Genomic DNA, 54,929 nt, shown 5'->3' with positions numbered 1-54,929 from the left:
CGCCGAGCTTGGGGAAGCTCCGGTAGAGGTGCGAGCCGACGGTCCGGGGTGACAGGAACAGCCGCTCGCCGATCTCGCGGTTGCTCAGGCCCTGCGCGGCCAGCCGGATGATGTGCTGCTGCTGCGGGGTGAGGGTGGCCAGCGCGTTCGGCGCGGCGGGTCGGGTGTCGACGCCGGCGGCGCGCAGCTCGGCCAGTGCGCGGTCGACCCACGGGCGGGCGCCGAGGCGGCGGAAGGCCTCCTCGGCGGACCGCAGCTTCGGGCGGGCCTCGGTGATCCGCCTGCGGCGGCGCAGCCATTCCCCGAAGTCCAGCAGGACCTGCGCGCGTTCGAACGGCCACTGGTCACCGGCGTGGTCGGCCAGTGCCCGTTCGAAGTGCGGCTCGGCGTCGGACGGGTCGAGCAGCGCGCGGGCCCGGTGGGTCAGGGCGCGCACGCGGGGTGAGGGGTGGTCGGCGGCGCGGGCCACGATCGCCGCCGCCTCGGCGTGGTGGCCGGTGCGCACGGCGGCCGCCGCCAGCTCGGCCAGCCCGGCGTACGAGCACGCGTAGTGCACCGGGTCGCCGTCGGCGGTGAACATCGGGCGGAACCGGTCGTAGGCGCCCGTGTGGTCGCCGTCGGCCACGGCGGCCATGCCCAGCGCCCACCGGGTGCGCACCCCGACCGCGCGGCTGCGGTCCGGGTCCACCAGGGACAGCGCGGCGGACGCGACGCGGCGGGCCTCGGCGGTGTCACCGGTGAGCGCGAGCGTGGCCGCGTCGAGCGAGCGCAGCGCGGCGTCCAGGTGCGGCAGCCCGGAGTCGGCGAAGCTGGCGTTCGTGGCCGCCAGCCGCGCCTGCGCCCACCGGCCGTGGTCCAGGTACGCCCAGCCAGCCGAGCAGCCCAGCCCGGTGGGCAGCGCGCCGCTCATCCGCCAGCGGTGCAGTGCGTCGTCGAAGATGCGCACCGCCTGCGCCGTCTCGTCCAGCAGCCAGGCCATCGCCCCCAGCGCGGTGAGCACGCCCGGATCGGCCCCGGCGCGCTCGACCAGGCCCGGCAGCGCGGCCACCAGCTCGGCCCGGCCCCGGACCGGGTCGGTCACCGCCAGCGTCCACGGGTCGTCGCCCGCGCGGGCCCTGGCCGCGCGCCGGTGCCGCTCGTCACCGGAGTAGAACCCGGCGACCGAGGCCGACGCGACGGCCAGCCGCGCCAGGCCAGGATCGTCCGCCGCCCGCAGGAGCAGCGACAACGCCGTGTCGTGGTCGGCGGTCAGGGTGAGCACCTGGCCGACCCGCAGCGACGCCTCGGCGGCCAGTGCCGGGTCGTCGGTGACCGCCAGCGCCTTGCCGGCGAGCCGTTCCACCCAGCGCGGCTGCCCGGTGCAGACGGCCACGCCGGCCGCCCTGACCAGCCGCCGCGCACGGTCGTGGCGCCGGGGGCTCAGCTCGGCGGCGCGCTCCAGGGCGGCCACCGCCGCCGCGTACCCGCCGCGCACCCGGGCCGTGACCGCCGTGGCCTCCAGCGCCGCGGCCACCGGCTCCTCCGGCCCCTCGGCTGCGGCCGCCAGGTGCCACGCGCGCCGGTCCGGTTCGCCTTCGAGCAGGTCCGCCAGCTCCCGGTGCGCGCGGCGCCGGGCGGCCAGCGGCGCGGACTGGTAGATCGCCGACCTGACCAGCGGATGCCGGAACCGCACCCGCCCGCCGGTCACCCTGACCAGCCCGGCGGACTCGGCGGGCGCCAGCGCCTCGGCCTGCCCGGCCGCCGCCAGCTCGTCGGCGGCGACCAGCAGCAGCGCGTGCCGGGTGGCCTCGGGCAGCGCGTGCAGGTCGGCGGCGAAGACCCGCATCAGCCGGTCGGTCAGCGGCAGCTGGTCGTCCTCGCCGCACTCCGCTCTGGCCAGCTCGACCAGCGCGAGCGGGTTCCCGGCGGCCTGGTCGAGGATGCGGACCCGGCGCTCGCCGGCCGGCGGACCCGGCTGCCGGTCCAGCAGCAGGCCGCTGGCGCGCGCGTCCAGCGGCGGCAGCGGCAGCGTCGGAAACCCGGAGAACCCCGCCGCGTCCCTGGTCGCGCCGAGCAGCGCGAGCGGTTCGTCGTCGATGCGCCTGGCGGCGAACCCGAGCGCCGCCCGCGACTCGGCGTCCACCCACTGCAGGTCGTCGGCGACCACGAGCAGCGGCGAGCGCCCGGCCAGGTCGGAGAGCAGGGCGAGCAGCGCGACCCCGACCAGCAGCCGGTCCGGCGGGCCGTCGCCGACCTCGCCGTCTCCCAGGCCGACGGCGCCGAGCAGCGCCGAACGCTGCCGCGCGGGCAGCTCGCCGGCCGCGCCGAGGACCGGCCGCAGCAACTGGTGCAGCCCGGCGAACGGCAGGTTGGCCTCGCTCTCGCTGCCGGCCATCCGTAGCACCCGGCCGCCGTGTGCATCGACATGGGCATCGACATGGGCATCGGCCGCCAGCCCCAGCAGCGTGCTCTTGCCCGCGCCCGGCTCACCGGTCAGGATCAGGACACCGCTGGTAAGGCCGAGCACGGCGGCGCTCTCGACCTCCCGCCCGAGCACCGTCACGCCCGCGACTGTATCCCCGACTGCAGTCGGCCGACCGATACCGCCGAGGCCCACCCGTCGCGAACCATGGAACGCATGGACACCATCTCCCTGGGCGACGTCGAGATCACCCGCGTGACGGAGGTGCGCGGGATGAGCCTGCCGCGCGACGCCGTCTTCCCCGATGTGGACGCCGGGCACTGGCGCGAGCACCAGCACTGGCTGGCTCCCGAGTACTTCGACCCGGCCGCCGACGAGGTCCGCGCCTCGGTCCAGACCTGGGTGCTGCGCAGCGAGGGCCGGACGATCCTGGTCGACACCGGCATCGGCAACGGTCGGGAGCGGCCGTACATGCCGGTCTTCGCCCACCTCGACACCGACTTCCTGGGCGAGCTGGCCACCGCCGGCGTGCGGCCGGAGGACGTCGACGTGGTCGTCTGCACCCACCTGCACGGCGACCACGTCGGCTGGAACACCCACCTGGTCGATCGCGAGTGGCAGCCGACCTTCCCGAACGCCGAGTACGTCGTCGCCCGCGCGGACTTCGAGTACTGGAACCCGGAGAACCAGATCCGGACCCGCTCCGGGCGCCGGATGCAGAACGTGTTCGAGGACAGCGTCGCGCCGGTCCACCGCGCCGGGCAGACCGTGCTGTGGGAGGGCGACCACCATGACGTCGACGCCCACCTGCGCATCGAGCCGGCGCCCGGGCACACGCCGGGCTCGTCGGTGCTGCACCTGCGCTCGGGCACCGAGCGGGCGGTCTTCGTCGGCGACCTGCTGCACAGCCCGCTGCAGATCGCCGAGCCGGACTGCTCCCCGTGCTTCGACGAGGACGAGGCACGGGCGAGCACCGAGCGGCGCCGGATACTGGGGTGGACGGCCGACCACAACGCGCTGCTGTTCCCGGCCCACTTCCCCGGGCCCGGGGCGGCGCAGGTGCGGCGCGACGGCGGCAGGTTCGCGGTGAAGGAGTGGGCGACGTGGCGGTGAGCGTCTTCCGGAACATCCGCTACGCCGAGGCGCCCGTCGGCGCCGCGCGGTTCGCCGCCCCGGTACCGGTGGACGGCGGGCCGGGCGCGGACGGTCAGGGGCCCACGGCGCCGGCGCCGCCCAGGCGGTTCTCGGTCGACCTGAGCCAGGTGGTGGGGCCGGGCTGGGTTCGCGGCGAGGACTACCTGACGCTCAACGTCTGGACGCCGTCGACCGGGGGCAGCGCGCCGGTGATGGTGTTCGTGCACGGCGGCGGGTTCGTCTCCGGCACCGGCCAGGCGCCGCTCTACGACGGGACCTCCTTCGCCCGCGACGGCGTGGCGCTGGTGACGCTGAACTACCGGCTCGGCGCGCCCGGATGGCTGGACCTGCCCGACGCGCCGCGCAACCGAGGGCTGCTGGACGTGCTGGCCGCGCTCGGCTGGGTGCGGCGCAACATCGCGGCCTTCGGCGGGGACCCGGAGCAGGTCACGCTGTTCGGGCAGTCGGCGGGCGCGATGATCGTCGGCGCGCTGCTGGTCACGCCGGAGGCGTCCGGGCTGTTCCGGCGCGCGATCAGCCAGAGCGGCGGGCTCAGCACGCTCTCCGGAACGCGGGCGGCGCGGACGACGCGGGAGCTGGCCGAGCGGCTGGGCGTGCCGGCCACCGCGCGCGGGCTCGCCGAGGTGTCCGACGAGCGGCTGGTCGCCGAGCTCGTGCCCGGCGGTTCGGGGCTGGCCCCGCTCGGGGTGGTGCTCGACGAGCCCGGCCCGGCGCTCCCGGTGGACGTGCTGGCCGGCACGAACTCGCAGGAGTCGCTGCTCTACGGGCTCCCCGAGCGGGCCGAGGCGATCGACGCGCTGTTCCGCGACGGCCGCGAGCGCCTGGTCGCCCGGTACGACAAGGCGTTCACCTACACGTTCGACTGGCGCGGCGGCCCGCACGGCGCCTGCCACACCGCGGAGCTGCCGTTCGTGTTCGACAACACCGAGCTGCCGGCGCTGCGCACCGCCGACGGCCTGCTCGGCCCGGACATCCCGCCCGGGCTCGCCGCCGAGATGCACGGCGCGTGGGTGCGCTTCGCCAGGACCGGCGATCCGGGCTGGGCGGGGGAACGGCGGTTCTCATGAGGCCGCTGCTCGAGCCGGACGGGGGCGTCCTGGTCACCGACGGTGGCCTGGCGTCCGAACTGGAGCGGCGCGGGCACGACCTGTCCGACGCCCTGTGGTCGGCGCGGCTGCTGCTGGACGCGCCGGAGGAGATCACGGCGGTGCACCGGGCGTTCTTCCGGTCCGGGGCGGTGATCGCCACGACGGCGAGCTACCAGGCCTCGTTCGACGGGTTCGCGGTGCGCGGGATCGGGCGGCGCGACACGGTCCGGTTGCTGCGCCTCGCCGTCGAGCTGGCGAACGCGGCGCGGGCCGAGGTGGCCGACGATGGCCGGCGGCGGTTCGTGGCCGCCTCGGTGGGTCCGTACGGCGCCGCGCTGGCCGACGGCTCGGAGTACCGCGGCCGCTACGGGCTCACGCGCGCGCAACTGGCCACCTGGCACCGGCCCCGGCTGGAGGTGCTGGCCGAGGCGGGGGCGGACGTGCTGGCGCTGGAGACGGTGCCCGACATCGACGAGGCCGAGGCGCTGATGACGCTGGTGCGCGGGCTCGGGGTGCCGGCCTGGCTGAGCTACAGCATCGAGGGCGCCCGCACCCGCGCCGGCCAGCCGCTGGCCGAGGCGTTCGCGGTCGCGGCGGGCGTGCCGGAGATCGTGGCGGTCGGCGTCAACTGCTGCGACCCGGCCGACGTGGCAACGGCGCTCCCCCTGGCCCGCGAGGTCACCGGCAAGCCCGCGATCGCCTACCCGAACGGCGGCGAGCGCTGGGACGCCTCCCACCGCCGCTGGACCGGCCCGTCGCGCTACTCCCCCGCCCAGGCGCCCCGGTGGGCGGCCCTGGGCGCCCGGATCGTCGGCGGCTGCTGCCGTGTCCGCCCCTCCGACATCGCCTCGGTGGCACGGGCGGTGGCGTCACCGTGCCCGGGATGACTAGCTCGGCTGTCCGAGACGGCTCGGGTACCCGGAGTCTGTGACCTCCCGCCAAGAGCCGAAGAGCCGGAACCCCGACTCGGCTTCGGTCAGCCGATCCTCGAACTCGCTCCGATCACACGCCAGGGGCACTCCTTCGACCTCGCACCAACGGATGGCCGTCTCGAACGACATGCGCGGCGTCGGCCAATGAACCTTGATATCCGGTGGCCGGTGCAGATGAGGATCCGTGAAGGAGCTGCACCCCGTCGGGTGCCAGTGCATCCGCCACTTCGCCCGGCGTGTGCCAGGTTCGAGGAAGTGGTAGTGGTAGCTCCGCGTCGATACCCGCAGCGTGCCTTCCTCCGGATCATGGCGGTCGGGGTCCGCGTCCACGATCTCAAAGTTCATGTTGGCGACGAACGTTCCGACACCTGGCCACGTCATGCCCTGGCCGCCGTTCAGCTCCCACGAATAGATGCGACCCTTGGCGTACTGGCCGCGCCGCACGACGGCGATCTGCCCGTGACCCGCCAGGGTCGACACCGCTCGGTGGAGCGGCGCGATGAAGGAGTTAACGGCCTCCTGGGCCGTGTGACCAGGCACGTCGCGGGTACACGGTCAGCGGGCGAAGCTCAACGCCGCGACGACCTCCGCAAGCCCCTCGACATCGTCGACATCCGTGCCGCTGTACCGGCCGGCATCCCAACGACGCAGGAACTCCCGTCCCTCGATGCCTAGCTCGCGCCGGCACACCGTGTCGAACACCTCGAACGCCTCGGCGGGGTCGTCGATCTCGACGACATCCGCCTGCCTCGTCGCGTGCCTGCTCATCATGGCCCCGTCCCGTCTCCTAGACCCACTGTGACACGTTCCCGGACACGGTGGCACAGCACGGTGACAAAAAGGGCTCACCCTGACCCGCGCGAGCGGCGCATCAACCGCTCGTCGGGCTCGGTGGGCGACGGGCCGGCGTCCACGAACCCGTGCCGCCGGTACAGCGCGATCGCCGGCTCGTTGCCGACCTTCACCGACAGCATGACGTCCCGGGGGTCCGCCCAGACCAGGACGGTCCGCACCGCCGCGTCGCCGACCCCGAGGCCGCGGGCGAACGGGGCGACCCACAGCGAGACCATCTCCGCCACGCCGTCGTCCCTGATGTAACCCCCGACGATCCCGGCCGGCGCACCGTCCGCCCGGAGCACCAACTTCAGCGAAAGGCCGGCCAGCCGCGACCGCCAGCGCGCCTCGGTGTCCCCGGGACCGGTCCAGTCCGCGAGCTTCGACCCGAACGCCGCCGGCGACTCCGCGAGCGCCTCCAAACGCAACTTCCGCCACACCCGCCACTCGTCGGGTCCGAGTGCCCGCACTTCGATCACGCCGCCCCCCTCGGTCGGAAGGGTACGGCCCGGTCAGCCGAGGGCGCGAGCGGTCATGGTCACGATGTTGCCGCCGGCGCGGTGCGCGAACGGGGCGTACCGCACGTCGAACCCCAGCCGGCGGCCCACCCGCGCGAGCAGCGGGCCGTTGACCCAGTTCACCACCGACCCGTCGTACTTCCCCGGCCCCCGGAACCTGTCCCGGTACCCCTCGGTGTCGGTGACGAACAGGTCGTGGCAGACCAGCGTGCCGGACGGGTGCAGCAGCCGGAGGCTGTCGGTGAAGCTGGCCAGCGCGCCGTTGTTCACGTGCATCCGCACGTCCGCGCCGGACTCCCACAGTGACCGCACGCACTGCCCGTCCACCGAGGGCGCCGGCCGGTACTCGTCCGGCCGACCCAACGGCACGTACCGCTCGGCCAGCCGCACCGCGCGCCACGCCCGCCGCCAGAACGACACCGCCGCCTCCACGCCGGCGAACCGCTCCGGCGCGGCCTCGGCCAACAGCGCCGGCCCCAGCCGCGCCAGCTTGCCCACCAGCGCCGGCAGCTCCGCCACGCCCGCGCCCACCGACCCGGCCAGCTCCCGCGCCTGCCCGGCCGGCAGGTACGCCCTGGTCTGCACCAGGTACGGGCGGCCGTCACGCTGCGCGAGCTCGTCGGTGGGCAGGTTGTCGTAGACGTTGGAGACGTAGACCAGGAACACCTTCGAGCGCAGGAAGCCCAACGACAGGCACGGCCGGGTCGCGTCCACGCTCAGCGAGCTGACGTGCTCGGCGTGCTCGGCGACCGCCTCCCGAGCCAGGCCCAGCACGTGCTCGGAGTTGTCACACATCAGGTACTGCAACCGCCGGTAGTAGCCGCGCCCCAGCTCCGCGTCCATCGCGCGCAGCTCGTCGAGGAACACCCGCGCCTGCCCGCCGTTGCCCACCCCCAGCTCGACCACGTACAGCTGCTCGGGCAGCGCGCCGCCCAGCCGGTCCCACACCGCGAACAACCCACCGACCAGCTCACGCGCCGCGCCCCGGTTGCGCGCATCGCTGCGCCCGCTGGGAAGCGCCTGCTCGTACCCCCGGCCGGTGGACTTCTCCCACAGGTCCAGGTCCCGCCAGTACAACGCGTTGAAGCCCCAGATGCACCCCTCGCTGCCGGGCCCCCACCCCTCCAGGAACACCCGGTCCTCGCCGGCCGTCCGGGCCTGAACCAGCTCGCGCCACCGGGCCTCGCCCGCGCGCCGCGCGTCCACCGCGATCTCCACCGAGCGGTCTCCGTTGGACGACAGCACCGGCCGCAGCTCGACGGCCTCGCGGAAGTTCTCCCGGTACTGCACCCAGTCACGAACCACCCGAACCCGGCCCCAGCGGGCGTCAACGTCCATCGCCCACCCCGATGCCCAGGGGCGGACGCGTCGCGGCGGGCTCGGACCACAGGTGCGCGTCGCGGCCCCGCCAGTAGTTGACCCACGAGCTGCGGCCCCGCTGGCGGTGGTCGACGGGCCGGTGCAGCCGGTCCAGGTCGGCGCGGCGGCCCGCCGCCTCCGCCCGCTCGAAGGCGACCACCCAGACGCACCGCAGCTCCGGCTCGACCTCGCACATCCCGGCCGGCGACACCCCGCCGCACGGACCGTTGCGCAGCCGCTTGGGGCAGGTCATCGGGCAGGTGTAGCCGGTCACCGGCAGCGCGCACTGCCCGCACATCCGGCAGCCGAACAGGGCCTCCTTGGCGACCCGCTCCCCCTCGGCGAACCAGCTGTACGCCCTCGGCCGGCGCTCGACCCACCGCGCGAATCCCCGGAACACCGCGTTCGAGGCCAACAACCGGTGCAGCCGATACCCGGCCGAAGCCGCCAACCGAGGCCGAACCCGCGCACCCATAGCGGCACTGTCGCATCAGGACGAACACCGCGTCTTCGGCTCTTCACCCAACCTTCGACGCGCCCGCGCTGTCATCCCCCACAAATCTCACAACCGGCCGTCGCCACTCCGGAAGGCGGCCTCCAGCGCCTCCAGGCTGCGCTGCTTGGTCTCCGGCACCACCCGCCAGACCACCGGGAAGATCACCACGCCGACCACCGCGTAGACCACCAGCATGGTCCCGGTTCCGGCCAGCTCGGTGAGCCGGGGGAAGGTCAGCGACACCACGAACGCGGCCAGCCAGTTGAACAGCGTGGCGATCGCCATGGCCCGGCCCCGGACCGCGAGCGGGAAGATCTCGGCCAGCATCACCCACAGCACCGGCCCCCACGTCGCCGAGAACGTGTTGGTGAACACCACGAACGCGGCGACCGCGACGACGAACAGCGCCGTCGAGCTGGCCGGCAGCACGATCGCGGCCACCCCGACCGCGAGCAGGCTGGCCGACATGCCCACCAGCCCGGCCAGCAGCATCGGCTTGCGCCCGCGCCGGTCCACGATCTTGCGCCGCACCACGACGGCGATCGTCCCGATGTTCACCATGCCGTTGACGAAGACGAACAACAGCGCGGCGGTGCTGGAGACGCCGAAGTCGGTGAGCACCTTCGGCGCGTAGTAGACGATCGCGTTGATGCCGGTGACCTGCTGGAACACCGCGAGCATCACGCCCAGCAGCAACAGCTTGCGCACCCAGCCCTCGGACAGCCGCGCCCCGGAGCTGCGCTCCCGCTCGTCCCGTTCCAGCTCGGTGATCTCCGCCAGCTCGCGCTCCACCGAGGCGCCGTCGCCGCGCAGCCCGACCAGCAGCTCGCGCGCCCGCTCGACCTGACCCCGCCGCACCAGTGACCGGGGCGTGTCCGGCATCCCGATCATCCCGACCACCAGCAGGACCGCGGGGAAGACGCCGACCAGCAGCATCCACCGCCACGACCCCACGAACGACAACCCGAAGCCGACCCCGGCCGCCAACCCGGTACCGATAATGATCATGTACTGGTTCAGCGAGGTCGTCACGCCCCGGTCGGCCGCCGGCGCCATCTCGGCCAGGTAGACGGGTACCAGCACCGAGGCGATCCCGATGGCCAGCCCCAGCACGAACCGGAACGCCACCAGCGTCCCGACGCCGGTGGCCAGCCCCGAGCCCAGTGCCCCGAGGGTGAACACCACGCCGGCCGCCAGCAGCACCCGCTGCCGCCCCGCCCGGTCGGCCACCGGCCCGCTGCCCAGCGCCCCGACCATCGCCCCGAACACCGTCGAGCTGACCAGCACACCCGTCGCCCACGGGCTCAGCGGCAGGTCGTTCGGGACGAACAGCAACGCGGCACCGATGATGCCGTTGTCGTAGCCGAAGAGGATCGCGGCCAGCGAACCCAGCGCGTACACCCGACGGGTCGTCACCCGCGACGGTGCGGACAGGCCAACCATCAACTACCTCCGAGCTGGGTAATCGATTTCTCAAAAACTATGACCCAGCCGACGGGGTGTCAAGGGGCGATACTGGCCGCACGACAGGCACGCACGAAGGGACGGACTGCCGATGACCTCGCTCCCGGTCGCCGCGGAGATCTCCACCGAACTGCGGGACGACCTGCACGAGCTGTACCGGGGGCTGCACGCCGCGCCCGAGCTGTCCATGCAGGAGCACCGCACCGCCGCCCTGATCGAGCAGCGGATGTCCGCGCTCGGCTGGGAGACCACCATCGTCGGCGGCACCGGCGTGGCGGCCGTGCTGCGCAACGGCGAGGGTCCGGTGGTCGGCTTCCGGGCGGACACCGACGCGCTGCCGCTGCGCGAGGACACCGGCCTGGCGTACGCGAGCACCGCCACGGGCACGCTCCCGGACGGCACCGCCGTGCCGGTGATGCACGCCTGCGGCCACGACTTCCACGTCACCAGCGCGATCGGCGCGGCCACCCTGCTGACCGCCGACCGCGGCTCCTGGGCGGGCACCGTGGTGCTCGTCTTCCAGCCCGGTGAGGAGACCAGCGAGGGCGCCGCGGCGATGGTCGCCGACGGGCTGTGGGACCGGGTGCCGAGGCCCGAGGTGGTGTTCGGCCAGCACGTCTGGCCCGGCCGCACCGGCACCGTGGACGTGCGCCCCGGCCCCGCCATGGCCATGGCCGACAGCTGGAAGGTCACCGTGCGCGGGCGGGGCGGGCACGGCTCGCAGCCGGAGAACACCATCGACCCGGTGGTGCTGGCCGCGCACATGGTGGTGCGGATCCAGAGCATCGTGTCCCGGGAGGTGAACCCGCAGCGCGCCGCCGTGGTGACCATCGCGAGCTTCCACGCCGGCCTGAAGGAGAACATCATCCCGGCCAGCGCCGAGTTCACCGTCAACGTGCGCAACCTCGACGCCGGCGTCCGGGAGAAGGTCCTCGCCGCGCTGCGCCGCGTGATCACCGCCGAGGCCCAGGCGTCCGGCGCCCCCGACCCCACCATCGAGGAGCTCTACACCTTCCCCCTCCTCTACAACGACCCCGACGCCACCGAGCGCCTCACCGCCGCCCTGTCCGACGCGCTGGGCCCCGACAAGGTCATCGAGGCCGCGCCCCGGATGGGCAGCGAGGACTTCGGCCACCTGCCCGAGGCGATCGGGGTCCCCGGCGTCTACTGGTTCTTCGGCGGCATGCCCGACGAGGTCATCGACGGCACCGAGCCCGTCCCCACCAACCACTCCCCCCACTTCGCCCCGGTCATCGAGCCCACCCTCACCACCGGCATCACCGCCGCCCACGCCGCCATCATGTCCCGCGTCCGCCGCTAACCCCGGCGTCGCCGCACACCTTGTTGGGCTGTCGCGCACGGTGCGCCGTGCGCGACGGCCCAATTGGCTATGCGGCAGCGGGAATTTGCTTACGGAATCAACCGGGCATCGGTGTGATAACACGTTTGTCACGATGTACGTGTCGGTGAATTCTCAGCGTCGGATGAGAGCGTCACCCTGCCGGAGGATGGCCGTTCGCCGACGTCACGGGACTAGGATTGGGATGATCACAGCGAATCACCGAAGGGGGTTCGCGCAGCATGTGAGGGCCGGACACATGCCGTACAGAACGAAACCCGAGTCCCGGCGATGGCGGCCGTTTCGCCGGCCAGCCGGCCCCGGTAAGACGCGTGATGCCGGGAAGTCCGTACGTGGCGGGAACCGCGCCGTGAATGCCGTGCTGACGTGGCTGTTGCGGTTGTCGAGACGGTGGTGGGCGTCCGCGCGCGAGGCCCTTGCGGTGCACGTCGCCCGGTTCTGCCTAGCCTTGCTGGGCGCCGGCCGGTTGCGGCCGGACGGGCGGCGGGCGGCCGGGGCGGTGCGGGAGTCGGCCGGGTCCCCCGACTCGCCGCGCGGCCCGCCCCGATGGTGCCCGGCCTGACCCAGCCGTCCCCCTGGTTGGGTCGATAGGCCAACGGGTACTCGATCACGGCGTACCGGAACGAAACGACCCGAGTCGCTCCCCCTCGGCCGACATTGTCACCGCCACGGCGGCCAGCGCACCGCACGACCTGGGGAGCAAGGGGTGATCAGGAACTACGCATCATCGGCCCTCGGCGGGTGGATGACGTGCATCGCGTAAGGCCGCCCGGCGCGTACCGGCCGAGGGGCTCGGGCTCCCGGCTGGCGATCGTCGGCGTCTCCAGGCGCACCCGGGCGGGCCAGCGCCGGCCGGCGGCGCCGGGACCGGCCGGGATCTGCCTGACGCAGCTGACCAGGATGGCGCGGCTGACCCCACAGCAGGCCCTGGTCATCGCGGCCGAGGTGGTCAGCGAGCTGGACCAGCGGCGGGAGGCGGGAACCGCGGTCGGCGGGGTGGACGAGCACAACGTGTGGGTCGGGTTCGACGGGCAGGCCAGGCTGGTCGACACGGTCTCCCCCGCCGCGCCCGAACCCGGGGCCGTCGAGCCCGCCGGCGCGTCGGCGCGCAGCGTGCTGGCCCACCTCGGGCGAGTGCTCGCGGACGGTGACCGGACCGGCGAACCGGCCACGGCGCTGACCAGCGCGATCGGCCTCGACGGCGGAATCGCGGCCAGCGCCACGGCGCTGCGCTCGGCCGCCGCGCCGAGCACCGGGCGGGCGCGCAGCGAGCTGGCCGCGCTGGTCACGGCGCTCACCGGCGGGCCGAACGCCCCGTCGACGCGATCGCCGACACCCCCGACGACTCCGCGGGCCCAACCGCCGGCCGCGCCCGAACCGGCCCGGCGTGCGCCCCTCGCCGCCCTGGCCCGGGGCGGCAGGTGGTTCCTGGCCGCGCTGGTGCTGATCGGGCTGATCGCGCTCGAACTGGCGCTGTTCGGCAATCGGATCGAGGCCGACCTGGCCACCCTGCACGCCGCCGGGCGCCCGGCGGCCACCCCCGGCGCCGTGCCCACGCCGGTGCCCGCACCCGCGCCCCCGCCGCTGCCCGTTCCGACCGCGAACGGGCCGGTGACCAAGGTCGACCTGCGCCCGCTGGCCAGCTGCGAGCCCGGCCAGGCCTGCCAGACCCGGCTGCAGGTGTGGCTGCGCCCCGGCACCGGCGCGCAACAGGTCGGCTGGACGTTCCAGGTCACCGACAGGTGCACCGGCGCGACCTGGCAGCGCCCCGGCGGGTCGATGAAGGTCGGCGAGAACGGCGACCAGCTGTCCGCGGTCACCGAGGTGGATCTGCCGGCGGGCCAGGCGCTGGCGCTGACCGCGGTGCTCGCCGCGCCGGCCCCGGTGGCCAGCCCGACCCTGCTCCTGCCCGCCGACGCGACCTGCGCGGCCCCCAGATGAACCGGGCGACGCCGACCGTGCCACCGGACCGGGCCCCGCTGCCCGGCCGGGGGTTCGACCTGCTGGCGGTGCTCGCCGCGCTGCTGGTGACCGCCGTGGGGCTGGCCAACCTCTGGGCGGTGGACGGCCCGGGCCTGGCCGTCCGGCAGGGCATGTACGCGCTGGTCGGGCTGGCGCTGGGCTGGGCGCTGGGGCACTGGCGGGTGCGCCGGCTCGGGGCGCTGAGCTGGGGCTGCTACGGGCTCTCCGTCGTGCTGCTGCTCGCGGTGATGATCGCGGGCTCCTCGGCGAACGGCGCCACCCGCTGGCTGGACATCGGGCCGGTCACCTTCCAGCCCTCCGAGCTGGCCAAGCTCGGGCTGCTGCTGGCGCTGGCGGCGGTGCTCGGCTCGCCGGGCCCGGCCTGGCGGCGGTTCGGGCTGGCAGCGGTGATCGCGGTGGTCCCGATCGGGCTCACCGTGGCCCAGCCCGACCTGTCCACCTGCGCGCTGCTGACCGCGCTGACCGGGTGCATGCTGCTGCTCGCCCGGGTGCCGGCGCGGCTGCTGCTGCCGCTGTTCGCGGCGGGCGCGCTGGCGGCCCCGCTGGTCGTCGGCATGCTGCAGCCGTACCAGGTGCAGCGGCTGGGCAGCTTCCTCGTCGGGTCGCACGAGGCGGCCGCCGGGGCCGGCTGGGCGGTCACCCAGGCGCGGATCGCGGTCGGCTCCAGCGCACTGGTCGGGCCGGGCCACCCGCTGACCGGGCTGCTCGCCCAGTACCTGCCCGAGCGGCACACCGACCTGGCGGTGGCCAGCGTGGTGGAGCAGTTCGGCATCCTCGTCGGGGTCGCGGTGGTGCTGGCAGCGCTGGTGCTGGTGTGGCGGCTCGCGCTGGCCGCCGCCGCGCCGCGCAGCCCTCCCGGGGCGTTGCTCGCGAGCGGGCTGGCCGTGCTGTTCGGCGTGGAGACGGTGGTGTCCCTCGGCGGCAACCTGGGCCTGCTGCCGCTGGCCGGCGTGCCGTTCCCGCTGCTCAGCTACGGGGGCAGCGCGCTGGTGGTGCACCTGGCCACGCTCGGTGCCGCGCTCGGGGTGCGCCGCGACGGGGAGCGCCGCCGGCTCTGGCGGGCGCCGTGGTGGCGGGCGCGCCGGCCCCGCTGGGTTCGGGTGGCCGCGGTGGGCATCACCGCGCTGCTGGTGTTGTTCGCCGGCTACGGCGGGCGGTTGCGCGCGGTGGACGGGCCCGAGCTGGCCGCCCAGGGCATCGACCAGATGACCCGCTGCATGCGCATCCCCGCCCCGCGCGGCGAGATCACCGACCGGCACGGCGCCCCGCTGGCCACCACCGGCGCCGCCGCGCAGTCCGAGATCCACGCGGTGCCCGCGCTGCTGAAAGCCGACCCGGCCGCCCTGAACCGGCTGGCCACGCTGGTCGGCCAGCCCGCCGAGGCCATCCGGACCACGCTGAGCGCGGCCACCGCCACCACCCTGGCCGTGCGGGTGGCCAAGGTCGACGCGCCGGTCGCGGCCGGCGTCGCCAAGGCCGGCATCCCCGGCGTCGTGGTGGTGCCCGGCCAGCGCCGCTCCTACCCCACCGGCGCGGTGCTCGGCTCGCTGCTGGGCTACACCGGGATCGCCACCCCGTCCGAGCACCGCCGCTGGCCGGACCTGCCGCTGGGCGTGGTGGTCGGGCGCACCGGGCTCGAACAGCAGTATGACGCCGTGCTGCGCGGGGTGGACGGGCGCCAGTGCGTCTACGTCAACCCGCTGGGCGAACCGGTGGCGATGGGCGAGCGCACCGACCCGGTCCCGGGGGCCAACCTGCGGCTGTCGCTCGACCTCGGGCTGCAGCGCGTGCTCACCGACGGCCTGGCCCGCGCGATGGCCGGACAGCCGGACCGGGTCGGCGCCGCCGTGGCCATGGACCCGAAGACCGGGCAGCTGCTCGCGCTGGCCAGCGTGCCCAGCTACGACAACAACGTCTACGGCCCGCCGGCCGACCCCGCCGGGCTCGAGGCGCTGGCCAAGGTCAAGGGCAGCCCGATGCGCGAGCACGCCGCGCAGTCCGCGGTGCCGCCCGGCTCGACGTTCAAGCTCGTGGTGGCCACCGCGAACCAGCTCACCCCCCGGATACCGCCGGAGAAGGTGATACCCACCGGCGGCAGCTACACCCTGGGCGACCACACCTTCGGCAACTGGAAGCCGATGGGTCCGATGAACCTGACCCAGGCGCTGGCCTGGTCCAACGACGTGTACTTCTACAAGCTGGCCGTCGCGCTCGGGCCGCAACCGATGATCGACGCCGCGCGGGCACTGGGCGTCGGTCAGGCCACCGGGATCGACCTGCCCGCCGAGTCCCCCGGCTACCTCGGCACCCCGGAGTCGGTGCGCGAGGACAACGGCACCTGGTACCCGGGCTCCACCGTGATCATGGGCATCGGCCAGGGCTACCTGTCCGTCACCCCGCTGCAGAACGCGCGCTGGACCGCCGCCGTGGCCACCGGCCGGATGGTCACCCCCCGGCTGGGCCTGGCGACCGGGGGCGGCAACACCTGGGCGGCGCTGCCCGCGCCGGCGCCGGTCGCGCTGCCGTTCGCCGGGTCGCTGCGCCCCGTCCAGGACGGCATGCGCGCCGTGGTCACCGGCGGCACCGCGTCCTCGCTGGCCAGCCTGCCGGCCCCGGTCGGCGCCAAGACCGGCACCGCCGAGGACGGCTCGATGCCCAACGGCACCTACGACAACTGGCTCACCGCCGTGGCGCCCGCCCACGACCCCGGCATCGTCGTCACCACCCTCACCCAGGGCTCCGGCCAGGGCGCCAACAGCGCGTCCACCGTCGGCCGAGACGCGCTGGCCCACTACCTCGGCCACCAGGTCGAGATCGAACAAACCGCGCCCATCCAACGTCCCTGAGAGGAAGCGAGACCATGCAAGAGTTCGGAATCGACCTGGGCACCGCCAACACGGTGGTCTGCGACAGCAGCGAGGGCATCGTGCTCGACGAGCCCTCGGTCATGCTCGCCAAGGCCGGCTCGCCGTGGCGGGGCGTCGTCGCGGTGGGCCGGGAGGCCTGCGAGCTGATCGGCCGCTCCCCCACCGGCATCAACGTCGTCCGCCCGCTCCAGGACGGCGTCATCACCGACCTGGAGGGCGCCCGGACCTTCCTGCGCAGCGTCCTGCACCGCCTCGCGCCAAGGCCGTGGGGACGGGTACGGGTGCGCGCGGCCATCGGCGTCCCGGTCGGCGCCACCCCGCTGGAGCGCCGCGCGCTGCTGGAGGCCGCCGACGAGGCCGGCATCAACCGCGCCTGCGTACTGCCCGAACCCATCGCCGGTGCCGTCGGCTGCGGCATCGACCCGCTGGAGCGCCGCGCCCACTTAGCCGTGGACGTCGGCGGCGGCACCGCCGAGGTCACCGCATTCTGCTTCGGCGGCATCCTCGCGCACCGCTCCTGCCGGGTCGCCGGCGACGAGATGACCCTCGCGGTCACCCACCACCTGCGCGAGCACCACCAGATCCTGGTCGGCGAGCTGACCGCCGAGCAGGTCAAGATCCAGGCCTCCACCGCGGACGAACCCACCCTGGTCGTCCAGGGCCGCGACGCCGGCAGCGGCCGCCCCCGGCTCGCGACAGTGGGCCTGGACGAGCTCGCCGAAGTGGTCCGCCCCGTCATCGACACCATCATCCAGACCCTGGCCGCCTGCCTGGACGAACTGCCCCCGCAGGCGACCGGCGACATCCTCGCCGACGGTGTGGTCCTGTTCGGCGGCGGCTCGCTGGCCCGAGGCTTCGCCGACAGCCTCGAACACGCCTTCCGATTCCCGGTCAAGTTGGCCGACCACCCCCTCACCTGCGTAGCCGAAGGAGCCACCATCAGCCTGCGCAACCCCGACCTGCTAGCGGCCTATGGCCGAACCTGAGCCGCCGCGCACCTACCGGGGGTTCCGCACACGCCGCACCATGCGCGGCACCCCAACAACCTGTGCGGCACCTCCCGGTCAGCGGCGCAGGAGGGGGATGACGCGGGAGCCGAGGAGGTGGACGCCGTGGGTGGGGCGCAGGCCGTGCGGGGTGCCGAACTCCACGCGGGAGACGCCGGCGTCGATGAGGCGCTGGGCCTGGCGGGCGACGTCCTCCGGGGTGCCGGAGAAGGCGAAGCGGTCCAGCACGTCGTCGGGGATACGGGCGCCGGCTTTGGCGTGCTCTCCGGCGCGCACGAGCTCGCCGACCTCGGCGACCATCTCGGGCGGCAGCGCCACCGTCGGGTCCAGGGCGGCCACCACGTCCAGGTACATGGCCACCTCGGAGCGGGCGGTGGCGCGGGCCAGCTCGGCGTCCTCGTCGACCACGGTGACCGCGCCGGCCACGATGCCCACGTCCGTCGGCGCCCGCCCCACCTCGGCGGTGCCGACCGCGACCCGCTCGCGCATCACCGCCACCATGGCCGGGTTGACCGTGCCGCCGATCTTCAGCTCGTCCGCGACGCGGCCGGCCACCGCGGCCGTCTTCGGACCCCAGGTGCCGATCAGCACCGGCACCTTGGAGCGCTGCACGGGGTAGCGCAGCCGGGTGCCCGGCTCGATCCGGAACACCTCGCCGTCGAACCCGCCGTCCTCCCCGGCGAGCAGCGCGTTGATCACCTCGACGGCCTCGGCGAGCGCGCGCACCGACCGCCGGCCCCGGATGCCCACCGAGTCCAGCCAGGCGCCCTGGGCCAGGCCGAGGTAGGCCCGCCCGTCCGAGGCCAGGTCCAGGGCCGCGACCTGGCCGGCGATCTCGTACGGGTGCAGCGAGTACGGGTTCCAGCAGGCGGCGCCGAGCCGGACCCGCCCGGTCGCGTTGGCGATCTCCAGCAGCGGCACCACCGGCGGCTGGAACATCAGGTCGCCGTACACGCTGATCACGTCGAACCCGTGCGACTCGGCGATCAGCGCCAGCTCGGCGTACTCCCCCGGCCGCTTGTCGCCCTGCAGCCCCAGCCCGATCTCCACCCGTCCAGCGCGACCCGCACCGACGCCGAACGGACCCGGCGAAGAGCGCTCATCCAGCCCCGCCGGCGCGTGAGGCGAGAACGCGGTCACGTCAGCTCGCTCGTGTCCAGCCGGCGCAGCCCCAGCCGTTCCACCTTCATCACCAGCCGTTCCTCCGGATCCGGGCAGCACACCAGGGAGTCGCGCTCCAGCCAGTCGCCCGCCGCGAGCCGGCGCTGCTTGGCCGGCAGCAGCGGCAGCACCGCGCTCAGGGCGTAGACGCAGAAGTGCCGCCCGGCCGGGATCTCCAGGTGCGCGCTGTCGCGCAGCTCGAAGTAGTCGCCGACCCGCATCCCGCACACCGAGCGGCCCTCGATGCGCTCGACGGTCACCCGCAGGTCGTACAGCTCGGTGACCGGTTCCGGTTCGGTCATCCCACCACCTCTCGTTGTGCGGGCAGCCCCACCTCAACGGCCTCCGGCGCCGGGCGGGGCGTCACCAGGCTGACCACCACGGTGACCACCGCGCCGATCGCCATCGCGATCAGGCCCGGCTCCCAGTCCGGCAGCGCGGCCGACCAGTAGTCCTTGGCGAGCGGGGCCAGCAGCGCGACGAACCCGGCGACGATGCCGGCCAGCACCCCGATCGCGGTGGTCCGGCGCCACAGGAAGGCCAGGAACACCCCGGGCGCGAGCATGCCGATCGCGGAGTAGGCGTACAGCAGGATCGTCACCAGCGACTCGCCGTTGCCGACCGTCAGCCACACCGCGACCGCCGCGAACCCGACCATCGACAGCCGGGACGCCAGCAGCGAGGCCCGGTCGGAGAGCTCGCGGCGCAGCGGCCGCAGCACGTTACGCGCGAAGATCGAGCCCGAGGTCAGCAGCAGCACCGATCCGGGCGCCAGCGCGAGCAGGAAGCCGGTCCCGGCCAGCAGGCCGACCACCCACGCCGGGTAGGTCCGGGAGACGAGCTCCAGGAGCACGGCGTTGGAGTTGTCCCCCGGCGGCCGGCTGCCGCCGACCAGCGCGGCGAACCCGAGCAGGATGATGAAGAAGTAGGCCAGCGAGTACAGCGGCTGCCAGATGGCGTTGCGCCGGATCGTGGTGCCCGAGCGGGCGGTGAAGCAGACCTGGAACAGGTGCGGGAACACCCAGTTGCCCAGCGCCACGTTCAGCGCCGAGGTCATCAGCCACACCGACGTCATCTCGCCGGTGTCGGGGAACTTACCGATCCCCGGGTGCTGCTCCTCGACCAGCCGGAACACGTCCAGCATGGACGACGCGCCGACCCTGCTCGCCACCGTCGCGGCCAGCAGCACCACCAGCGCCACCACCAGCACGTCCTTCACGGCGGCCGCGAACACCGCCGAGCGCATGCCGACCAGGAACACGAACGCGAGCATGAGCACGGCGGCCAGCGCGACCGCCCCGGCCTCGGACAGCACGTCGCCGAGCGCGAGCTGGACGATCAACCGCAGGCTGACCAGCTGGATCTGGACGTAGACCACCAGCGCCGCGATGCCGACGACGCCGGTCACCACGCCCAGCCACGGCGCGCCGTAGCGGGCGGCGAAGAAGTCCGGCTCGGTGATCAGCCCGTGCCGCCGGCCGGCCCGCCAGATCTTCGGCATCAGCCAGTAGCCGACGGCGTAGCTCAACGACACCGAGGTGAACGCCAGGTAGGCGGGGGCGCCGGCCGCCCAGGCGTAGCCGGAGATGCCGAGCAGGGCGAAGATCGTGTAGATCTCCCCCGCGTTCATGAACCAGAACAGCACCGGGCCGAACCGGCGACCGGCGATCGCCCAGCTGGTCAGCGTGGGCGCCTCCCCAGCCCTGGCGCCGCGCCCGTACGCAATCGAGCCGACGGCGGTGCCGAGCACGATCATCAGTGCCAGCGTGAGCGCCATCAGCGCTCCCGCCCGGGCTCGTCACCGGCGAGGAACTCCGCCTCCTCGCGCTCCACCCCGGCCGCGCGGTCCAGCCGGAACACGACGCCGATCACCACCGAGGCCAGCACGATGCCGAGCATCTGCCAGAACATCGGGAACGGGATGTGCAGCACGGTGACCTCGACGTCGTTCACCACCGGCACCATCAGCACCTGCCAGCCGAACGGCACCGCCAACAGCCACCTGTGCGCGACCGAACGTCGAGCGGGTGAGGACTCGGCCATGGCGGCTCCAGGAGGCTCCGGCGTGCAGCCTTGATGCACACTAGCCTGGCACCGTACACGTTCGTGCACCCACACTGTACAGGGAGAACATGATCGGCGACCAGCTCCGCGAGCTGCGCACCAGGCGCGGGCTGAGCCTGCGCGCGCTCGCCGCCGAGGCCGGGGTGTCCGCGACCCTACTCAGCCAGGTGGAGCGCGGGGTCACCGAGCCGAGCCTGTCCACCCTGCGCCGGCTGGCCGGGGTGTTCGGCGAGTCGGTGGCGTCGCTGTTCGAGGACCGCACCGCCCCGCCGGTGTGGATCAGCCGCCCGGGCGAGCGCTCCACGCTGCGCGGGCCGAGGGGCCAGATCGGCTACGAGCGGCTCACCCCGGGCAACGGCCGGATGGAGGTCCTGCGCGGCGTGCTCGAACCGGGCCAGGCGATCAGCGCCGAGCCGTGGAGCCACGCGTCGCTGGAGTGCGCGTTCGTCCTCGCCGGCACCCTCACCGTGGACCTCGACGGATCCCCCCGCACGGTCCGGACGGGCGAGGCCATCACGTTCGACTCCCAACTCCCCCACCGCTACCTGAACCGCACCGACGCCCGCACCGAGTTCCTCCTCTCGGTCGCCCCGCCGATGCCCTGACCGACCCGCGAACAGCGGTGCGCGGTTGGCCAACGGCCAACCGCGCGGCGACAGCGTTCCGCTAAGCGCTGAAGCAGTTCCTCGAACAGATGCACGAGAATCTGCATGCGGGTGCTTCCCAGCAGCACCATTCGCTGTACTGGCCCCCGGGCCCGCACGCTCTGGTCGTGTCGCACCAGCAGCCCGAACAAGGCGCGGCGTGCGCGGTGGTTCTCGGTACGAGCACACCGAGCAGCCGGTCACCGATCTTTCCGAGCATCTTCGTCCAACCTCCTCGGAGAAGTTTCGAAACATCACATGGATAGCCGCTGCCTGCACATTTCGCGCATATCGGCCGATGGACGTCATCGCCGGCTCAGGTGAAGAACGCGGTCGTGCGGGCGTCGGTGCCGTAGAGGTCGAAGCGCTTGCCGGGGCGCAGGCGCAGGGCGTGCAGCGGCTCGCGGAGGGTGGGGCGCACGACCTCCAGCCACTCGGTGCCGTGGTGGTCGCGGAAGCAGTACAGCGCGCTCTTGACGTACCGGAGCTGGAAGCCGACGAAGTGCGGGGTGACACGGTCCTCGATTGTCTTGCCGTGCAGGTGTACGGCGTAGAGGTCGACGTCGCGCGCCTCCAGGTGGGCCAGCGCGGCGTGCGCGGCCCGGCGCAGCGGGCTGTGCGCGTTCCACCGCCTGTCGATCTCGAAGCTGATCCACGGGTCCTCGACATCGGCGTCCGCGAGCCGCACCCGGTCGACGGTCAGGACGCCGGCGTCGGCCAGCTCGTCCAGCTCCTCGCGCAGGAAACGGGGAAGGCACGCGTCCAGCTCGGTGCCCTCGCGTCTCATGCCGGTCTCCCGTGACGTGGGTCACCATTGTCGAAGACCGCCGGCCGCCCGGCAACTTCGGTGCCGATGCGCCGGGTGGCGGCCTTGAGGGCGGCTTTCGCGGACGCCGGCGCGCCCAGGGTGTCCAGGCCGAACAGCGCGGCGCCGACGACCGGGTTCACGTCGGCCACCCGCACCACGGCGCGCGGCGCCACCTTGAGGCAGCGCCGCTCGATCTCGGTGATCACCGCCGGCCCGACGCCGGTGAGGACGCCGCCGCCCAGGATCACCTCGGGTGCGGACGTGGTGAGCCCCAGCCGCCGCAACAGCACCGAGGCCAGCACGCTCACCTCCTCCACGAACCGGGCGACGACCTGCCGCGCCACCTCGTCCCCTGCCGAGGCCACCTCGAACAGCAGCGGGCACAGGCCGTGGATCGACGCCGTGTCGATCTCCTTGAAGTGCAGCCCCTCGATGACCTCGGACAGGGTCCGCGCGCCGTAGTAGCCGGCCACCGCGGCCCGCAGGGCGGTGCCGGGGCCGCGCCCGTCCTCGGCGCGCACCGCCCACCACAGCGCCTCCTCGCCGAGCCGGTAGCCGCCGCCCCAGTCGCCGGAGAGCCTGCCCAGCGCCGGGAACCCGTGCGTCCGCCCGTCCGGGGCGACCCCGACGCCGTTGATCCCGGCGCCGCAGACCACCGCGACCCCGGTGCCGTCCGAGCTGCCCGCGCGCAGCAGCGCCAGGGTGTCGTTGCCGAGCGCGAGCGTGTCGCTCCAGCCCCTGGCGAGCAGGCCGGCGCGCAGTGCGTCCGCCTCGCGGGGGTAGTCCAGGCCGGCCAGGTACGCGGACGTGTGCCTACCGAACGGCCTGGCCCCGGAGCCGCCGCCGAGGGCGCGCAGCACCAGCTCTTCCAGCGCCGCCACGCAGCCGGCCACGCCGACCCGCTGCGGCGAGACCCCCGGTCCGCGCGCGTGCCCGAGCACCTCGCCGGCGCGGGTCACGACAAGCACCTCGGTCTTGCTGTTCCCCCCGTCGATCGCGACGACGTCCGGCGTCATCCGCCCGCCCAGGGCAGGAACCGCGCGTTGATCCGCACCAGCTCGTCGGCGAGCCGGTCCGCCTTGTCGTACTGCCCGACCAGCGGGTGCGCGAGCAGGGCGTCGGCGACGCGGTCCCGGCCGCCGTGCCGCGCGGCCTCCAGCGCCAGGTGCTCGTACGCCGTGACCGCCGCGATCAGCCCGGCGAACCGCTGCTCCACCGGCCGCTGCGGAATGGGCTTCGGCCCGTGCACGTCCACTGTGCACGGAACCTCGATGACCGCGTCATCCGGAACGAACGGGAACGTACCGTCATTGTGAACGTTCACCGTGTGCTCGCGAGCTGGACCACCGGAAGTGAGCGCGTCCACCAACCGCACCGCCGCCTCGGAGTAGTACGCGCCGCCCCGGTCGGCCAGCTTCGCGGGCTTGGTCACCTGCTCGGGGTCGAGGTAGAGCTTGAGCAGCTCCTCCTCCACGTCGCTGACCACCTCCGCGCGCGGCCGCTCGACCCGCTGCGCGCGCACCACCTCGTCGTGCGCGTAGTAGTACTTCAGGTAGTACGAGGGCACCGCGCCCGCCCGCCGCATCCACTCCACCGGCGCCCCGACGTGCTCGGACACCGACTCCGCGTGCGAGTCCAGCAGCTCCGGCAGCCGGTCGACGCCGTCCACCAGTACGCCGCGCTCCCAGCTCAGGTGGTTCAACCCGGTGTGCACCAGCCGGACGTCGTCGGCGTCGGCCGCCCCGAGCAGGCCGGCGAACCTGCGCTGCAGGTTGATCGCCACGTTGCACAACCCCACCGCGCGGTGGCCCTCCCCCAACAGCGCCCTGGTCACGATCCCGACCGGGTTGGTGAAGTTGACGATCCACGCCTCGTCGCCGGCGACCTTGCGCACCCGCTCGGCGATGTCGAGCACCACCGGCACCGTCCGCAGCGCCTTCGCCAGCCCGCCCGCGCCCGTCGTCTCCTGCCCGACGCACCCGCAGGCGTGCGGGAACGTCTCGTCCGAGCGCCGCGCCCGCTGCCCGCCCACCCGCAGCTGCACCAGCACCGCCGTCGCGCCGTCCACCCCGCGCTCCAGGCTGTCCGTCGTGCTCACGCGCGCCGGGTGACCGGCGTGGTCGAGCAGCCGCCGGCTGAACTCGCCGACCACGTCCAGCCGGTAGGCGTCCGGGTCCACCAGCGCTATCTCGTCGACGCCCAGCGTGGACCGCCGCGCCGCGATCCCGTCCACCAGCTCCGGCGTGTACGTGGACCCGCCGCCGACGACCGCCAGCTTCATCCCTTGACCCCCGTGAACGTGATCCCCTTGACGAACGAGCGCTGGGCGAACGCGAACAGCACGATCGCCGGCGCCATGATCAGCGCGGTGGCCGCCATGGTCAGGTTCCACTCCACGTGGTGCATGCCCCGGAACGACGCGATGGCCAGCGACAGCGGCCAGTGGTCCCGGTTCTCCCCGGTGTAGAGCAGCGGGCCGAAGTAGTCGTTCCAGGTGAACAGGAAGCAGAACAGCGCGGTGGCCGCGATGCCCGGCTTCGCCATCGGCAGCAGCACCCGGGTCACCACCTGCAGCTCGCTGCAGCCGTCGATCTTCGCCGCCTCCAGGTAGTCCCTCGGGATGGTCAGGAAGAACTGCCGCAGCAGGAAGATCGAGAACGCGTCGAACAGGAAGTACGGCACGATCAGCGGCACCAGCGAGCCGGTCAGGCCCAGCCGCACCCACAGGTCGTAGAGCGGCACGATGGTCACCTGCGGCGGCAGCATCATGGCGGCCACGGTGAGCATGAAGAACAGGTTCTGGCCGCGCCAGCGCAGCCGGGACAGCGCGTACGCGGCCGGGATCGCGGAGAGCAGCGCACCCGCGGTGGCCAGCGTCGAGTAGAGCAGGCTGTTGGCGAAGTACTCGAACAGCGGCGCCCTGCGGAACACGTCGACGAAGTTCTCCAGGTGCCACTCGGTGGGCCACAGGCTCGCGGTCATCGCCTGGTCGTTCCTCATCACGGCGGTGAGGAGTACGAACAGGACGGGCAGCACGAAGATCACGCCGAGCGCCAGCCCGACGGAGTGGACCGCGAGCCAGTTCAGGTTCCGCTCCCAGTCGCGGCGGAACCGCGCGCGGGGCGACAGCCGAGGGGTCAGCCGAGGGGACAGCGCCGTCATGCGGCCTCCTCCTGGTACTGGGACGCACGGATCTGGCGCACCAGGATCCAGGTGAAGCCGGCCGAGACCACGAACAGGAGGACGGCCATGGCCGCCGCGTAGCCCATGTTGAAGTAGCGGAAGCCCTGGACGTACAGCCAGATCGGGTAGGTCAGCGTGGAGTTCTGCGGCGCGCCGATCAGCTTGGAGTTGCCGGCCACGTCGGCGGTGCCGGCGGACGCGGACGCCGCCACGATCGCCTGGGTGAAGAACTGCAGCGCGTAGATGATCGAGTTGATCACCCCGAACAGGAGCACGGGCGAGATGGACGGGACCGTGACGTGCCAGAACCGCCGCAGCGGCCCGGCGCCGTCGAGCTGCGCGGCCTCGTACTGCTCCACCGGCACGTCCAGCAGCGCCGCCAACAGGATGATCATCAGCTCGCCGGAGCCCCACAGCGCCAGCAGGGTCAGCGCGGGCTTGGACATCTCCGGGGAGTTGAACCACAGGCCCCCGTCGATGCCGAGCAGGCCCAGGAACCTGTTCACCGGCCCGAACTCGGAGTTGAACAGGAACACGAACGCCAGCGTCGCGGCGGCCGGCGGGGCCAGCGACGGCAGGTAGCACAGCGTGCGGACCAGCCCGACGCCCGCCTTGAGCCGGGCGATCACCGAGGCCACCCCGAGCGCGAACACCACCCGGCACACGGTGAGCACCACCACCAGCCACAGCGTGTTGTACGCCGCCGTGCCGACCAGCTGCTCGCTGGTGAACATCCGCGCGTAGTTCTCGAACCCGATGAACCGGGGCGGGTTGACCAGGTCGTAGCGGGTGAACGAGAAGTACACGGTGGCGATCAGCGGGTACCCGAAGAAGATCAGGAACCCGATGGCCGCCGGCGCGATGAACAGCAGCACGGTGCGCCGCTGGGAGCCGGCCCGCCGCGCGCCGGCCGGCCCGGACCGCGAGCGCGAGCCGGCCGAGCGGGCGGAAAGGGTCGCCGTCATCTCGAGCGCGCCTCAGCCGCCGGGCTTCTGGGCCAGCTCGTCGTTGATCCGCGCGTCCACCTGCTTGAGGCCCGCGTCCAGGTCCGGCACTGCGCCGGCCTGCCACTTCTCCGCGAAGTCGTTGACGGCCTTGAGGTGCGCGTCCCCGATCGGCGTGGGCGGGCTCGGCACCAGCCTGCCGCCGCCGTAGAGGTCAAGGAACGTCTTGAACCGCGGGTCGACCTCCAGCTTCGGGTCACGCAGCGAGGCCAGCGTGCTCGGCACGTTCTTCAGCCCGTTGGACAGCTCGACCAGCGTGTCCGTGTCCAGGGTCATCTGCTTGACCAGCTCCCAGGCCGCACCGGGGTTCTTGGCGCCGCGCGGGATGGCGATGATCGTGCCGGTGACCAGCGCGCCGCCGTAGCGGTCCGGCCGCGCGTCCAGCACGGGCGGCGGCGCGGTGGCGTAGTGCAGGCCGGGCGCCTGGTCCTTGATGAACGCCGTGCGGTACTCCCCGTCGTAGCTCATCGCCAGCTTGCCGCGCTGGAAGCCCTGGTCGGCGGAGTACTCGTCGCCGAGCCCGGACTTGAACTGCTCCACCTTGGCCTGACCGCCGTAGAAGTCGATCAGCTTGCGCTGGAACTCGAACATCGCCTTCCAGCCCGGGCTGCCGGCCAGCCCCGACTTGCCGTCCGGCCCGAAGTAGGCGGCGCCGAAGTTGGGCGCCCAGTACTGGGCCTGGTTGGCGTAGAACGGCATGGACGGCAGGAAGCCGGCGACCTTGATCGACCCGTCCGGGTTGAACTGGGTCAGCTTCTTGGCGTACTCGAACAGCTCCGTGGTGTTCTTCGGCGGGGCGGACAGGCCGGCCGCCGCGAACAGGTCGGTGTTGTAGTAGAGCCCGTAGACGTCGGCGAGCATCGGCATCGCGCAGCGCTTGCCGGCGAACTCGGTGTAGCCGCGCACCGCCTCCGGGATCTGGTTCAGGTCGACCTTGTCCCGCTCGATGTACGGCTTCAGGTCCTGGAAGCTGCCGTTCGAGCACCAGGCGCCGAGGTTGTCGGTGTAGAACGAGATCGCCACGTCCGGCGGGTTGCCGCCCCGGATGGACTGGGTGATCTTGTCGTCGTCCTGGCTGCCCTCGTGCTTGACCTCGACGTTCGGGTACCGCTGCTTGATCTTGTTGAGCGCCTTGGTGACGACGCCGTACTCCCGGTCGTTGAACTTGCTGAACACCGTCACGGTGAGCTTGTCGTCCCTACCGGGTGGAGCCGCCGGCCCCGCCGCACCCTCACCGGCGGGGGCGGCGGCCCCGGAACAGGCGCTCGCCGAGAGCATGAGCGCGGCAACCACGCCGAGGGCACGGGTCAGGGTGGTCATGACCTTTCCTCCTGGTTCGGGGCGAGCAAACTCGGGGGGTCGACGCCGAAGACCTCGGCGCGGGCGGTGGCGAGCGCGGACTGCAGGGCGCCGGCGCGCACGGCGTTGCCCCGCACCGACGCGAGGTCCACCGGCGTGCGCGGCAGCGTCAGCTCGTGCAGCCGCTCGGTGACGCGCTCGGCGAGCTCCGCGCCACCGGCCAGCGCGGTGTCCCCGCAGAGCAGGATGAGCCGGGGGTCGGCCACCGCCACCAGGCTGGCCAGGCCGGCGGCGACCCGGCGGGCGAGATCGTCGAGGAACGCCTCGGCGCCCGCGCCCCTGGCCAGCGCGACGGCGTCCCAGCCGGTGGCCGCGGCGATGCCGTGCGCGGCGGCCAGCCGCACGATGCCCACCGAGCCCACGAGGTCCCCGAACCGGGCGCCGGCCCTCGGCCAGTTGTCACCGGAGTCGACGAGGGCCGGGTCCGGCACCCGCATCCAGTCGATCTCACCGCCGCCGCCGGTGGTGCCGCGCAGCAGCCGGCCGCCGGCGACCACCGCGCCGCCGACGCCCTCGCTGAGCCACACCACCACCAGGTCGTCGATCCCGACTGCCCTGCCGTCCGTCATCTCCTGGACGGCCACCAGGTTGGCGTCGTTCTCGATCGCGACCCGGATGCCGAGCGTCTCGCTGAGCCGGCCGGGGACGTCGAACCCCAGCCAGCCCGGGATGTGCGGCGCCGAGGACAGCAGGCCGGTGCTCGGGTCGAAGGCGCCCTGCGCGCCGATCACCACGTTGTCCAGGTCGGACAGCCCGAGCCCGGCCTCCGCCGCGACGCGCGCCAGCGCCCGCCCGAAGCTCCCGACCACGTCCGCGCCCCGGTCCACCGGCAGCGTGACCTGGTGCTCGGCGAGTACCTCGCCGGCCACGTCGGCGACCACGAAGTCGCCAAGGTGCGGGGTCAGGTCGACGGCCGCCACGTGCGCCAGGCCGCCGTTCACGGCCCACCGCTGCGCGCGCGGCCCCCGGGAACCGCTGCGCAGCCCCGCCTTGACGACCACCCGCTGCTGTTCGAGCCGGGCCAGCAGCTGCGCGGTGGCGGGCTTGGACAGCCCGATCGCCAGCTCCAGCTCCGAGCGGGTCAGCGGGCCTTCCCGCAGGAGGACCTGGAGGGCCGCGCGGTCGTTCATCTCCCGCAGTAGCCGGGGGCTGCCAGCCTGCACGCCGCTGCTCCGAATTGGTTAGGGAACTTTACAGACGATTTGGAGGACTGTAGGTGAGCACCCTCACATCCGTCAATCTCCCGCCGGCCGGCGCTCGAACCGTCGCCTAGTGCTCGTACTCGGTCGATCTCGGCCGGGAGCGCCGGTCCAGCACGGCGAACGTGGCGGCGGTCAGGGCCAGCGCCGCCCCGGCCGCGAGCACCTGGCGCGGGCCGAAGCGCAGCACGTGACCGGTGAGCGCGATCCCGGCGGCGCCGGCCCCCATCTTGATCCCGGCCATGGTGGCGAACACCTGCGCCCGCGCCGGCGGCGGGGCGTAGCTGGACCTGACCGCGAAGCTCGCGCTGACCAGCACCGCCTGCGCCGCGCCGGCCAGGGCGAACGCCGCGACGGTGGCCGGCAGGCCGGGCGCGAACGCGCACAGGCCCACCGCCACCCCGACGAGGACCACGCAGCGCAGGGTCAGCCGCTCGGGCTCGCCGCGCATCGGCAGCGCGGTCACCGACAGCGAGCCGACCAGGTTGCCCGCCCCGTAGACGGCGGCCAGGGCCGCGCCGATGCTGGTGGCCCCGCCCGGCAGCGTTCCGATCACCACCGCGACCACCGGGATGCCGGCGGTGCCGAACTCGGTGAGCAGCGTCGCCAGCAACACCCGGCGCAGCGGCCCGGCGCCGAGCAGCACCCGCCCGATCCGCCGGGTCGGCCAGCCCCGTGCGCCGCCGCCCGCCGCGTGCGCCAGCGGCAGCGTCGCGACCAGGCCCGCCGCGGCCACCGGGATGCAGCCGAGCGCGAGCAGCGCGTGCAGCGCGCCGACCTGCCCGAGCAGCGCGGCCACCACGCCCGGCCCGACCGTCGCGGCCAGTCCGTAGGTGGTGGTGTCCCAGCCCTCGGCGCGGCGCAGCGTGCGCTCGCGGGTGCCGACCAGCAGCGCCAGCCGGCTGCTCAGCCCGCCGGTCACCACCGGGACGCAGCCGCCGGCCACGGTGATCGGGACGGCGGCCAGCGCCACCGACGCGTGGGCGAGCAACCATGCCCCGCCCGCGAGCCCGCCGCCGAACAGCACGAACGCGACGGCCAGCGGCACCCGGGCGTCCCGGGCCCGGTCCAGCGGCCGGGCCACCACCGGGCCGAGCACGGCGGGGGCGATCAACAGCGCGGCCAGCAGCGAGCCGACCACGGCGCCGTCCCCGGCATCCCGCCGCACGTCCACGGCCAGCGCGACCAGGCCGACCGCCGCTCCCCCCTCCGCGGTGCGGACCAGCGCGGCCGCCACCACGTACCGCGCCAAGACGGTCGAACGGGCCACCGCGCCCCCTCGCTCTCCTGGTGGACCGTAAAAGTGTGCGAGATGCTCCGTCACCTGTCAAACTAGTGACGTGCGATCGGTCTTCCTCAGCGGCGACCTCGCCCTGGACTTCATCGGCACCGTCTCGGAGTGGACCTCCAGCCGGGTCGAGCTGCTGGCGCGCCCTCGGGACCTGGCGGACTGGCTGGTCCGGGCCGGGCTGCTGGACTCGGCCCGGGCCGACGCGGCGGAGCTGGAGTCCGCCCGCGAGCTGCGCGACGCGCTCTACCGCCACGTCCGCGCGCTCACCGAGGGCCGGCGGACCGACGCCGAGGCGGTCGCGGTGATCAACCGGGCGGCCGGGGCAGCGCCGCCGGCCCTGGCGCTCACCGCGAGGGGCGCGGTGTCCCGGACCGGTGACGTGGCGGCCGCCCTCGGCGAGGTCGCCAGGGCGGGGATCACCTTGGCCGAGCCGTCGCGGCGGGCGCTGATCGGCTGGTGCGACGACGGCACCTGCACCCGCGCGTTCCTGGACCTGTCCAGGGGGCGGCGGCGCCGCTGGTGCGGCATGGCCGGCTGCGGCGACAAGGCCAAGGCCGCCGCCTACCGCCGCCGCCACCCCACCCGCTAACGCTGCCTGGCTAGCGCTGCCTGGCAGCGAGCATCTCCAGGTAGTGCGGGTTGCGCATCACGCCGAGCACGTTGCCGAACGGGTCGACCACCGACGCGGTGATGAAGCCGGAGCCGTCCGCGTGCTCGGTGATCGGCTGGTACTCGGTGGCGCCCATCGCGAGCAGCTTGTCCACCGTGGCGTTCAGGTCGTCGACGTGCCAGTGCATCACCGCGCCGCCGGGGGTGCCGGCCGCGCCGGCCGGGGCGTACTTCCGGTCGATGAACCCCAGCTCGTCCTCGTCGTCGCCGATCCGGAACTCGACGTAGGCCGGCGGCGCCGGCGGGTTGGGGTAGGCGAAGTACGGCTTCACGCCGAACAGCTCCGAGTACCACTCGGCCGCGGCGGCCAGGTCGTCGGCGTAGAAGTTGATGGTGGCGAATCCTCGGAACATCGGTACTCCCTGGGCTCGAATCGGTCAACGGAGAACATCATGCGCCGCTGAAGTGCTCATCCAGTGAGCACTTTTCTTGAGAAGATTTCGGCATGCGCGCCGATCGGTTGGTGGCCACCCTGTTGCTGATGCAGGCCCGGGGCCGGGTGACGGCCGCCGAGCTGGCGTCCGAGCTGGAGGTGTCCGTCGCCACCGCCCGCCGCGACCTGGAGGCGCTGTCCTCGGCGGGTGTGCCGGTCTACCCCCAGCCCGGCCGGGGCGGCGGGTGGTCGCTGGTGGGCGGCGCGCGCACCGACCTCACCGGCCTGACCTCGACCGAGGCGCGGGCGTTGTTCCTGCTCGCGGGCCCCGCCGCGGCGCTCGCCCCGCCGGTGCGCTCCGCGCTGCGCAAGCTGGTCAGGGCGCTGCCCGACACGTTCCGGGCGGACGCCGAGGCCGCCGCCGACGCGGTCGTGGTCGACCCGACCCGGTGGGGCGAGCGCGACCGCGCGCGTCCCGAGCTGGTCGACACGCTGCAGGACGCGGTGGTCCGCCGCCGCAAGGTCTCGCTGGACTACCGGGGCCGCGCCGGTCGGGCGACCCGGCGGACGGTCGACCCGTGGGGCCTGGTCGACAAGGACGACGTCTGGTACCTGGTCGCCGGCACCGAACGCGGCCAGCGGACGTTCCGCGTGGACCGGATGGCCGAGGTGACGGTGACCGACCACGCCGCCCACCGGCCCGCCGACTTCGACCTGACCCGAGAGTGGGAGCGGGTCGTCCAGGAGGTCGAGGCGCGCCGCTCGCCGCTGTCCGCGACCGTGCTCATCCCCGCGCGGCTGCTGCCGGTGCTGCGCGGCCACTTCGGCCGGCACTGCGAACCGTTGGGCACCCGCGACGACGGCCGGGTCCGGGTGCGGGTGGCGGCGCCGATGGCGGTGTCGATCGCGGAGCAGCTCGCCGGCTGGGGCGCCACCGTCGAGGTGCTCGAACCCGACTCCGTCAAGGCCGAGCTCGCCCGCATCGGCACCGAACTGGTACGACTTTACGTGAGCGACTGAAATACCTTCGTCAACCACCGGCGATACCTCAGAGGTTCGCCCCGAATCGCATGTCGGGCCTAGCGTTCTCCCGTGCGCAGACTCGCCCCGGCCGTCGGACTTTTCCTGCTCGCGCCGTTCGTCGGCGAGTACCTGCTGGGAAATCTCACGGTCGACGAGCTGGGCGTGGGGATAGTGCTGGCGCCGATGTACGGCTTCGGCGCGCTCCTGGTCCGTGAGCTGGGACGACGCCGGGGCGGCTGGCCGACGATCGTAGTGTTGGCGGCCGCGTACGCGCTGCTCGAAGAGGGACCCGTCGACCAGCTGCTGTGGAACACCGCGTATTCCGGCGGCCACAACTACCTGGCCGGCTCGTCGTATCTGCCGGCATTGGGAACGAGCGTGGAGCTCATCCAGACAATCCTCGCCCTGCACCTGGTGTGGAGCGTCTGCGTACCCATCGCGATAGTCGAGACGTTCGTATCCGACCGCCGGTCCACCCCGTGGCTGGGCAGGTTCGGACTGACCCTGACCGCCGTCCTGTTCGCCCTCGGCGCCGCCCTGGTGTTCTGGGGCCACTACGCCGAGAGCGGATTCGTCGCCGCGCCCGCCCACCAGGCCTGGGCGGTGGCCGCCATCGTCGCCCTGGTGCTGCTCGCGCTGGTCCCCCGCCGCCGCACGCCGCCCACCCTGCCGGGGCGCGCGCCGTCGCCGTGGCTGGTCGGCGCGCTCGGCCTGGTCGGGACCAGCGCCTACTGGGCACCGTCGGTGCTGGTCACCGCCGACTGGTACGAATGGGTCGGGGTCGCGGTGTGGTTCGTGGTCGCGGCCGCCGGGGTGACCCTGGTGGCACGGTGGTCACGACGGCGCGACTGGGGCCAGCCCCACCACTTCGCGCTGGCCGCCGGCGCCACCCTGACCTACGTCTGGACGGCGTTCCCGAACCGCCCCGAGGCCGGCGGCCCGCTCACCGTCGACCTGATCAGCAATGCGGTCTTCGGCACGCTGGCGCTCGCGCTCCTGACCGCCGCCGCGCGCCGCTGCCGATCCGAACACCCGGCGCGCTCGCCCGCATAGGCTCCTGCCCATGCCCCGACAGCTCGACGACGCGACCGACACGCTGCTCGCCTCCATGCTGGTCGCCGACGGCCGCGCCACGTTGAAGACCTTGGCCGAGGCGACCGGCCTGTCCGTCTCGGCGGTGCAGGCGCGGGTGCGGCGGCTGGAGACCGACGGGGTGATCCGAGGCTACGTCGCCCAGATCGACCCCGAGGCGCTCGGCCTGCCGCTGGCCGCGTTCATCTCGCTGACCCCGCTCGACCCCCGGCAGGACTACGAGATCCCGGACCTGCTCGCGGACTTCAGCGAGATCGAGTCGTGCCACTCGGTGGCCGGCGACGCCAGCATCGTGCTGTTCGTCCGGGTGGCATCCCCGGCCGCGCTGGAGACGCTGATCCGCGAGGTCCGCAAGCGGGCCAACGTCGCCACCCGTACCACCGTGGTGCTCCAGACCTGCTTCGAGCGACAGGCACGACCACCCTCGTGACAAGATATTGACCGGCTTCAGCCGAATCTTGACGTAGTTTTTGCGGTACCGTCGCGTTATGACGCAAACATATCCCGCTCCGACGACATCGATCGCCGCCGCCGATGTGCACGCGTCCCTCCGGCGGCACATGCTGGTCGACGGCTTCCCCTTCGTGCTCGACCTGGACCGTTCCCGGGGCTCGACGGTGGTGGACGCCCGCGACGGCACCGAGTACCTGGACCTGTTCACCTTCTTCGCCTCCTCCGCGCTGGGGATGAACCACCCCGCGCTGGCCGAGGACGACGCCTTCCTGGGCGAGCTCGCGCATGTGGCCGTCAACAAGCCGAGCAACTCCGACCTCTACACGGTGCCGATGGCGCGGTTCGTGGACACCTTCGCCAGGGTGCTGGGCGACCCGGCGCTGCCGCACCTGTTCTTCATCGACGGCGGCGCGCTGGCCGTGGAGAACGCGCTGAAGATCGCGTTCGACTGGAAGAGCCGGTGGAACCAGGCGCACGGCATCGACGCCGGCCTCGGCACCAGGGTGCTGCACCTGGAGAAGGCCTTCCACGGCCGCAGCGGCTACACCATGTCGCTGACCAACACCGACCCGAACAAGGTCGCCCGGTTCCCGAAGTTCGACTGGCCGCGCATCCCGTCGCCGTCGATCAACGCCAACCCGGACGTCGAGGCCGCCGAGCGGCAGGCGATCGCCGCCGCCCGCGCCGCGTTCGCCGAGCACCCCAACGACATCGCCTGCTTCATCGTCGAGCCGATCCAGGGCGAGGGCGGCGACAACCACTTCCGGCCCGAGTTCCTGCGCGCCATGCAGGAGCTGTGCCACGAGTTCGACGCCCTGTTCGTGGTGGACGAGGTGCAGACCGGCGTCGGCATCACCGGCACCGCGTGGGCGTACCAGCAGCTCGGCATCTCCCCCGACATCGTGGCGTTCGGCAAGAAGACCCAGGTCTGCGGCGTGATGGCAGGCCGGCGGGTGGACCAGGTCGGCGACAACGTCTTCTCCGTGGCCTCACGGATCAACTCCACCTGGGGCGGCAACCTCACCGACATGGTCCGCTCCCGGCGCATCCTGGAGGTCATCGAACGCGACGAGCTGATCGCGCGCGCCGGCCGGCTCGGCGCCTACCTGCTCGGCGAGCTGCGCGCGCTGCAGGCCCGGCACCCGGCGGTCACCGAGGTGCGGGGGCGCGGGCTGATGTGCGCGCTCACCCTGCCCACCCCCGAGGAACGCGACCGGGTCATCGCCCGGCTGCGCGAGGACGAGCACGTGCTCATGCTCGGCTGCGGCACCTCCAGCCTGCGGCTGCGCCCGGCACTCACCGTCACCGCCGCCGAGCTGGACCGGGCGGTGACCGCGCTGGACCGGGTGCTCACCGGCTGACGTTCGCCAGAAGTTCACCCGGAGGTCACCGCACGCCGGCCCCGGGTGAGGCCATCCTCGTGGCCGAGGGGGCAGCTTGGCATGAGGCGTGCGTTCGGGATCGGGCTCGCGGTGGTCCTGCTGACCGGTCTGATCGCGGTGATCTTCTTCGACAAGCATCGCGAGCTGACCACGGTGCGGGGCGTGATCGGCTCGGAGAAGATGGCGTTCTTCAACGACCCCCGGGTGCGCGACGCGTTCGCCGCGCACGGGCTGCGGGTGGAGGTCGACCCGGCCGGCTCGCGGGAGATCGCCACCCGGGTCGACCTGAACCGCTACGACTTCGCCTTCCCGTCCAGCTCGCCGGCCGCCGACAAGATCCAGCGTGACCGCAAGATCGTGCGCGGCTACGCGCCGTTCTCCTCGCCGATCGCGGTCGCCACCTTCGCCCCGATCGTGGAGCTGCTGACCCGCGCCGGCGTGGTCCGCCAGGGCCCCGGCTACCCGGTGCTGGACATGGGCGCCTACCTGGCGCTCGCCGAGCGCGGCGTGCGCTGGGACCAGCTGCCGGGCAACACCGCCTATCCGGCGCGCAAGAACGTCCTGCTCACCACGACCGACCCGAACTCGTCGAGCTCGGCGGCGATGTACCTGGCGATCGCCTCCTACGTGGCCAACGGGCAGAACGTGGTCACCGACCCGAGCGCGGAGGCCCGGGTCCGCCCGACCCTGACCCGGCTGCTCGCCGACCAGGGCTACACCCAGAGCAGTTCCGAGGGACCGTTCGAGGACTACCTCGCGGTCGGCATCGGGAAGACGCCGATGGTGCTGGTGTACGAGGCGCAGTTCGCCGACCGGGTGATCCGGGCGGACGGCTCGATCAGCCCCGACCGGGTGCTGCTGTACCCGGCGCCGACGGTGTCGTCCAAGCACACCCTGGTGCCGCTGCGCGTGCCCGGCAACCAGGTCGGCGAGCTGCTCACCTCCGACCCCGAGCTGACCAGGCTGGCCGCAAGCTTCGGCTTCCGCACCCAGGACCGGCGCCAGTTCGACGCGGTGCGCGCCGAGCACCACCTGCCGGTCCCCGCCGACCTGGTCGACGTGATCGAACCGCCGCCGTTCGAGAGCCTCGAGCGGATGCTCGACGCCGTGCGTCGATGAGCGCGACCATCGGCGGTGGGGCCGCCGCGGTCCTGGCCGCCGTCCTGTTCGCCTCCGGGATCGCCGGCTGCGCGGGCCGTCCGGCGGCGGAGCTGCGGGTGCTGGCCGGCAGCGAGCTGGCCGACCTGCGCCCGGTGCTGGACGAGGCGGAGAAGGCGACGGGGGTTCGGGTGACGCTGGACCACAGCGGCACCCTGGAGGCCGCCGAGACGGTCGCCGCCGGCCGGGCGGACGGGCGCTACGACGCGGTCTGGCTGTCCTCGAACCGCTACCTGGACCTGGTGACCGAGGCCGCCGGCCGGCTCGGCCCCCGTACGAAGATCATGAACTCGCCGGTGGTGCTGGGCCTGCGGGCGTCGGCCGCGCGCCGGTTGGGCTGGGACCGGACGCCGGTGACCTGGGCGGACATCGCGGCGGCCGCCGGCAGGGGCGAGTTCGGCTACGGCATGACCGACCCGTCGGCGTCGAACTCGGGCTTCGCCGCGCTGGTCGGGGTCACCGCCGCGCTGGCCAGGACCGGCTCGGCGCTGGACACCGCCACCATCGAGCGGGTCGCCCCGGACCTGACCCGGTTCTTCGCCGCGCAACGGCTCTCCGCCGGCTCCTCGGGCTACCTGACCGAGGCGTACGCGCGGCGCGCCACCGATGTGGACGGCCTGATCAACTACGAGTCCGTGCTGCTGGCCGCGAACGCGAGCGGCAGCATGCCCGAGCCGCTCACCCTGGTCTACCCGACCGACGGGGTGGTCACCGCCGACTACCCGATGACGCTGCTGCGCTCGGCGGGCGACCCGGCCCGCGACGCCTACACCCGCCTGGTGGACCACCTGCGCCGGCCGGACACCCAGCGCGCGATCATGCAGGCCACCAAGCGGCGCCCGGCGGTTCCCGGCGTCGCGCTCGAACCGGGGATCCCCGGGCAGCCGCTGATCGAGCTGCCCTTCCCCGGCGACCGGGCCAGCGTGGACGCGCTGCTGGCCGCCTACTTCGACAGGTTCCGCCGGCCCTCGCGCACCGTCTACGTGCTCGACGTCTCCGGCTCGATGGACGGCGAGCGGCTCAACGGGCTGCGCGCCGCGCTGGTCGGGCTGTCCGGCGCGGACGCCTCGCTGGTGGGGACGTTCCGCCGGTTCCGGGGCCGCGAGCAGGTCACCCTGCTGCCGTTCAACGACCGTCCGCTCGCCCCGACCACCGCGACCGTGGACGCCGCCGCCCCGGCCAGCCTGGACGGCATCCGGGCCGGCGCGGCGAACCTGCGGTCCGGCGGCAACACGGCCGTCTACGACGCGCTCGAACAGGCCTACCGGCTGCTGGAGCCGCAGGTCGCCGCCGACCCCAACCGGTTCACCTCGATCGTGCTGATGACCGACGGCGAGTCCAACCGGGGCGACGGCCTGGACGAGCTGCGCGCGTTCCTGGCCACGCGCCCGCCGGCGACCCGCGCGGTCCCGGTGTTCCCCGTGCTGTTCGGCGAGGCCGCCGAGCACGACATGACCGAGGTCGCCAACCTGACCGGCGGGCGCACCTTCGAGGCCAGGGGCGGTTCGCTGGCCGGCGCGTTCCGGGACATCCGTGGCTACCAGTAGCCGGCTGGGCCGCTACCTCGGCTCGCCGAAGAACCTGGCCGGGTCGACCGCCGGGCTCGCCGGGCTGGGCCTGCACCTGGCCGGCGTGATCGGCTCCTGGTGGCCGGCGGCGGTGGCCGTGCTCTACGCGGCCGGCGCGCTGCTCGCCCCTCCCCCGGCCGACGTCCGCGAGCTGGCCGGCCTGCGCCGCGACGTGGAACGCCTGCGCCGGCGCACCGCCGCCGAGGCGCGCCGGCTGCCCGCCAGGGCCGCGCACCGGGTGGACGAGGTGACGCTGGTCCTGCGCGACATTCTCGCCGACCGCGACGCCCTGGACGCCCACCCGACCGCCAGGGCCTCGGCCACCCACGCCGTGCACATCGACCTGCCCGAGCTGATCGACCGCCACCTGTCCCTGCCGTCCTGGCAGGACCGGGCGCACGCCGAGGCCCTGTTCAACCAGGATCTCGACGTCATCGCCGCGCACCTCACCGACATCGCCGCCGACCTGTCCGGCCGAACCCGGCAGTGACTCCTCGCGCTGGCGTTCGCGCGCGGCCACGTGATACTTGATGCATCGGCTCTGACCCGCGACGGCATTCCGGGTCCGACACCTGCTACGGAACGGGAGGCCCGCGTGCGCAAGGTCGCGATCTTCGACCTGGACGGAACCCTGGTCGACACCCCTACCGGGATCGTCCGGTCGTTCGCCGCCGCGTTCACCGAGCTCGGCGTGCCCGTCCCAGCGGCCGACTCGATCCGCGCCACCATCGGGATCCCGCTGACCGTCGCGTTCGCCGGGTTCCTCGGGGTGACGCCGGACGACCGGCTGGTGGCCAGCGCGGTCGCCCGCTACCAGGTGGCGTTCGCCGAGCTGGTGCTCCCCAAGGCCGCCGACCTGGTCTATCCGGGGGTGGTGGACGGGCTGGAGGGGCTGGAACGGGACGGGTTCGCGCTCGCGGTGGCCACCAGCAAGCTGAACGCCGGCGCCGACGCGCTGCTCACCGCCGCCGGGATCCGCGACAGGTTCGGTGTGCTCGTGGGCGCCGACCAGGTGAGCAACCCGAAGCCCGCGCCGGACAGCGCGCTGCTGGTGCTCGGCGAGCTGGGCGCCCGGGCGTCGGACGCGATCATGGTCGGGGACGCCACCCACGACCTGCGGATGGCCGAGGCCGCCGGGGTGCGCTCGATCGCCGTGACGTACGGGGCGCACGGGCGCGCCGAGCTGGCGTCCGCGCGCCCGACCTGGCTGGTGGACAGCTTCCCGGAGGTGGTCGGGACGCTGCGGGCGGCGGCCGGGATCACGGGCTCGACGAATGCAGCGCCGCCGCCACCGAGGTGATCTTCTCGGCGGACTCGGCCAGCTCCTCGTCGTCGCGGTGGCGTGCCGACCAGGCCGCGCCGTCCAGCTCGCGCAGCACCCGCCAGCGGGCCGCCCTGCGCAGCTCGGCGGGCGGCGGGTCGAGCGGGGTGAGGACCCGGCGGGCCCAGTCGTCGCCCAGGTACCACAGCGCGGCAAGGTCCACCGCCGGGTCGCCGACGGCGGCGTTCTCCCAGTCCAGCACCCCGGTCAGCCGGCCGTCGCGGACCAGCATGTTCTCCTCCCAGAGGTCGCCGTGCACCACTCCGGGAGCGGGCAGCGCCGCGAGCTCGGCGGCCAGCGCGGCCACCTCGGCGCGCAGCCAGGCCGAGAGGTCGGGGGTGATCAGGCCGGCCACGGCGGCGATGCCGGCCTCGGCCTCCGCGATCTTCGCCGGCCACCAGCTCGGGTAGGGCTCGGTCACGCCGGCGAGCGCGGTGGGCTCGATGCGGCGCAGTTGGCGCAGCAGGGTCACCACCGAGCCGGCGTCCGCGTCGGCGGTCAGGTGCGCGCCGTCCAGCCACGGGCACAGCGCCGCGCCGTGTGGTCGGCCCTCCCCCGAGGGCAGCCAGCGGACCGGCCACGGCAGCTCCACGTCCACCCTGCCGTGCAGCACCTCCAGCGCCGCGGCGCCGCGGCGCAACCGGCCGGCGGCCTCGGCGTCGCGCGGCACCCGCAGGCATTCCCCGTCGGACGTCCTGAAGATCGACGAGGAGAAGCCGGTCGCGATCGGTGTCAGCGGCGTCACGGCGTCGCGGACCTCGTGGCCGCGCGCAGCAACCGCAGCTGGCCGATCTCGGCGGCGTTCTTCATCAGCTCGGCGTTCACCCAGCCGACCATATGGGCGAGCGTCCGCCCGGGGTCGTCGCGCCACGGGAACCGGGCGGGGGCGTCGAGGCCGCCTTCGGTGAGACCGTCCAGCGCCGCCAGCCAGTCCGTGCGCAGCGCGCGCAGCCACGCCACGGCCGGGCTGCCGGGGCCGGGCCAGGCGACCTCGGTCCGCTCCCGGGGTGTCCGGCCGAGCGCGTGGTCGGTCGCCACCGACCACCACCAGCCGATGTGCCAGCTCAGCCAGGCGATCGTCGGGACCGGAACGGGATCGGGCTCGCTGTCGCACCAGTCCGGCACCCATCCGCCGTCCGGCGCCGGGCGGACCGTCCAGCAGAGGGCCGCCGGTTCCCAGCCGAAGTCAGCGGGCTCCAGCCGCTCCAGGTGCCACTCCAGCAGCGACCAGGTCAGGTCGAACTGCGAGCGCAACAGCTCGGTACGGGACACGGGCACCGCCGCATCCTCGCAGGCGGCCGGTGTCCGGTTCGCCTCGGCGGTGACGACCTGTGCACGGGAGCCCCCAACACCGGCATCGGCGAGGAGATCATCATGTACAGGACGTTGGCCTCGGTGCTCGCGGCGCTCGCGCTGCTCACCGGATGCGCAACCACATCGACAACCGCGCCGGCTGTTCCCGGACCGGCGGCCACCGAGCAGGGCACCGTCGCGGTGGAGGGCGGGACGATCCACTACACCCGCGCCGGTTCCGGGCCGCCGCTGCTGCTGTTGCACGGCTGGCCGCAGACCTCCCACGAGTGGCACAAGACGCTCCCCGAGCTGGCCAGGGACCACACGGTGATCGCCGTCGACCTCCCCGGACTCGGCGAGTCCAGCGTCCCGGCCGGCGGCTACGACAAGGCCACCACCGCCCGGCGGGTGCACGAGGCCGTCCAGCGGCTGGGCTTCCGGGAGGTCGCGATCCTGGCCCACGACATCGGCGGGATGGTCGGCTACTACTACGCCCGCGACTTCCCCACCGAGGTCAGCAGGCTGATGGTGATCGAGATCCCGCTCCCCGGCCTTGGCCTCGACAAGATCAACGAAGTGAGCTGGCACATCCTGTTCAACTCCACCCCGGCCCCGGTCCCCGAGCAGCTCATCGACGACGAGGACGTCCCGACCTACCTGGGCCACATCTACGGCTACGGCCTCCCGCCGGAGGACCGGGAGCCGTACTACCGCGCCTACGCCGACCCGGCGCGCCGCCACGCCGGCTACGAGTACTACCGGGCGTTCCGCGCCGACGCCGAGGACATCCTCCGCAACGCCGCCGCGAAGCGGCTGCCGATGCCGGTGCTGGCCGCGGGCGGGGAACAGGCGCTCGGCGCGCTGGTCGCGGCGTCCTTCCGGCCGGTGGCACGGGACGTCCGCGAGGTGATCGTGCCGGGCTCGGAGCACTTCATCCCCGAGCAGAACCCCCGGTTCGTGATCGACTGCGCCCGGGCGTTCTTCACCCCGGGCGGCGCCGGCGCCACCCCGCCGCGCCCGGAGATCGCCGCCTGCGCCGGTTGACCTTTACGCAGGGTCAACCCCGCACCATGGTCGGCATGGCCATCACCGTGCACAACGACGGCGTCGCGATCTCGGTCTCACGCGCCGGCTGGGGGCGGCCGCTAGTGCTGTGCCCCGGGCTGCTCACCACCCAGGCCGACCTGCACGAGCTGATCGAGCTGCTGCGGCGCGACCACGAGGTGGTCACCTTCGACCTGCGCGGCCACGGGCTCAGCTCGGCCGCCGCCGGCCGGTACACCTTCGAGGCGTTCCTCGGCGACCTCGGCGCGGTGATGGCGCGCCTGGACCTGCCCTCGGCGCCCGTGCTCGTGGGCCACTCGCTGGGCGCGGACCTGGCGCTGCACCACGCCCGCGCGCATCCCGACACCGTCGGCGCGCTCGTCCTCGTCGACGGCGCCAACCCCGTGCCCGAACCGTTCCTCTCCGAGGCCGACCTGCCGGAGTTCCGCGCCATGGCCGACGACGCCGCGCGCCACGCGCCGCTCACCGCGCGGGAGATCATCGAGGTGAACCTCGAGGTGGACGCGGTCCGCGCCCGGATCCTCGACGTGTACCGGGAGATCGACCGCCCGATCAGCATGATCATGTCGACCGCGATGGCCGGCGACGGCGACGACGAGCGGACCCGGTGGCGCAACCGGAACTGGCGCGCCGGCATCGAGCGGCTGGTCCGCGAGCGGCCGGACATCTCCACGACCTGGCTCGACGCCGGCCACGGGCTGGTCGTCACCCACCCGACCGACGTCGCCCGGATCATCAGCAGACTGGTTGGATGCTGACCATCGGCGAGCTGGCGTCGTACGCCGGGGTGACGATCCGCGCGGTGCGGCACTACCACGCCAAGGGGCTGCTGCCCGAGCCCGAGCGGGACGACTCCGGCTACCGCCGCTACGACGGCGCCGCCGTGGTCGAGCTGACCAGGATCCGGACCCTCACCGAGGCCGGGGTCCCGCTGGCGCGCGTGCGCGAGCTGCTGCACGCCGGCGAGGCGGAGTTCGCCGAGGCCGTCGCGGAGATCGACCGGCGGCTGTGCGCGGAGATCGAGCAGCGCCGGCGGCACCGCGAGCGGATCGCCCGCCTCGCCGCCGGCGACGGCCTGGCGCTGCCGCCGGAGGTGGTCGACTTCCTGGACCGGCTGCGCGCGCTCGGGGTCGACGAACGGATCGTCCGGGTCGAACGCGACGGCTGGATCCCGCTGGCCGCGCGCTCGCCCGACCGGGTCCCGGAGTGGATCGCGCGCAAGCGGGAGCAGCTCGCCGACCCACAGGTCGTCGGCTTCTACCGCACCCTGGGCCAGGCCCTCGACCGGACCGACGATGACCAGAAGCTCGTCGAGCTGGCCGACACGATGGCCGCCTACCTCACGCGGATGGAGTACGTCGACGACGTCGACATCGAGCCGCCGCTCGCCACGCTGCTGGACGCGCTGGCGTTCGACACCGCGCCACCGGCCCGTCGGCTGACCGAGCTGCTGAAGCGCCGGGGCTGGGCCGGCTGGACCACGCTCTCCCGGGTCGACCCGGGTCCCGAACCCCGCGGTTGACCGTCACCCCGCGAAGTCCGCCGCATGATCGCGCGCCCACCGCGCGAACGTCCGGTACGGCCTGCCGGTCACCGCCTCGAAGTCCGGCGAGACGGTGAACTCGTAGTCGGAGAAGTCGTCCGCCTCGCCGCCCTCGTAACCGCCGAGCCCGACCATGAAGCGGGCGGACTCCTCCGGCCAGCCCTGGCTCACGTAGTACGCGAGCGCCTCCTCCGCCGTCACCTCGACGAACGTCAGCTCGCGGCCGATCGCCTCGCCGATGGCGGCGGCCATCTCGCGCTGGGTCAGCTTCGCCGGACCGGTCAGCGTGTACGCCTTGCCCGCGTGCCCGCCCTCCAGCAACGCCGCCACCGCCACCTCGGCGATGTCCCGCTCGTGCACCAACTGGCCGAACTCGTCCGGGTTCGGGTGCACGATCCTGCCGTCCGCGCGGATCGACGGCCCCCACAGGTCGATCTTGTTCGTCGCGAACTCACCCGGCCGCACGTGCGTCCACTCCACCCCGGACGCCTCGACCGCCCGCTCCACCGGCAGGTGGTACGTGGTGTCGTAGCCGTGGGTCACCGCGCCCGACGACAGCACCACGATCCGCCGCGCCCCGGCCTTCACCGCGAGGTCCACCACGTCCCGCGCGCTCGGCGAGTGCACGAACAGGTACAGCGCCTCCACCCCGTCGAGCGGGATGCCGTCCGGCGCGTCGAGGTCGCCGCGCACCACCTCGACACCGTCGGGAAACGCCGCCCCGCCCGGGTCGCGCGTCATCGCCCGCACCCGCGCACCCGCCTCGGCGAGCCCGCGCACCACGTGGCGCCCGACGTTGCCGGTCGCCCCCGTCACCAGGATTGTCATCGCAAGCCCCCTTCGATCCCGTCCAGCAACCTGCCCAGCCCGTAGTCGAACGACCTCCGCACCGAGTCCGCGACCGTGCCCTCGACGTCGTAGGCCCCCGCCCGCCACAGGCAGGTCATCACCGGGTACCGCTCGACGTCGAAGTAGTCGTCCCAGAACACCTGCCGCGCACGCCACCAGGAGTCACCGGACTCGCCGGTGACCTCCTCCAGCTGTTGGTCGTCCACTTCGGACGCGGCGGCGCCGTGCACGTACCCCTCGATCGCGAGCTGCGCCACGGCGGCCTGCCTGGGCGCCAACCCGGAGTCCGTGAGCGCGGCGAGCAGGAACTCCTCCCCGTCCATCAACCCCGGCCCGAGCGGCGGGCGCACCATCGACACGTCCCGCATCCAAGGATGCGCCCGGTAGACCGCCCGCGTGCGGTCCGCGTAATGCTCGATCCGCTCCCGCCAGGTGCCCGCCGCCGCCAGGTTGCGCTCCCGCAGCACCCCGTCGGCCATCAGGTCGATCAGCTCGGCCTTGCCCGGCACATGCGTGTAGAGCGACATCGTCCCGACGCCCAGCTCCTGCGCGACCCGGGCCATCGACATCGCGCCGAGCCCTTCGCGGTCCGCCACCGAGATCGCCGCGCTGACGACCTGGCCGACGCTCACCTTCGGCTTGCGCCCGACCTTCGGCTCCGGCGGCCCGCCCCACAGCAGCGCGATGGTCCTGGCCGGATCTCCCCCACCACTGCGTTCTACGGCCACGCATCCACTCCATTCCCGTAGCCCATACGGAAACAATACCGTACATGCTACGGAAACGGTGTCGCCGGACACAGCCCAGCAAGTCCCGCTTGTGATCAAAGTGCGGTAGGGATGTGCAGTAGGGTCGCGCACGTAGAACGACGCCGACAGACGTTTCGGACGAGGTGTCGGACATGGCAGAGGCTGCCCAAGGCCCCGGCGCGAACCTACGCCAGATCCGCCACGCGAGGGGCAAGTCCCTCGCCGTGATCGCCGGCCGCGCCGGCATCTCCGTGTCGCACCTGTCGCGCCTTGAGTCCGGAGACCGCGCCCTCGACCGCCGTTCGCTCATCGTGAAGTTGGCGAACGCGCTGGAGGTCGCACCGAGCGAGATCACCGCGTCTGGTGTCTCCACCGCCGGGGAGCTGGAGGAAGACGGCTCGCTCAACGATGTGCGTCTCGCGCTGCTCTCCGCGAGCATGAGCCAGCCGGCGGGGCAGGTCGTACCCGCAAAGGTGCTTGCCCAGCGGACACACGCCGTTCTGATCGCGCAGCGGAACTGCGACTTCGCCCGCGTGGGCGCCGAGTTGCCCGGTCTGATTCGCGACTTGCACACCACCCTGGACGCCGGCCGCGACGTGCGAGAGTTGCTGCGGCTCGTTCCGCTCGTTCATGTGCAGGGCACGCAAGCATGGCTTGGTGACATCGGGGCGAGCATGGATCTTGCCTGGCAGGCGTCGTCTCTCGCGCAGCGCGCCACCGATCGATTGGAGGAGCCGCTGTACGGCGCGGTGAGCGCGTTCGGCACCGCATTCGGGCTCATTGGCGCCGGAGCGTTCGACATCGCGGCGCAGACCCTCACGGCGGCGGACCCCGGCACCGGCACCCCGGAAGCGATGCAGGTGTCCGGCATGCTCACCCTCACCGACTCGCTGGTGTCCGCCGCGCGGGGCGAAACCGCCCAGCGGAACGCCGCCCTGGAACACGCCGCCGACCTGGCCACCCGCACCGGGGACGGAGATGCCCTGTTCTTCGGGTTCGGACCCTCCAACGTGGGCGTGTGGCGCATGTCCGTGGCGTTGGAAGCCGGCGAGCACGCCGAGGCGGCGAAGATCGCCGCGACGGTCAACCCCAAGGCGCTCCCGTCACCGACCCGTGTGTCGGCCTACTACCGCGAGTACGGACGCGCCCTGGCTCGCCTCCCGAAACGGCGCGACGACGCGGTGATGATGCTCCGCCAAGCCGAGATGATCTCCCCCGCGCGCATCCACCGACACCCGTTCATGCGCTCGATCCTCGCCGAGCTGTACGCGAAGGCCAAGCGCGACGCCATCGGCCAGGAGCTACGCGGCATGTGCTACCGCGCCGGACTGCCTGTCTAAGCCATTCGAGTGTTTGTCATGGTGACAAACTTTGCCGGCTTGGCGGCCTTAGCGTCGATGCATGATCAACGAGGACACCAGGCAAGGCGCCAGGACTGCTCGACGGTCGCGACGCCATGGCTAGCCGTGAAACCACAGTGGGCACGTTCGGGCTGTTGCCGTGCCTCACTGACTTCTGCGTTCACGCCGTCGACGATCCCGACAAGCCGTACCCGGATCCCGTGTGTGAGCTTGCCATCCAGCCGGGGTTCTGGCTGCCAGCCGCGGCCGGCCCGGTCAGGTTGTGTCGGTATTGCGGCCGCGCGATCCACAACCTTCCCCCGGGCAAGGTGACGGTCTACCCCGCGGCCGCCGTCCGGCACCGGTACGAGGCCACACAGCCGGGCTACGCGCCGTGGCCGCTGCTGGAGTTCTGGCGCAGACACCTAGTGCGGCGGTTCGACCAGCGCATCCGTCACGCAGTGGAAACGGGGCGGTGGCCCCGTGCTGCCTAGGCCTGGGTTGACTCGACCGCGCGCCGGCGGAAGAACACCGCGTACACCACTCCCACCAGGATCAGGAACGGGACGCCGACCAGGCAGGCCAGTTGCATGTCCGGCACGAAGATGCCCGTCGCGTAGACCGAGAGCAGGATCAGGATGGCCACCACCGGGGTCGCCAGGCCGCCGGGCAGCCGGGTGCTGGACTCGCCCCGGTCGGGGTGGCGGCGGAACGCGATCAGGGTGGACAGGCTGATGATCCAGACCGCGATGACGGTGAAGCTGGCCAGCGACAGCAGCAGCCCGAACACCTGGGCCGGCGCGTACGCCGCCAGGATCGCCGCGACCAGCAGCCCGACCGCGGAGACCAGCGCCGCCCGCCGGGGCTGGCCGGCGGCGGTGGCGTGGCGCAGCGGGCGGAACGCGAAGCCGTCGTGGGCCAGCGAGTGCAGCATGCGGGTCGCCGCGTAGAGGTTCGCGTTGGCCGCCGACAGCGCGGTCAGCAGCACCACGAAGTTCGTGATCGTCGCCGCCGCCGGGATCCCGGCCGCCGCGAACATGGCCACGAACGGGCTGGCCTGCACGCCGTGCGCCTGGCCCAGCTCGGTCCACGGCCGCACCGCCAGCATCACGCCGATCGCGACCAGGTAGAACAGCCCCAGCCGGATGATCAGCGACCGCATCGCGACGCGCATCGACTCGGCCGGCTCCTTGGCCTCCGCCGCCGAGATGGCCACCAGCTCGATGCCCGCGAAGCTGAACACCACCACCGCCATGACCAGCCACACCGCCGACCACCCGTTGGGCGCGAACCCGCCGGTCGCCGTCCAGTTCCCCAGCCCGGTCGGCGCCTGGCCGGGCAGCCCGAACGCGACCAGGACCACCCCGAGCACGATGAACACCAGCACCGCGAGCACCTTGATCCCGGCCAGCACCGCCTCGGTGGAGCCGAACACGCTCACGGTGGCCAGGTTCACCCCGGTGATGATCAGAGAGAACACCACGACGCCCACCCACAGCGGGATCGCGGGCCACCAGAACCGCAGGTAGGTCGCGGCCGCCACCACCTCGCTGCCGATCGCGCAGACCAGCGCGAGCCAGTAGACCCAGCGGCTGGCGAAGCCCGCGAACGGCCCCAGGTAGCGGGCCGCGATGGTGCCGAACGCGCCCCGCACCGGCTGCGCGCTGGTCATCTCGGCCAGCGCGAACGCCACCGCGCCCGCGACCAGCGCGCCCACCGCATAGCTCACCATAACCGACGGGCCGGCGATGGAGATCGACGAGCCGGCGCCGAGGAACAGCCCGGTGCCCAGCGCGGCGCCCAGGCCGAGCATCGCCATCTGCCGGGTGGTCAGCGACCGGCTCAGGTCCGAGTCCCGTACCGCCACTCGCTCGGTCATGCCGCCACCCCCCGTGCCCGGTCCATCGCCCGCCACAGCTCGGCGAACCCGGTGGACAGCGGGGACAGCCCGATCCGGATGCCGTCCGGGGTGCGGAAGTCGATGATCACGCCGTTGTCGATCCACGCGCGAGCGAGCGACTCGGCCTTCGGGTGCGTGACGGTGACGTGCCCGCCGCGCACCTCGTCGGCCCTCGGCGAGGCCACCGTGAAGCCCAGCGGCGCCAGCCAGCGCTCGCTCAGCTCGATGGCCATCCGGGTCAGCGCCGTGGACTTGGCCCGCACCCGTTCGATTCCCGCCTCGGCCAGCATCTCCACCCCCTGCTCCACGCCCACCAGGCCCAACACCGGTGGGGTACCCGACAGCACCCGGCGGATACCGTCCGCCGGTTCGAACCGAGGCGCCATCGCGAAGATGTCCCTGGCGCCTATCCAGCCGGCGATGGGCTGGTCGAACCGGTCGTGGTGTTCCGCGCGAGCGTAGAAGAACGCGGGCGCCCCTGGGCCGGCGTTGAGGAACTTGTACGTGCACCCGACCGCGAAGTCGGTGCCGGCGGCGTCCAGCAGGACCGGCATGGCGCCGACGCTGTGGCACAGGTCCCAGACCGCGAGCGCGCCGGCCGCGTGCACCAGCTCGTTGATGCCGGCCATGTCCGCGATGTAGGCCGACCGGTACGACACGTGCGACAGCGTGACCACCGCCGTGTCCTCCCCCACCACCTCGGCGAGCTGCTCGGCGGTGACGCCGGCGCGCGGGTCGGACTCGATCCATCGGACGGTCAGCCCCAGCTCCCGCGCGATGGCGGCCACGACGTACCTGTCGGTCGGGAAGTTGTCGGTGTCGGTGACCAGCTCGGTGCGCCCCGGCCGCAGCGCCACCGCCGCCCGCAGCGCCTTGTACAGGCACACGGTCGTCGAGTCCGCGACGATCACCTGGCCGGGCCCGGCGCCGAGGCAGACCGCGCCGAGCCGGTCGCCCAGCCGTTCCGGCAGCTCCAGCCAGCCCCGATCCCAGGACCGGATCATCCCGGTGCCCCACTCCCGGGTGACCAGCTCGCGCAGCCGGTCCAGGGTCGCCGCCGGCGGCCGTCCCAGCGAGTTGCCGTCCAGGTAGGCGACGACGCCCGGGTCCTCGATCGGGAGGAACCGGTCCCGGAAGCCGGCCAGCGGGTCCTCCCGGTCGAGCCGCTCGGCGTCGGCCAGCGTGATCGTCTCCGTACCAGCCGTCATGCGCTGTTCCCACCCATGCACAGAGGGTAAGCCCCGTTCGTGTGACCGGCGACACGGTTCGCGGCGTCGAATACCCCGATTCGGGTTCGACGCAGGGGTGAAGGCAGCCACCCGGGCGCCACCCACGAGGGGACCAAGACGGTGAAGACGACACAGACGAACCCACGAGCCGGCCGGCGGGAGTGGCTCGGGCTGGCGGTACTGGCCCTACCCACCCTGCTGCAGTCGCTGGACATCAGCGTGCTCTACCTGGCGCTGCCGACGCTGAGCGCCGACCTGGGCGCGAACGGGACCCAGCAGCTGTGGATCCTGGACAGCTACGGCTTCATGATCGCCGGCTTCCTGGTCACCATGGGCAGCCTCGGCGACCGGATCGGCCGGCGGCGGCTGCTGCTGGTCGGCGCGGCGGCGTTCGGGGTGGCCTCGGTGGTGGCCGCGTTCGCCACCGGGCCGGTGACGTTGATACTGGCCCGCGCGCTGCTGGGGCTGGCCGCGGCCACCCTGATGCCGTCCACGCTGGCGCTGATCAGCACCATGTTCCGGGACGCCACCCAGCGCGGGCTGGCCGTCGCGGTGTGGATGAGCTGCTTCATGGCCGGCACCGCGATCGGCCCGGTGGTCGGTGGCGCGCTGCTGGAGCACTTCTGGTGGGGCTCGGCGTTCCTGCTCGGCGTGCCGGTGATGGTGCTGCTGCTCGCGGTCGGGCCGGTGCTGCTGCCCGAGCACCGGAGCGACGGTCACAGCGGCCGGATCGACCTGGCCAGCGTGGCGCTGTCGCTGGCCACCGTGCTGCCGGTGGTGTACGGCATCAAGGAGCTGGCCCGCGACGGCGTGGCGGCGGTGCCGGTGCTGGCGGTGGTCGTCGGGGCTGGGTTCGGGGTGGCGTTCGTCCGCCGGCAGAACCGGCTGGCCGACCCGCTGCTCGACCTGGCGCTGTTCCGCCGCCGCGAGTTCACCGCCGCGCTGGCCATCGGCCTGGTGGCCGGGGCGGTGATGGGCGGGACGGTGTTGCTGGTCACCCAGTACCTGCAGCAGGTGCTCGGCCTGAGCCCGCTGCACACCGGCCTGGTCGAGGTGCCGCAGGCGGTGGCGATGACCATCGGTTCGCTGACCGCCGCGCGGCTGGCCGGGCGCTTCGGGCCGGCCCAGGTGATGGCCGGCGGCCTGGTGCTGGCGGCGGCGGGGCTGGCCGTGCTGGCGGTGGCCGGCCAGTCCGGCGGCGTCTCGGTGACCGTCCTGGGCCTGGTGCTCACCCACGCCGGCCTCGGCCCGACCATGGCGCTGACCATCGGCATGGTCCTCGGCGCCGCCCCGGAGCGGAAGGCGGGCGCCGCGTCGGCCCTGTCCGAGACCGGCGGCGAGCTGGGCATCGCCATGGGCGTCGCGGTGCTCGGCAGCCTCGGGGTGGCGCTGTACCGGGCGCAGCTGGCCGGCGGGATGCCGGCCGGGGTGCCGGCCGAAGCCGCCGACGCCGCGCGGGAGAGCCTGGCCGCCGCCCAGAAGGTGGCGCCGACGCTGCCCGGCCACCTGGGCGCCGACCTGCTCGCCGCCGCGCAGCAGGCGTTCGGCAACGGGCTGACGGTCACCGCCGGGCTCGGCGCCGCGCTGTTCGTCGGCCTGGCCGTGCTCACCGCCCGCCGGCTGCGCTCCGTCGCACCCGCCGGGCACGAGGAGCCGGCCGAGGAGCGCGAGCTGGTGGCCGCCTGAGCGCACCGCCGAGAACGGCCCCGGGAGATCGCCTCCCGGGGCCGTTCTCGCTGTTCCTGAGTGCCAGTAGTTCTAGTCCAAAATGCTGAGATGCCTCTTGAACGGTGAACTTCGGAAACCACACGATGAGGGTGTGACAGTCACCGAGGGCGAGAACCGCAGGGCCGCGTTCGACATCACGAAAGGCACCCGGCCGGTCAAGGCGCTCAGCGAGGCCGAGGTCGAGGAATGCCTCGATCTTTCCGAGCTGCTGGACGGGCTCGAGGACGGGTTCCGCCGGCTCGAGCTGGGCGAGGTCCAGTCACCGCCACGGCCCGAGATCACCGTGCCCGGCAAGGGATACTCGCTGAGCATGCCGGCGTGGGCGCCGGGCCAGCAGATGTGCGTGAAGATCGTCAACGTGTTCGACGGCAACCTGGACATCGGCCTGCCCAACCACCTTGCCGTGATCACGCTGTTCGACCCGGAGACCGGGGCGGCGACCTGCATCATGGACGGCACCTACATCACCGGGGTGCGGACCTCGGGCGCCGCGGTGCTGTCGGCCCGGCTGCTCGGCCGCACCGACGCCCGGGTCGCCACCGTCATCGGCGCCGGCGTGCAGGGCCGCGAGCACCTTCGGCTGCTGCCGCTGATCCGCGACTTCGACCGCATCAACGTGTGCTCGCTGTACCACGAGGACGCCCGCGACCTCGCCGACCGCTTCGAGCTCGCCCGCGCCGTCGCCGACACCGAGGCCGCCGTCCGCGAGTCCGACATCGTCTGCCTGGCCACCTACTCCGAGACGCCCGTGATCGACCCGTCCTGGGTCGGGCCGGGCACCCACGTCTCGTCCGTCGGCGTCCGCCCGCCCGGCGGCGAGCTGCCCACCGCGCTGGCCGCCGAGCACAAGCTCTTCGTCGAGACCCTCGATGCGTTCGAACCGCCGCAGGTCGGCAGCGCCGAGCTGGCCGGCATCGACCCCGCCCACGGGACGACCCTCGGGGCGGTGGTCGTCGACCCCCGCCGGGGCAGGACGAACGACACGGAGATCACCGTCTACAAGGGCATGGGGATCGGGATGGAGGACATGGTCGCCGCCAACCTCGCCTACCGGCGCGCGACGGCCGCAGAAACCGGCCAGACCTACAACTGGTAGCGCCGCGCGGCGGGTGATGTTCTACTGCGACCATGGCTGAGGTCACCGTGGCGTGTTGCCAGGTCACACCCGTGTTCGGCGACGTGAAGGGCAACCGGGCACTGCTGGCCGAGGCGGTGGCGGCGGCAGCGGGCGCCGGTGCCGGCGTGGTCGTGCTGCCGGAGCTGGCGAACACCGGGTACATGTTCGAGACGCTCGACGAGGCGCGGGCGCTGGCCGAGCCGGTGGACGGGCCGACCGTGCGGGAATGGTCGTCGCTGGCCGCCGAGCACGGGGTGTTGATCGCCGGCGGGTTCGCCGAGGACGGCGGGGCGGGCGAGCTGCACAACTCGGCGGTGCTGGTCGACGGCTCGGGGGTGCTGGCGCGCTACCGCAAGACGCACCTGTGGGACCGCGAGCCCGAGTGGTTCGCGCCCGGCGGCGAGCCACCGCCCGTGGCCGACACGGCGGTCGGGCGGATCGGGCTGCTGATCTGCTACGACCTGGAGTTCCCGGAGTGGACACGGACCGTCGCGCTGTCCTCGGCCGAGCTGATGTGCGTGCCGGTGAACTGGCCGCTGGTGGCGCGGCCGGACGGGGAACGGCCGATCGAGGTGACCAACGCCCAGGCCGCCGCCTACACGAACGGCATGTACCTCGCGGTGTGCGACCGGGCCGGTGTCGAACGGGGCTGTGACTGGGTGGGCGGCAGCGTGGTGATCGGGCCGCACGGCTACCCGCTGACGCCGCTCACCCTGAGCACGCCCGCGACCGTCACCGCCACGATCGACCTCGCCACCGCCACCTCGAAATCCCTGGGCGAGCGCAACGACGTCCACGCCGACCGCCGCCCCCACCTGTACCAGCGCGTCGTGCAACCGAGCTGAGCGCTCAGCCCTCGAACCGCCAGCGCGTCGCCCCGTGCGGCTCGGCCGTGGCCACGGCGAACGCCGTGTCGAACCGGAACCGGTACAGCTGCCACGGCGGCGGCCCGGCGCTGGGCGCGCTGAACGGAGCCGTGAACGCGTCACCGTCCACCTCCGCCGGCCACCCACCGTCGCGGTATGCCGCCGCCACCGCCTCCAACGTGGCCGCATCGGTCACCCGCACGGCCTCGCCCTCGACCACCAGGTCGATCCCCGCCAGCTTCACCGACAGCGTGCACGCCGGGTTCGCCGCCAGGTTGCGTGCCTTGCGCGCCGCCGGGCTGCTGGTGAAGTACACGTCCCCGTCCAGCCACAGCGCGCCGATCCCCGCCGCGTGCGGGCGCCCGTCCGGCCGCACCGTCCCGAGGAACGTCGTGGTCGTCATCTTCGGCAGGCCCGCCACCAGCGCGTCCCGCGCCCGACTCCACGGCAACGCCGCCGACCCGTAGCGGTCCAGGTTGGTCACCTCGACAGCTTCCCTCTCGCCCATCGTCCTCACTCCGTCCACTCCGCCGGGCCGTTCCCGGCTCCACCCCTGCGTCGTCCGGCCCCACCACGATTCGACACCCAGCACACCCAGTCCGCGCGTCACACACCTGCTTCAGTGCGTGTGCGGGGTACGGAGTGGGTGTGCGAGCGATCAGCGGCCGTCAGCGGCCGGGGGTGGGGGCGTTTTGGGCGCCTCGGACGCTGGTGGGGCTGCCGCGCGGTTCGGCGCAGCGGGCCTTGTAGTTGGTCTTGATGGGAGTGAAGTCGTCGGCGCGGCGTTGCTTGGTGCCTTCGTAGCCCTTGGTGCAGGTGGGCGGGTCGTAGAAGTTGAGCACCAGGCCCAGGTGGCCTCGGCCGTCGGGGGCCAGGGTGGGGCCGATGGCGTTGACCACCGGGAAGGTGACCAGGAGCTGTTCCAGGGCGGACGTGCGGTGCTCGGTGACCCGGGACAGGGTGAGCGCGTTGCGGACGACCTCGGACAGCGCGTCGCCGGAGTCGTCCAGCAGCCAGCTCACCTGGCCGGCCACCTCGGGGGATGCCTTGATCACCCGCCGCAGGTCGGGATCGGCGTCCTTGAGGCCGGCGGAGAGCTGTTCGAGGCCCCGGCTGAACTCCAGGATGTCGTCGCCCTGTTGCTGTTGGGTGCGCAGCACGGTGCCGGAGTTGCGCAGCAGGCCGACGGTCTGCGGCAGGTGCTCGGTGGCGGTCTGGGTGAGCGCCCCGGAGCCCTCGACGAGCGCGCGCAGCGACGGCCCGGTGCCGGCGAACGCGGTGCCCAGCTCGGAGACGGTGGTGCGCAGCGACTCGGTGGGCACGCTGGCGGCCAGCCGGTCCAGGTTGGTCAGCACCTGCGCGGGCCGGGGCGGGAGCGTGGTGCGTTCGCGGGGGATCACCGAGCCGTCGGCCAGATAGGGGGCGGTGGTTCGTTCCGGGCGCAGGTCGATGTGCTGCTCCCCCACCGCCGAGCGGTTGGCGACCACCGCGCGGGCGTCGGCCGGGATGGGCGGCGCGCCGTCCTGGATGCGCAGGCCGGCGACCACGCCGCCCCTGGCCAGCCGCACGTCGGTGACCTGGCCGACGGCCACGCCCCGGTAGGTCACCTCGGAGTTCGGCGTGATGCCCGACGCGTCGGCCAGCTGGACGTCCACCCGGTAGCCGCCGGCGCCGACCAGCCGGTCCAGCCCGGCGTACCGGGCGCCGGTGTAGATCACGCCCACCGCCGCGATGACCATGAAGACGATCAGCTGGATCTTGACCTTGCGAGTGATCACCGGGAGCCCCCGGTGAGCGGCGACAGCAGGTCTTCCAGGCCTTTCCTGGGCGTCCCTGCCGAGGACGGGTCCGATCCCGCCGGCGGTTGCAGGCCCAGCGGCGCGGGCAGGTTCGGAATGGGCAGCGGCTGCGCGGGGCTGCCCGGGATCGGGACGATCGGCTGGGACGAGCGGAGCAGGTTGCCGAGTGTCTGGTTCAGGTCGAAGTCCAGCCGCACGTCGGTGTTGAAGTAGTCGCCCTTGAGCGACTTGAGCG

The 54,929-nt window shown here is 73.3% G+C and carries 54 protein-coding genes (2 of these 54 only partly in view); 25 read left to right on the top strand and 29 right to left on the bottom strand.

Features of this window, described 5'->3' with window-relative positions; genetic code table 11:
* Positions 1 to 2,542, bottom strand: the 5' portion of a protein-coding gene (locus N912_RS48655) for an AAA family ATPase (RefSeq protein ID WP_051579418.1). Its footprint begins 56 nt before the window's first position; only the first 2,542 of its 2,598 coding nucleotides appear in the window; its start codon is at positions 2,540 to 2,542; its stop codon lies off the left edge, out of view.
* 75 nt (positions 2,543 to 2,617) lie between these two features.
* Between N912_RS48655 and N912_RS0100820 the strand changes: the two genes are divergently transcribed.
* From N912_RS0100820 to mmuM, 3 genes are read left to right on the top strand one after another with little or no spacing between them, the layout of a single operon-like run.
* A complete protein-coding gene (locus tag N912_RS0100820) occupies positions 2,618 to 3,514 on the top strand; it encodes an MBL fold metallo-hydrolase (RefSeq protein WP_028920927.1) in 897 nt (298 codons plus the stop codon).
* Complete coding sequence (locus N912_RS0100815) at positions 3,505 to 4,623, top strand: carboxylesterase family protein (protein WP_028920926.1); 1,119 nt, start codon at positions 3,505 to 3,507, stop codon at positions 4,621 to 4,623. Before N912_RS0100820 ends, N912_RS0100815 begins: the two co-directional genes overlap by 10 nt.
* Complete coding sequence (gene mmuM, locus N912_RS0100810) at positions 4,620 to 5,531, top strand: homocysteine S-methyltransferase (RefSeq protein WP_037062587.1); 912 nt, start codon at positions 4,620 to 4,622, stop codon at positions 5,529 to 5,531. Before N912_RS0100815 ends, mmuM begins: the two co-directional genes overlap by 4 nt.
* Here mmuM and N912_RS59845 read toward each other — a convergent pair whose 3' ends face one another.
* The 6 genes from N912_RS59845 to N912_RS0100780 form a co-directional block, all read right to left on the bottom strand.
* On the bottom strand, positions 5,532 to 6,056 hold the full coding sequence (locus N912_RS59845; RefSeq protein ID WP_156993092.1) for a hypothetical protein: 525 nt from the start codon (positions 6,054 to 6,056) through the stop codon (positions 5,532 to 5,534). It lies immediately after the preceding gene.
* A gap of 75 nt (positions 6,057 to 6,131) precedes the next feature.
* Complete coding sequence (locus tag N912_RS0100800; protein ID WP_028920924.1) at positions 6,132 to 6,344, bottom strand: hypothetical protein; 213 nt, start codon at positions 6,342 to 6,344, stop codon at positions 6,132 to 6,134.
* 77 nt (positions 6,345 to 6,421) lie between these two features.
* On the bottom strand, positions 6,422 to 6,889 hold the full coding sequence (locus N912_RS0100795) for a GNAT family N-acetyltransferase (RefSeq protein WP_028920923.1): 468 nt from the start codon (positions 6,887 to 6,889) through the stop codon (positions 6,422 to 6,424).
* Positions 6,890 to 6,922: 33 nt separating this feature from the next.
* A complete protein-coding gene (locus N912_RS0100790; protein ID WP_156993090.1) occupies positions 6,923 to 8,266 on the bottom strand; it encodes a hypothetical protein in 1,344 nt (447 codons plus the stop codon).
* A complete protein-coding gene (locus tag N912_RS48645; protein ID WP_084210504.1) occupies positions 8,256 to 8,762 on the bottom strand; it encodes a methylenetetrahydrofolate reductase C-terminal domain-containing protein in 507 nt (168 codons plus the stop codon). The genes N912_RS0100790 and N912_RS48645 overlap by 11 nt, the downstream gene beginning before the upstream one ends.
* A gap of 87 nt (positions 8,763 to 8,849) precedes the next feature.
* On the bottom strand, positions 8,850 to 10,199 hold the full coding sequence (locus tag N912_RS0100780) for a sugar porter family MFS transporter (RefSeq protein ID WP_037063154.1): 1,350 nt from the start codon (positions 10,197 to 10,199) through the stop codon (positions 8,850 to 8,852).
* A gap of 139 nt (positions 10,200 to 10,338) precedes the next feature.
* Here N912_RS0100780 and N912_RS0100775 point away from each other — a divergent pair, with 139 nt between their 5' ends.
* The 5 genes from N912_RS0100775 to N912_RS0100760 all read left to right on the top strand — a co-directional run bounded on the left by N912_RS0100775 (position 10,339) and on the right by N912_RS0100760 (position 17,443).
* The gene (locus N912_RS0100775; protein WP_028920920.1) at positions 10,339 to 11,568 is read left to right on the top strand and encodes an amidohydrolase; all 1,230 of its coding nucleotides are present in this window, start codon (positions 10,339 to 10,341) and stop codon (positions 11,566 to 11,568) included.
* A 388-nt stretch (positions 11,569 to 11,956) separates the two neighbouring features.
* Positions 11,957 to 12,169 carry a hypothetical protein gene (locus N912_RS63180; RefSeq protein ID WP_156993088.1) on the top strand — a complete coding sequence of 71 codons (213 nt, stop codon included), beginning with the start codon at positions 11,957 to 11,959 and terminating at the stop codon, positions 12,167 to 12,169.
* A 188-nt stretch (positions 12,170 to 12,357) separates the two neighbouring features.
* The gene (locus N912_RS0100770; RefSeq protein ID WP_156993085.1) at positions 12,358 to 13,548 is read left to right on the top strand and encodes a hypothetical protein; all 1,191 of its coding nucleotides are present in this window, start codon (positions 12,358 to 12,360) and stop codon (positions 13,546 to 13,548) included.
* Complete coding sequence (locus N912_RS48640) at positions 13,545 to 16,436, top strand: FtsW/RodA/SpoVE family cell cycle protein (RefSeq protein WP_051579414.1); 2,892 nt, start codon at positions 13,545 to 13,547, stop codon at positions 16,434 to 16,436. The genes N912_RS0100770 and N912_RS48640 overlap by 4 nt, the downstream gene beginning before the upstream one ends.
* 14 nt (positions 16,437 to 16,450) lie before the next feature.
* A complete protein-coding gene (locus N912_RS0100760; protein WP_028920918.1) occupies positions 16,451 to 17,443 on the top strand; it encodes a rod shape-determining protein in 993 nt (330 codons plus the stop codon).
* A gap of 78 nt (positions 17,444 to 17,521) precedes the next feature.
* Here N912_RS0100760 and N912_RS0100755 read toward each other — a convergent pair whose 3' ends face one another.
* From N912_RS0100755 to N912_RS48635, 4 genes are all read right to left on the bottom strand, one after another.
* Complete coding sequence (locus N912_RS0100755) at positions 17,522 to 18,514, bottom strand: LLM class flavin-dependent oxidoreductase (protein WP_028920917.1); 993 nt, start codon at positions 18,512 to 18,514, stop codon at positions 17,522 to 17,524.
* A gap of 86 nt (positions 18,515 to 18,600) precedes the next feature.
* Complete coding sequence (locus N912_RS0100750) at positions 18,601 to 18,927, bottom strand: TIGR04076 family protein (RefSeq protein ID WP_028920916.1); 327 nt, start codon at positions 18,925 to 18,927, stop codon at positions 18,601 to 18,603.
* Positions 18,924 to 20,402 (bottom strand): sodium:solute symporter family protein, encoded by a 1,479-nt coding sequence (locus N912_RS0100745; protein WP_028920915.1) that lies wholly within the window; start codon positions 20,400 to 20,402, stop codon positions 18,924 to 18,926. Before N912_RS0100745 ends, N912_RS0100750 begins: the two co-directional genes overlap by 4 nt.
* Complete coding sequence (locus N912_RS48635) at positions 20,402 to 20,668, bottom strand: DUF3311 domain-containing protein (RefSeq protein ID WP_037062585.1); 267 nt, start codon at positions 20,666 to 20,668, stop codon at positions 20,402 to 20,404. Before N912_RS48635 ends, N912_RS0100745 begins: the two co-directional genes overlap by 1 nt.
* A gap of 89 nt (positions 20,669 to 20,757) precedes the next feature.
* Between N912_RS48635 and N912_RS0100735 the strand changes: the two genes are divergently transcribed.
* The gene (locus N912_RS0100735; protein WP_028920914.1) at positions 20,758 to 21,294 is read left to right on the top strand and encodes a helix-turn-helix domain-containing protein; all 537 of its coding nucleotides are present in this window, start codon (positions 20,758 to 20,760) and stop codon (positions 21,292 to 21,294) included.
* Positions 21,295 to 21,649: 355 nt separating this feature from the next.
* Here the strand turns inward: N912_RS0100735 and N912_RS0100730 are convergent, their stop codons facing one another.
* The 8 genes from N912_RS0100730 to N912_RS48625 form a co-directional block, all read right to left on the bottom strand.
* Positions 21,650 to 22,120: a hypothetical protein gene (locus N912_RS0100730; protein WP_028920913.1), complete on the bottom strand. Its 471-nt coding sequence runs from the start codon at positions 22,118 to 22,120 to the stop codon at positions 21,650 to 21,652.
* Positions 22,117 to 23,157: an N-acetylglucosamine kinase gene (locus tag N912_RS48630; RefSeq protein WP_084210503.1), complete on the bottom strand. Its 1,041-nt coding sequence runs from the start codon at positions 23,155 to 23,157 to the stop codon at positions 22,117 to 22,119. Before N912_RS48630 ends, N912_RS0100730 begins: the two co-directional genes overlap by 4 nt.
* Entirely contained in the window at positions 23,154 to 24,422 is a 1,269-nt protein-coding gene (locus N912_RS0100720) for a 6-phospho-beta-glucosidase (RefSeq protein ID WP_028920912.1), read from the bottom strand. The genes N912_RS48630 and N912_RS0100720 overlap by 4 nt, the downstream gene beginning before the upstream one ends.
* Positions 24,419 to 25,303 (bottom strand): carbohydrate ABC transporter permease, encoded by an 885-nt coding sequence (locus N912_RS0100715; RefSeq protein ID WP_028920911.1) that lies wholly within the window; start codon positions 25,301 to 25,303, stop codon positions 24,419 to 24,421. The genes N912_RS0100720 and N912_RS0100715 overlap by 4 nt, the downstream gene beginning before the upstream one ends.
* The gene (locus N912_RS0100710) at positions 25,300 to 26,289 is read right to left on the bottom strand and encodes a carbohydrate ABC transporter permease (RefSeq protein ID WP_028920910.1); all 990 of its coding nucleotides are present in this window, start codon (positions 26,287 to 26,289) and stop codon (positions 25,300 to 25,302) included. Before N912_RS0100710 ends, N912_RS0100715 begins: the two co-directional genes overlap by 4 nt.
* A 12-nt stretch (positions 26,290 to 26,301) precedes the next feature.
* A complete protein-coding gene (locus N912_RS0100705) occupies positions 26,302 to 27,648 on the bottom strand; it encodes an extracellular solute-binding protein (protein WP_028920909.1) in 1,347 nt (448 codons plus the stop codon).
* Entirely contained in the window at positions 27,645 to 28,817 is a 1,173-nt protein-coding gene (locus tag N912_RS0100700) for an ROK family transcriptional regulator (RefSeq protein ID WP_037062584.1), read from the bottom strand. Before N912_RS0100700 ends, N912_RS0100705 begins: the two co-directional genes overlap by 4 nt.
* Before the next feature lie 139 nt (positions 28,818 to 28,956).
* The gene (locus tag N912_RS48625; RefSeq protein WP_037062581.1) at positions 28,957 to 30,156 is read right to left on the bottom strand and encodes an MFS transporter; all 1,200 of its coding nucleotides are present in this window, start codon (positions 30,154 to 30,156) and stop codon (positions 28,957 to 28,959) included.
* Positions 30,157 to 30,226: 70 nt separating this feature from the next.
* Here N912_RS48625 and N912_RS0100690 point away from each other — a divergent pair, with 70 nt between their 5' ends.
* Positions 30,227 to 30,766, top strand: a complete 540-nt coding sequence (locus tag N912_RS0100690) for a CGNR zinc finger domain-containing protein (protein WP_028920907.1) — start codon at positions 30,227 to 30,229, stop codon at positions 30,764 to 30,766.
* A gap of 10 nt (positions 30,767 to 30,776) precedes the next feature.
* On the opposite strand, the gene N912_RS0100685 is transcribed toward N912_RS0100690, so the two are convergent.
* Positions 30,777 to 31,199 carry a VOC family protein gene (locus tag N912_RS0100685; RefSeq protein WP_028920906.1) on the bottom strand — a complete coding sequence of 141 codons (423 nt, stop codon included), beginning with the start codon at positions 31,197 to 31,199 and terminating at the stop codon, positions 30,777 to 30,779.
* Positions 31,200 to 31,291: 92 nt separating this feature from the next.
* Here N912_RS0100685 and N912_RS0100680 point away from each other — a divergent pair, with 92 nt between their 5' ends.
* The 8 genes from N912_RS0100680 to N912_RS48610 all read left to right on the top strand — a co-directional run bounded on the left by N912_RS0100680 (position 31,292) and on the right by N912_RS48610 (position 39,195).
* Positions 31,292 to 32,239, top strand: coding sequence for a helix-turn-helix transcriptional regulator (locus N912_RS0100680; RefSeq protein WP_028920905.1), 948 nt, complete (start codon positions 31,292 to 31,294; stop codon positions 32,237 to 32,239).
* A 72-nt stretch (positions 32,240 to 32,311) separates the two neighbouring features.
* On the top strand, positions 32,312 to 33,295 hold the full coding sequence (locus tag N912_RS48620) for a hypothetical protein (protein ID WP_037062579.1): 984 nt from the start codon (positions 32,312 to 32,314) through the stop codon (positions 33,293 to 33,295).
* Between the two features lie 10 nt (positions 33,296 to 33,305).
* Positions 33,306 to 33,764, top strand: a complete 459-nt coding sequence (locus N912_RS0100670) for an Lrp/AsnC family transcriptional regulator (protein WP_028920904.1) — start codon at positions 33,306 to 33,308, stop codon at positions 33,762 to 33,764.
* Between the two features lie 58 nt (positions 33,765 to 33,822).
* Positions 33,823 to 35,148: an L-lysine 6-transaminase gene (gene lat / locus N912_RS0100665; protein ID WP_037062578.1), complete on the top strand. Its 1,326-nt coding sequence runs from the start codon at positions 33,823 to 33,825 to the stop codon at positions 35,146 to 35,148.
* Positions 35,149 to 35,229: 81 nt separating this feature from the next.
* Positions 35,230 to 36,288 carry a hypothetical protein gene (locus N912_RS0100660; protein ID WP_028920902.1) on the top strand — a complete coding sequence of 353 codons (1,059 nt, stop codon included), beginning with the start codon at positions 35,230 to 35,232 and terminating at the stop codon, positions 36,286 to 36,288.
* Entirely contained in the window at positions 36,285 to 37,874 is a 1,590-nt protein-coding gene (locus N912_RS0100655) for a VWA domain-containing protein (RefSeq protein WP_037062577.1), read from the top strand. Before N912_RS0100660 ends, N912_RS0100655 begins: the two co-directional genes overlap by 4 nt.
* Positions 37,861 to 38,385, top strand: coding sequence for a hypothetical protein (locus N912_RS48615; RefSeq protein WP_051579412.1), 525 nt, complete (start codon positions 37,861 to 37,863; stop codon positions 38,383 to 38,385). Before N912_RS0100655 ends, N912_RS48615 begins: the two co-directional genes overlap by 14 nt.
* Positions 38,386 to 38,490: 105 nt before the next feature.
* Entirely contained in the window at positions 38,491 to 39,195 is a 705-nt protein-coding gene (locus tag N912_RS48610) for an HAD family hydrolase (RefSeq protein WP_051579411.1), read from the top strand.
* Here N912_RS48610 and N912_RS59840 read toward each other — a convergent pair.
* Complete coding sequence (locus N912_RS59840) at positions 39,155 to 39,961, bottom strand: phosphotransferase (RefSeq protein ID WP_028920900.1); 807 nt, start codon at positions 39,959 to 39,961, stop codon at positions 39,155 to 39,157. The genes N912_RS48610 and N912_RS59840 overlap by 41 nt on opposite strands.
* Positions 39,958 to 40,494 carry a DinB family protein gene (locus N912_RS0100635; RefSeq protein WP_028920899.1) on the bottom strand — a complete coding sequence of 179 codons (537 nt, stop codon included), beginning with the start codon at positions 40,492 to 40,494 and terminating at the stop codon, positions 39,958 to 39,960. Before N912_RS0100635 ends, N912_RS59840 begins: the two co-directional genes overlap by 4 nt.
* 96 nt (positions 40,495 to 40,590) lie before the next feature.
* On the opposite strand from N912_RS0100635, the gene N912_RS48600 reads away from it, so the two are divergent.
* From N912_RS48600 to N912_RS0100620, 3 genes are read left to right on the top strand one after another with little or no spacing between them, the layout of a single operon-like run.
* The gene (locus tag N912_RS48600) at positions 40,591 to 41,553 is read left to right on the top strand and encodes an alpha/beta fold hydrolase (protein ID WP_084210501.1); all 963 of its coding nucleotides are present in this window, start codon (positions 40,591 to 40,593) and stop codon (positions 41,551 to 41,553) included.
* A 35-nt stretch (positions 41,554 to 41,588) separates the two neighbouring features.
* Positions 41,589 to 42,332, top strand: coding sequence for an alpha/beta fold hydrolase (locus N912_RS0100625; RefSeq protein ID WP_028920898.1), 744 nt, complete (start codon positions 41,589 to 41,591; stop codon positions 42,330 to 42,332).
* Positions 42,326 to 43,096, top strand: coding sequence for a MerR family transcriptional regulator (locus N912_RS0100620; protein WP_028920897.1), 771 nt, complete (start codon positions 42,326 to 42,328; stop codon positions 43,094 to 43,096). Before N912_RS0100625 ends, N912_RS0100620 begins: the two co-directional genes overlap by 7 nt.
* 3 nt (positions 43,097 to 43,099) lie before the next feature.
* Here N912_RS0100620 and N912_RS0100615 read toward each other — a convergent pair whose 3' ends face one another.
* Both N912_RS0100615 and N912_RS0100610 read right to left on the bottom strand, forming a co-directional pair.
* Positions 43,100 to 43,945, bottom strand: a complete 846-nt coding sequence (locus tag N912_RS0100615) for an NAD(P)H-binding protein (RefSeq protein WP_028920896.1) — start codon at positions 43,943 to 43,945, stop codon at positions 43,100 to 43,102.
* Positions 43,942 to 44,694 (bottom strand): TetR/AcrR family transcriptional regulator, encoded by a 753-nt coding sequence (locus N912_RS0100610; RefSeq protein ID WP_028920895.1) that lies wholly within the window; start codon positions 44,692 to 44,694, stop codon positions 43,942 to 43,944. The genes N912_RS0100615 and N912_RS0100610 overlap by 4 nt, the downstream gene beginning before the upstream one ends.
* A 173-nt stretch (positions 44,695 to 44,867) precedes the next feature.
* On the opposite strand from N912_RS0100610, the gene N912_RS0100605 reads away from it, so the two are divergent.
* Positions 44,868 to 46,055 (top strand): helix-turn-helix domain-containing protein, encoded by a 1,188-nt coding sequence (locus tag N912_RS0100605; RefSeq protein WP_084210708.1) that lies wholly within the window; start codon positions 44,868 to 44,870, stop codon positions 46,053 to 46,055.
* Between the two features lie 490 nt (positions 46,056 to 46,545).
* On the opposite strand, the gene N912_RS0100595 is transcribed toward N912_RS0100605, so the two are convergent.
* Positions 46,546 to 47,934 carry an amino acid permease gene (locus N912_RS0100595; protein WP_028920892.1) on the bottom strand — a complete coding sequence of 463 codons (1,389 nt, stop codon included), beginning with the start codon at positions 47,932 to 47,934 and terminating at the stop codon, positions 46,546 to 46,548.
* Positions 47,931 to 49,163 (bottom strand): kynureninase, encoded by a 1,233-nt coding sequence (locus N912_RS0100590; protein WP_051579410.1) that lies wholly within the window; start codon positions 49,161 to 49,163, stop codon positions 47,931 to 47,933. Before N912_RS0100590 ends, N912_RS0100595 begins: the two co-directional genes overlap by 4 nt.
* 141 nt (positions 49,164 to 49,304) lie before the next feature.
* Between N912_RS0100590 and N912_RS0100585 the strand changes: the two genes are divergently transcribed.
* The 3 genes from N912_RS0100585 to N912_RS0100575 all read left to right on the top strand — a co-directional run bounded on the left by N912_RS0100585 (position 49,305) and on the right by N912_RS0100575 (position 52,874).
* Positions 49,305 to 50,870, top strand: coding sequence for an MFS transporter (locus tag N912_RS0100585; RefSeq protein WP_028920890.1), 1,566 nt, complete (start codon positions 49,305 to 49,307; stop codon positions 50,868 to 50,870).
* Between the two features lie 133 nt (positions 50,871 to 51,003).
* Positions 51,004 to 52,008, top strand: a complete 1,005-nt coding sequence (locus N912_RS48595) for an ornithine cyclodeaminase family protein (protein WP_211261102.1) — start codon at positions 51,004 to 51,006, stop codon at positions 52,006 to 52,008.
* A 32-nt stretch (positions 52,009 to 52,040) separates the two neighbouring features.
* On the top strand, positions 52,041 to 52,874 hold the full coding sequence (locus N912_RS0100575; protein WP_028920889.1) for a nitrilase-related carbon-nitrogen hydrolase: 834 nt from the start codon (positions 52,041 to 52,043) through the stop codon (positions 52,872 to 52,874).
* 4 nt (positions 52,875 to 52,878) lie between these two features.
* Here N912_RS0100575 and N912_RS0100570 read toward each other — a convergent pair whose 3' ends face one another.
* The 3 genes from N912_RS0100570 to N912_RS48585 form a co-directional block, all read right to left on the bottom strand.
* The gene (locus tag N912_RS0100570; RefSeq protein ID WP_028920888.1) at positions 52,879 to 53,403 is read right to left on the bottom strand and encodes a pyridoxamine 5'-phosphate oxidase family protein; all 525 of its coding nucleotides are present in this window, start codon (positions 53,401 to 53,403) and stop codon (positions 52,879 to 52,881) included.
* 160 nt (positions 53,404 to 53,563) lie between these two features.
* Positions 53,564 to 54,673 carry an MCE family protein gene (locus N912_RS48590; protein WP_037063134.1) on the bottom strand — a complete coding sequence of 370 codons (1,110 nt, stop codon included), beginning with the start codon at positions 54,671 to 54,673 and terminating at the stop codon, positions 53,564 to 53,566.
* Positions 54,670 to 54,929, bottom strand: partial view of an MCE family protein gene (locus tag N912_RS48585; protein ID WP_037062575.1) — the 3' end only. It continues 907 nt past the right edge of the window; only the last 260 of its 1,167 coding nucleotides appear in the window; its start codon lies beyond the right edge, outside the window; its stop codon occupies positions 54,670 to 54,672. Before N912_RS48585 ends, N912_RS48590 begins: the two co-directional genes overlap by 4 nt.

The organism is Actinospineispora acaciae DSM 45401, from assembly GCF_000620785.1.
GTDB lineage: Bacteria > Actinomycetota > Actinomycetes > Mycobacteriales > Pseudonocardiaceae > Pseudonocardia > Pseudonocardia acaciae.
The sequence above is the reverse complement of the archived record's forward strand: the minus strand, read 5'-3'. Positions and strand labels throughout refer to the sequence as shown.

What these genes read in the sequence shown, in the direction of transcription:
- N912_RS0100710 (WP_028920910.1), bottom strand. Translation starts at nt 26,289, where the DNA reads ATGACGGCGACCCTTTCCGCCCGCTCGGCCGGCTCGCGCTCGCGGTCC.
- N912_RS0100775 (WP_028920920.1), top strand. Translation starts at nt 10,339, where the DNA reads ATGACCTCGCTCCCGGTCGCCGCGGAGATCTCCACCGAACTGCGGGAC.
- N912_RS48635 (WP_037062585.1), bottom strand. Translation starts at nt 20,668, where the DNA reads ATGGCCGAGTCCTCACCCGCTCGACGTTCGGTCGCGCACAGGTGGCTG.
- N912_RS0100760 (WP_028920918.1), top strand. Translation starts at nt 16,451, where the DNA reads ATGCAAGAGTTCGGAATCGACCTGGGCACCGCCAACACGGTGGTCTGC.
- N912_RS0100720 (WP_028920912.1), bottom strand. Translation starts at nt 24,422, where the DNA reads ATGAAGCTGGCGGTCGTCGGCGGCGGGTCCACGTACACGCCGGAGCTG.
- N912_RS0100570 (WP_028920888.1), bottom strand. Translation starts at nt 53,403, where the DNA reads ATGGGCGAGAGGGAAGCTGTCGAGGTGACCAACCTGGACCGCTACGGG.
- N912_RS0100790 (WP_156993090.1), bottom strand. Translation starts at nt 8,266, where the DNA reads ATGGACGTTGACGCCCGCTGGGGCCGGGTTCGGGTGGTTCGTGACTGG.
- N912_RS0100680 (WP_028920905.1), top strand. Translation starts at nt 31,292, where the DNA reads ATGCGCGCCGATCGGTTGGTGGCCACCCTGTTGCTGATGCAGGCCCGG.
- N912_RS0100660 (WP_028920902.1), top strand. Translation starts at nt 35,230, where the DNA reads ATGAGGCGTGCGTTCGGGATCGGGCTCGCGGTGGTCCTGCTGACCGGT.
- lat (WP_037062578.1), top strand. Translation starts at nt 33,823, where the DNA reads ATGACGCAAACATATCCCGCTCCGACGACATCGATCGCCGCCGCCGAT.
- N912_RS0100715 (WP_028920911.1), bottom strand. Translation starts at nt 25,303, where the DNA reads ATGACGGCGCTGTCCCCTCGGCTGACCCCTCGGCTGTCGCCCCGCGCG.
- N912_RS48600 (WP_084210501.1), top strand. Translation starts at nt 40,591, where the DNA reads ATGTACAGGACGTTGGCCTCGGTGCTCGCGGCGCTCGCGCTGCTCACC.
- N912_RS0100595 (WP_028920892.1), bottom strand. Translation starts at nt 47,934, where the DNA reads ATGACCGAGCGAGTGGCGGTACGGGACTCGGACCTGAGCCGGTCGCTG.
- N912_RS0100705 (WP_028920909.1), bottom strand. Translation starts at nt 27,648, where the DNA reads ATGACCACCCTGACCCGTGCCCTCGGCGTGGTTGCCGCGCTCATGCTC.
- N912_RS0100735 (WP_028920914.1), top strand. Translation starts at nt 20,758, where the DNA reads ATGATCGGCGACCAGCTCCGCGAGCTGCGCACCAGGCGCGGGCTGAGC.
- N912_RS0100575 (WP_028920889.1), top strand. Translation starts at nt 52,041, where the DNA reads ATGGCTGAGGTCACCGTGGCGTGTTGCCAGGTCACACCCGTGTTCGGC.
- mmuM (WP_037062587.1), top strand. Translation starts at nt 4,620, where the DNA reads ATGAGGCCGCTGCTCGAGCCGGACGGGGGCGTCCTGGTCACCGACGGT.
- N912_RS0100745 (WP_028920915.1), bottom strand. Translation starts at nt 20,402, where the DNA reads ATGGCGCTCACGCTGGCACTGATGATCGTGCTCGGCACCGCCGTCGGC.
- N912_RS0100730 (WP_028920913.1), bottom strand. Translation starts at nt 22,120, where the DNA reads ATGAGACGCGAGGGCACCGAGCTGGACGCGTGCCTTCCCCGTTTCCTG.
- N912_RS0100605 (WP_084210708.1), top strand. Translation starts at nt 44,868, where the DNA reads ATGGCAGAGGCTGCCCAAGGCCCCGGCGCGAACCTACGCCAGATCCGC.
- N912_RS0100620 (WP_028920897.1), top strand. Translation starts at nt 42,326, where the DNA reads ATGCTGACCATCGGCGAGCTGGCGTCGTACGCCGGGGTGACGATCCGC.
- N912_RS0100590 (WP_051579410.1), bottom strand. Translation starts at nt 49,163, where the DNA reads ATGACGGCTGGTACGGAGACGATCACGCTGGCCGACGCCGAGCGGCTC.
- N912_RS48630 (WP_084210503.1), bottom strand. Translation starts at nt 23,157, where the DNA reads ATGACGCCGGACGTCGTCGCGATCGACGGGGGGAACAGCAAGACCGAG.
- N912_RS48640 (WP_051579414.1), top strand. Translation starts at nt 13,545, where the DNA reads ATGAACCGGGCGACGCCGACCGTGCCACCGGACCGGGCCCCGCTGCCC.
- N912_RS48645 (WP_084210504.1), bottom strand. Translation starts at nt 8,762, where the DNA reads ATGGGTGCGCGGGTTCGGCCTCGGTTGGCGGCTTCGGCCGGGTATCGG.
- N912_RS0100670 (WP_028920904.1), top strand. Translation starts at nt 33,306, where the DNA reads ATGCCCCGACAGCTCGACGACGCGACCGACACGCTGCTCGCCTCCATG.
- N912_RS0100625 (WP_028920898.1), top strand. Translation starts at nt 41,589, where the DNA reads ATGGCCATCACCGTGCACAACGACGGCGTCGCGATCTCGGTCTCACGC.
- N912_RS0100820 (WP_028920927.1), top strand. Translation starts at nt 2,618, where the DNA reads ATGGACACCATCTCCCTGGGCGACGTCGAGATCACCCGCGTGACGGAG.
- N912_RS0100685 (WP_028920906.1), bottom strand. Translation starts at nt 31,199, where the DNA reads ATGTTCCGAGGATTCGCCACCATCAACTTCTACGCCGACGACCTGGCC.
- N912_RS0100700 (WP_037062584.1), bottom strand. Translation starts at nt 28,817, where the DNA reads ATGAACGACCGCGCGGCCCTCCAGGTCCTCCTGCGGGAAGGCCCGCTG.
- N912_RS0100615 (WP_028920896.1), bottom strand. Translation starts at nt 43,945, where the DNA reads ATGACAATCCTGGTGACGGGGGCGACCGGCAACGTCGGGCGCCACGTG.
- N912_RS0100750 (WP_028920916.1), bottom strand. Translation starts at nt 18,927, where the DNA reads ATGACCGAACCGGAACCGGTCACCGAGCTGTACGACCTGCGGGTGACC.
- N912_RS0100800 (WP_028920924.1), bottom strand. Translation starts at nt 6,344, where the DNA reads ATGAGCAGGCACGCGACGAGGCAGGCGGATGTCGTCGAGATCGACGAC.
- N912_RS0100655 (WP_037062577.1), top strand. Translation starts at nt 36,285, where the DNA reads ATGAGCGCGACCATCGGCGGTGGGGCCGCCGCGGTCCTGGCCGCCGTC.